Below are 56,621 nucleotides of genomic sequence, written 5' to 3'. Positions count from 1 at the left end.
TGCGGCAACACCAGCGCGCCGACGAACCCCGCGCACAGGACGCCGAGCGTGACCTCCGCCGCGCGGGTGAGCGCCGAAAGAAAGGCGCCGTCCGGGTGCTGGGCGGCGGGAATGCCGATCAGCGCGGCCGTGTACCCCGCCAGCAAAAAGCCATACGAGCGAAAGTTGCGGTTGCGCGCCGCGCCGGCGGTACATATGCCGGTCCACAGCGCCAGCGCGCCGAGAAACAGTTCTCGTTGCGGCGCGAATACGGCGATCAACACGAGCGTCGCGACCAGGCCCACGAGGGTGCCGCCGATCCGGTAAAAGCTCTTCGCGAGGATGGCGCCGCTTTGCGGCTGCATCACGATGAAGACGGTCGTCATCGCCGTGCGCGGTTGCGGCAGGTCGAGCCGCATGGCGATCCAGAGCGCGAGAAATGCCGCGGCGAGCGCCTTGAACACGTAGATCCAGGTGAGCCCGTCCGTACGAGCCCAGTCGGACAAGGCGGCGGGCAGCGCGGGCAATGAACGTCGGGTATCGGCCATGGCGCTCGTCCTAACGCGATTCGCCGCGAATGTCGCCGGTGCGTTGGCGCGTGCGGTCGGCGATATCGCCGGCAACCTCGGGCGAGGGCGCCGCGGTGGCGCTTGCGGGCGCGAGCGAGCGCGCGATGCCGCTGCCGAACGCACGGTGCGGCGTGGGTTGCATCGTGTCGGCGGCCGGCCCGTCGGCGGGCACCGCGAGCCCGCCGCCCAGCGCGCCCATCAGCGAGGCATAGGCCGCCAGCCGCGCCGCCCGCACCTGGGCGACGCCCTGACGCGCCGCCAGCCACTGCGTTTCGCTAACGATTACGTTGACGTAATCGTTCAAGCCGCGCTGATAGCCGACTTGGGCGAGCCGATAGCTGCGCTCGGCCGCGCTCGCCGAGCGCTCGGCGTCGTCTTGCTGGGTTGCGAGCGAATGCAATTGGACGATCTCGTCGGCGATCTGCTTGAGCGCCGCGACGACGGTCGCATTGTAATGATCGACGGCCTCGTCGTAGCCTGCCGCCGCCGCGCCCAGCCGGCCGCGCAGCGCGCCGCCATCGAAGATCGGTAGCGAAAGGGCCGGACCCGCGGTCCAGGCGCCGTTGCCGGCGTGCAGAAATTGAAACAGAGCCCCGCCGACTGCGAACCCGCCCAGCGATGCCATCAAATCGATATTGGGGTAGAACGCGGCATGCGCGACGTCGATACCGCGCGCGGCACCCGCGACGGCCCAGCGCGCAGCGACGACGTCCGGCCGATGCCCGATGAGTTCCGCCGGCAGGACGGAGGGCAGGGCGACGGGCGCATCGAGCACGAGCGCCGGCCGGGTGAGCGCCGCGCCGGCGCCGGGGCCCTGGCCCGTCAGCGCGGCGAGCTGATTGCGGTCCAGCTCGATCGCTTCGCGCACGGCTTCGATCTGGCGTTCGTACTCGGGCAGCGGCGCGTCGGCCTGGCTCACTTCGAGTTGCGTGCCGATACCGCCGGCCAAACGGCGCCGCGCGAGTGCCGACAGCTGTTGCTGGCGCGCCAGTGTATCGGTGGCGATGTCGAGCAGCGCAAACTGCTTGGAAAAATCGACGTAGGCACGGACGAGATTGACTTCGAGTTCGAGCCGGGCCGCACGCTCGTCAGCCGCGCGTTCGTGCACCGTATCGAGCGTGCGCTCGTGCGCGCGTTCGTCGCCACCCCACAGATCCAGGTGGTACGACAATCCAAGGGTGCCGGTGTTGTTCCAGGTCGTTTGGTCCGCGAGCGTGCCGGGGCCGTAATAGCGGGGATTGTTGGCCCAGTGGTGGCGCGCGATGGACAGATCGCCCGTCACGTGCGGCTCGAGGGCGGCCGCCGCCACGCCGGCAAGCGAGTTCGCTTCACGCACGCGTGCGTCGGCGGCCGCGAGGCTCGGATTGCCCGCGATGGCCGCGCCCACGAGCGAATCGAGCTGCGTATCGCCATATCGGCGCCACCAATCGGAATCCGGCCACTGTGCACTGCGATCGGCCGCGCGTACCGCGGCGCCGACGTCGAGCGAGGACGGATCGAGCGCGCTTTGCTGCGGCGCAATGCCGTGCGTGCTCGCGCAGCCAGCCATTGTCGCCAACAGTGCAAAAAAACCGCCAGCCACAAGCACTCTGTCGATCGGCACTCGCACGATTCTCTCCCTTCGGCGACGTTATTGAACGGAATCGATTATATTTTTGGGGGGATTATCGAATAAGCCGCAAGGATGCAATGCATTCTTACCTCTTTTGAGATAATCGACATTGCTGGATGTGCAACAATCGCAACAATCGCGGTGCGAAATGGCCGGAACAGGACGAAAGGGTGGAGTATGGATACGCTTCAAAACATGCGCGTGTTCGCACGCGTGGTCGAGTCGGGCAGCTTCACGGCGGCGGCGCAGCATCTGAACACAACAACCGCCTACGCTTCGCGCGCCGTCTCCGACCTCGAAGCGCATTTGCACACGCGTCTGTTGAACCGCACGACGCGGCGCATCGCGCTGACCGAGGCGGGCGAGCGGTATTTGCAGCGCTGTCAGCAAATCCTTGCGTACGTCGAGCAAGCCGAGGCCGAGGCGAGCGACGCTCATGCCCGGCCGTCGGGCAAGCTTCGGCTGCACACGATGGGCAGCTTCGGTGCGCGCTACATCGTGCCGGCGGTGGGACGCTACCAGCAGCGCTATCCCGACGTCTCGGTCGACATGACGATGGCCCAGAGATTTCCGGACCTGCTCGACGAAGGCTACGACGTTTCGGTCGTGGTGGGCCATAACCTGCCGGATTCGGGGTTGATTTCGCAGCGACTCGGCAGCGTGTTCAGCATCGCCTGCGCCGCGCCGTCATACCTCGAGCGCCGAGGCGTGCCGCGCACGCCGGCCGATCTCGTCAATCATGCTTGCTTGCGTATCGTGACGCCTACCTCGGTCTTCGATAAGTGGAATTTCGATGGTCCGAACGGGACGGAGTCCTATACGGTTTCGGCGCCGGCCTTTCAGGTGAACAGCGCCGATTCCATGGCCGTTGCCGTTCGCGAAGGGATGGGGATTGCCGTTTTGCCGACCTACTCGGCGATGCGCTGGCTCGAAAGCGGGGAATTGGTCTGGGTATTGCCCGAATACACGTTGATGCCGTTGAACATCTTCGCGCTCTATCCGTCGCGGCAATACCTCGATGCCAAGATCCGCACGTGGGTCGATTTTCTGCATGACGAATTGCCCGCGACGCTGGCGTTGGAGATGGCGACATTGCGCAAATTCGCGCATACGTAACCCCCGCGTGCGTGCGCGGGGGCATTCGCACGGTGTCCGCCGGCGTGTCGGTATCATGCCGGCGCGATGTGGAGCGCGGCGCGCGTCAGTGCTTCGGACGGTGCCAGCCCAGCATGTGATGCTCGGCGAGCCAGTGGTGGATCATGCCTTCGCCGTTGTGCTCGCGTTTGTACGAGCGCGATTCGAAGACCGTGAGCGCAAGCAGCACGAGCAGCCCGACGCCCAGTCCTACCAGGCCGGCGATCGATTCAGCATCCATGGCAGCCTCCTTTCGCGATGATGGGGTCGCGTAGCTACATACTAGGACACGCCGCGCGAAATGCGTGCATCAGCCGCGCTCTTGCACGCACACCCACGGCGAGACGACGACCGCCCACAATTGGGGATCGCGTGCCGCGTAATCGGCGGCCGTTTCCGCTTGCATGCGCTGAACGAGCCCGGATGCCAGCCACTGCGTGATTTGCGTGGTATCGTCCTCGGCGATGGCCGCGGCCACCGTGACGAGGTCGAGATCGCGTGCGACGCACAGCAGCATGCCGCGCGCAAAAAAGCGTTCGAGTTCGGGCCACGCGATTTTCGCCGTTTCGGCTAGCAACTTGAGGTAAAGCGGGCTGTGGCCGGCACTATGGGCGGCATCGGCGGCTTGGTCGGGGCGCTCGGGGGAAGTCATGGCGGTGGCAGGGTACGTGCTCGAGGGTCGTCACTATAATCCATCTCTTCGTCCCTCCACGAGGTCATCATGTTTGGTGCGCCCGCCGCTTCGAGATACGACCCGTTCGCCCGCCTGCTGCATTGGCTCGTCGTTTTGCTGCTCATCGCGCAGTACATCGTCGCATGGACGATGCCGGGCATCCACCGCGGCACGAAGCCGGTGGGACTCATCGTCGTGCATCTCGATCTGGGCGCCTTCATCATTGCCGTCATGATCGTGCGCGTCCTGTGGCGCATCGTGCGCAAGGAGCCGGGGCCCGCCGAAGGGACGCCGCTCACGCGCGGCATCGCCTATCTGACGCATGGCTTGCTGTATTTGCTGCTGATCGTTCAGCCCGTGCTGGGGTGGGTCAATGCGTCTTCCCGCGGATGGCAGGTGACGCTCTTCGGTGCGAACTTGCCGTCCCTCGCGCCGACGGGCTCGGCGCTCGGCCACGCGCTCGGCGATGCCCATCGTCTGCTCGCGTGGGTCATGCTCGTGCTGATCGGCTTGCACGTGGCGGCTGCGCTCTATCACCACTTCCTGCTGCGCGACGGCGTTTTGCGCCGGATGGCGTAGCGCGCAAACGCGCGACGCCATTCGACTTTCGGTGCCGGCGGTTTGCGGTCGGTTGCGGGCGCTTGGCGTGGGCCGTCAGCCGAGCGCGCGCAACTCCCGGCGCACGATTTTGCCCGTGGCCGTCATCGGCAACTGATCGACGAAGGCGACCGCGCGCGGATACTCGTGGGCGGCCAGGCGCGTGCGCACGTGGTCTTGAATGTCGCGCACGAGCGCGTCGCTCGGCTCGAATCCCGCGTTTAGCACGATGAACGCCTTGACGATTTCGGTGCGGGTCGCGTCCGGTACGCCCACCACGGCCGCCATGCGTACGGCCGGATGGCCGAGCAGACAATCCTCGATCGGCCCGGGGCCGATGCGGTAGCCCGCGCTGGTGATGACGTCGTCGTTGCGCCCGACGAAGCGGATGAAACCGTCGGTGTCCATGACGCCGATATCGCCCGTGACCAGGTAGGCGCCGGCGAACTTTTCGCGCGTGGCCTCGGGGTTGCGCCAATAGTCGAGGAACATGACCGGATCGGGCGCGTGGATGCCGATATTGCCTTCGGTACCGGCGGGCAGGACGTTGCCCGCCTCGTCGACGATTTCGACGCGATGCCCCGGCACGGCCTTGCCGATCGAACCGATGCGCGGCTCGAACAGCGTGCTGCACGAGCTGACGACGACATTGCATTCGGTTTGGCCGTAGAACTCGTTGAGGGTGACGCCGAGCGCCGCGCGGCCCCACTCGATCAGTTCCTCGCCTAGGGATTCGCCGCCGCTCGAGACGGCGACGAGCGATAGCGCGTAGCGTTCTTGCGGCTTCTCGACAGTGCGCAGCATCTTGAGCGCCGTCGGCGGCAGAAAGGCGTGCGTGACCTGGTGGCGTGCCATCAGATCGAATGCCGCTTCGGCATCGAACTTCTCGAAGCGGCGCGCTAGTACGGGAATGCCGTGGTGCCAAGACGGCAGAAGCACGTCGAGCAAACCGCCGATCCATGCCCAGTCCGCGGGTGTCCACATGAGCCGCGCGTGTTCGGGAAAGAACGCTTGCGGCATCTCGACGCCCGGCAAGTGTCCGAGCAGCACCCGATGCGCGTGGAGCGCCCCTTTCGGTTTGCCGGTGGTGCCCGACGTATAGATGATGATGGCCGGATCGTCGGCGTTCGTGTCCACCGGTTCGAACACGCGCGGTTCGTGCTCGAGCGACGACCAGAACGGCAGGACGCGGGCCGCTTGCAGGACCTCATCGTCTCCGTCGATGCAATAGATCGTCTTCAGCTCGGGCAGCGAATCGCGGATCTGCTCGATCTTGTGCAAGCCGGCCGTATCGGTAACGAGTGCGACGGCGCCGCTGTTGGACAGGCGGTACTGCAACGCTTCGACGCCGAACAGCGCGAACAAGGGCACGGCGATGGCACCTAGCTTGTACGCGGCGAGATGGGCGAGCGCGGTTTCCGGGGCTTGCGGCAGGAAGATGCCGACGCGCTCGCCGCGCACTACGCCGTGGCGCGCGAAGCTATGCGCCAGTTGATTGGACAGATCTTTGAGTTCGTCGAAGCCGTAGTGCACTACGCTGCCGTCGCGCCGTTCGTAGACAAGTGCGAGGCGGTTCGTGCCGTCGGCCCACTTGTCGCAAGCGTCGACGCCGATGTTGTAGCGCTGCGGGATGCGCCACTCGAAGCCGGCGCGCAGCGTTTCGTAACTGGTGGTTCGGGTAAGCATGTCGCGTCTCCTTCAATCCTCTTATCTTCGGTTCTTCGGTCGGCTTGCCAATTAGCCGATAAAAAAACTCCAAAAATACAGAACAATTGCCGGCCAGCGATTATGTCAGTCCAATGCGAATCAATGGCGCGACTATCTGCAATTCGAGTCGTCGCCGGTCCCGCCGGCCTCCGCCATGGTTCTAGGCCGCTACCGCGGGTTTTCGCCGGCGCGATGAACGTGCAATTTCCCGATCGCTTCGCATTTCTATGACATTATCTCGGCACTATGTGCCAACTACCGCGTTTTCCTCAATAAACCGATTGTGAATGTATTGCGGAATCGTTAAATTTGTAATCGGCGCATGGCGAACCGGTCCTTTGCCTCACTGCGCCGAACCCCCGTTGGCCCGGCTCGTCCGGGCCTTTTTTTCTTCGACACTAACGCGAGGGCAGGTAGCGCGTCGGGTCGATCGATGTTCCCCCATAGCGCAACTCGAAGTGCAGCGCGACGCGATCGTTGTCCGTATCGCCCATCTCCGCGATCTTCTGGCCTTGCGTCACCCGATCGTTTTCCTTCACGAGCAGCGTTCGATTATGCGCGTAGGCCGTGAGGAAGTCGGCGTCGTGCTTGACGATCAGCAAGTTGCCGTAGCCGCGCAAGCCGTTGCCCGCATAGACGACGATACCCGGCGCGGCGGCGACGATCGGCGTGCCTGCCGTGTTCGCGATGTCGATCCCTTTGAAGTTGACCCCGTCGAAGCCATGTACGACCGTGCCGGTGGTGGGCCAGATCAGCGAAATGCCGCGCGCCGGCGGCGCGGCATCGGGCGCCGCACGCGATGCCGCGGCGCTGCCCGCGGACGGTGCAGCGGTGCTCGGGCTCGTGCGGACGGCAGAGCCGGCGGTGCCCGCTTTGCCCGGTGGGACGACGCGCAGGACTTGGCCGACTTCGATCGAATCGGGATTCGCTAGGCCGTTCCAGCGGACGATGCTTTGAACCGACTCATGGTGACTGCGCGCGATCTTCGTGAGGGTGTCGCCGCGCTCGACCCGATAGTACCCGGGGGCGACCGGCGCCGACCCGCATGCGGCCAGCGCCGCCGCCAGCGGCACATAGACGAGCCGCATCATCGTTTTCCGCAACATTGAACCTCGCTTGACCCTTCGACGTACGCCGCTGCGCCGATGTTGCGGCGCGGCGGACAAAACGTCCGATTGTAACGGGGTTAGGGGGAACGAATGCGCGTGAAAGCGATAATTCGGACACGTGGCCGTCCGGTCGAAAACCGTTCAGGCTAGGTCGGACACGCGGATGCGCAGCGATGCCGTTTCGGTACGGCCCGGCTCGAGCCAGCGCAGCCCGAGGCCGTTATGGATCGCATCGGGCAATCCCAGCCACGGTTCGACGCAATAGAAGTCGGAGGTGTCGGCCTCGGTCCAGGTCGTCACCGCGTACCAGGGTACCGAACCCGGGCGGTCGAGTTCGATCTCGATGCGTCGTGCGAGGGGCGGGCAGTCGAGGCGCACGGGCAGGGGCGGCACGCCTTGCAGACAATGGAAGCGGTCGACGATTTGCGCGTTGTCGAGGGTGTAGCTGGCAGCGCCCGGCTCCGGGTTGCCGATCGATCCGTCTTCGAGTTGGCGGCGGCGTGCCGTCGGCGGCAACGCGAGCGTCGTTTCCGCACGCAACGTGTGCGGCAAGGCGAAGTAGAAATGGTGGCCGGCGTAGTAGGGCAGCGGGGTATCGCCGCGATTCGACGTGCTCAGCGCGACTTCGAGCACGTGCGTGTCCACTAGCCGATACGCTGCCTCGAAGCGGAACGCGAACGGATACTGGACGCGCGTGGCGTCGGTATCGGCGAGCGTCATGCGTATGCCGCGACCGTCGGCGTCGACCGCGTGCGAGAACGGCAGATCGCGTGCGAAGCCGTGCATCGGCAGCGTGCGGACGACGCCTTGCCCGTCGCGCCACTCGCCGATGCGACCGTCGACGCGGTGTCGGCCGAGGAACGGGAACAGCAGCGGATTGCCGCCGCGTACGCGCGCCACGTTCGTCCAGTCGGCTCGCTCCGGCCAGTGGATGATGGCGGCATCGCCGATGTGCCAACTGAGCAGCCGTCCGCCCGATTGCGGGGCCAACTGGAGGCGCGAGGGCCCGTGCGCGATGTCGACTAAGGCCTGGTTTGGAGAAGCGGTCATGGTGGGCTGGGTTCGATGAGGGAGTTCGAAGGGATAGCGCTCGATGCCGGAATCGCCGGCGGCTTAACGGCGCGGCGACATGCGATTGTGCCTCGGCTTGGGCTTGGGAAAAACCCTGCTGGGGAAATTGCGGCTTCCGGCGGGGCGAGGTCGGGGTCATAATGGCGTCGCGTGCGGATATTTTGTCTTTTTGCGCCGTAGCGCGGCTGGGCATTTGCCGGCTGTCGCCGCTTTGGCGCGCTCCATCCGCTGAAGCCTCAATCGCTAACCGTTCCGGAGCCAGCATGGATCTCGCTATGGCAATGGGCCTTTCGCTGTTCGGCATCTTCGCGGGCAGCACGGTCTTTTTCTTCTACCGCCTTCCGCGCTGAGCGCGCGCCGCAGCTTGCCTGCCGATCGCGCTGCGATTGGCGGGTTCCACCGGTTCGCCTGGCGATGAGCGATCGACCGTGCTCGATCGCCGACGCGCGTGGACGGTGCCTTCTGCGCACAGCCTGTTCTCCTGAAGTCCCCCTTCCTGTTGCGACTCCCTGCGCTTCTTATTCGACGTTTTTGAAGCGATCATTGCAACGTCGATTCGCTCGGATTTGCCGCGATTTGCCGATTCGATACATTTCTTATGCATGCCGGCGCGTAAGTTATTTGAGATACGCAGGTCGGAGGTGCATCCGGTTTGCGTTCGACGAATGCGGCTAGGTGATCCGTCGGCTCGCTCGATGCTGTCTCGAAAGCCGGGATCGTTGGGGTGTGCGTGGAAAAACGTACGAAAAAACAATGGCTTGCATGGATTTTAGCTGGCATTCGCAGAGGCTGATGACGACGGACTTTTCTCGAAAATCGGCCGCAGTCTACGTTGAATACGTTTTCATCGATTTAATAAATCGTCATGGATTTGACGTTAACACGGCGACGCTGTGAAATGCGCGGTCTTTAATCGAAAACTGCGTACCGGCTGTCATTCGCGGCGCCACATTGTGCGATGCGACGGGTGCGACGCACTTCGAATTTTCTGAGCGAGCCAATCCTATGACGACGAGCGTCGGACCGAAGCATCCATCACGCCCGCAGCCACCGCGGCCGGACAAGACGCGCCTAAAGCGGTTGTCGTTCGCCTTTCCTTTCCTGCGCAACGGCCGAGGGAAGGCGGGAGGATCCTCGCGCTTCACCGACGAGCATGAGATTTATCGGTTGCTGGCCACGCGCGAGCCGTCGGGTTCGTACCTCGTCAGCAAAAAGGGCATGTGGCACGGAGGCGTCCATGTCACCGAGAACGGGGCCGGGCAATCGTTCGATCTCGACGCGGGCGTGCGATGCATTGCCGACGGGCACGTCATTGCCTATCGGATCAATCGTACCTACCCGGAGAGTGCGGGGACCGACGCAAACGGTCGGCCGATCGGGGTGCCGTACAGCACCGGTTTCGCGTTGGTGCGTCACACGATGTCGTTCCCGAGCGATGCGGCGTTGACGTTCTACAGCCTGTACATGCACCTGATGTCCTACGAGGATTATGCGAACTTCGCGAAACGCCAGAAGCCGGCGTACTGGCCGGTGCAATGGAGGGTGACGAAATGGGCGAATGACCGGCCTAGGGCCGGAAGGACGGGGCAGTCCGCAGACCCTGCGCAGGCAGGGTTAGGGATACGCAAGAGCCCTCGAAGTGGATTGCCAATAGGCATTGTTCCCCAGGGGGCAAGTGTCAGCATCGGCAAACAGGAAAATGGCTGGGGGCAAATAACGAACTTCCATGGGCCGTCGTTGCATCCGCCGGTTGCCGGAGGATTCGTCTCGCCGTCCGAGGCGATCGGTGGCTGGATCTCCATGGGAGAAGACAACGGGGGACCGCTCGTGGAGGCGTTCATGCCGGAGTCGGCGTTTGAATGCGTAACGATTGCAGCAGCTTTTGCGGGTGACCCGGGCGCGCCGGATGCCGCGGGCATTCCGATCAAGGCGGGCGACTTGGTCGGTCACCTCGGCCGATACGACTCGCAGGATCGGCCGACAGCGGGCACCCGCATGGTCCACCTGGAGGTGTTTTGCGACGACAGCATCAAATCGTTCATCGAACGCGGGCGGAGCTGGGTAGATGAGCACGGCGCGCGAAAAGAAGACTGGGCGGCATTGGGACTGCCATCCGATCCGACTATTTTGCGGGTCGAGCCGGGCACGGTGCTGTATCAACGGACGCCGAACGATCGGTTTGTCGCGGGTGCGGAACCCTACCTGGCCAAGGCGGACGTGGTTCAAACGTACTCGTTCGCGGAACTCGAGCGCGACAACGAGAAGAAGTTCACCGAACAGGACGAGTGTCGGCTCTGCAAGCTGAAGGTGAATTGGTGGCATGTCGAAAGCGCGAACGCGTTGGGGCAGCCGATCGAAGGCTGGGTGCGCGAATTCAATCACCCTGGCGGGCGCGTCACACGCGAGTTCGCGCAGGAATGGATCGATTTCAACTGTATCGAAGGTACGCACGACCCGGTCCACACCATCTGCGCCGCCGCGAGCGCTTGGATTGACTACGCGAGCAGCGCCAATGTTGAGACACCTGGATCGAGGTCGAAGCTCTCGCCGCTGATGTTGGCGGTTTATGACACGCTGTTCGCTAGGGGCGACGGCAGGCAGGCTGCCGATGCGTTGTGCACGTTATCGAAGGTGGAGGGCGAAGGTTATCCGTGGCACATGCGGGCCGCGTCGCGGCTGATCGTCAAGCATGAAAGCGAATGGGCGAATCCGTTGAAATGGAAACAACTAACTACGGAACTCGAGAGCAAGACGGGGCGGAAGCCGAAGCACGAGGAGGAGCACAAAAGGATCGACAAGCTCACGTGGTGGGATGAAGTGCGTGCGGGAGTGGGCGGTTTCCCGCCACCGTATGTTTTTCACGTGAATCCGGTCGCGCTGGTCGGAAATTTTTTTGGCAGGGAGTTCGAATTTACGCCGCAGATGATGAGGCGTTTATTTCCAGGTGCGAGTGTTGAAATTATCCAGGAATTGGTAAACGAATTTAACGCGCACATCGAAATATACAACTTGGATTCCCCTCTTCGTCGGGCGCATTTCTTCGCGCAAGTAATGCAAGAGGCGGGTGCATCTTTGGTGCTCGAAGAAGTTTTTGTTTGGAGGGCGGATGCGCTGATTGCGAATTTTATGTATTTCAAAAGAAACCCTCAAAAAGCCGTCGAGCATGGTTACGAAAAAACTAAGGGGATCAAGTCGAACGGGGCACGAATGACGCAGGATGACTTCGAGGCTATCGCGAACGGCGCCTATGGCGGACGCGCAGATTTGGGTAACGGGGACTATGACAGTGGGGATGGATGGCGCTACCGAGGACGAGGAATGAAGCAACTCACGGGGCGCGCCAATTATAAGGGGTTCACGAATTGGAATAGAAAATATCAAGGCGAGTGGCCGGAGGATGTTGTGGACTTTGAGAAAGATCCAGATCTGCTGCTGCAACCAAAGTATGCGGCAAGATCGGCTGCATATTTTTGGGTAACGAATCGTCTCGCGGAAATCGCTGACCGAGGAAGGGCCTCCGAACACGTAGATGATATCACTGCTGTCGTCAATTTCAATACTGATAGTTATGAGGCTCGCGTTTCAAATTTCGATTTGATTGACGATTGGGGAGGTTTCAATTGATGCGCGCCTTATCGTCGATGTTGTGTTTGTCGATTCTTGTTGTGATGACCGCATCTGCACGCGCGCAAGAGGCGACGCTGTGTCGGGCGCACGAAGAGGTGTATTTTAGTTGCCCGGTCGGTCAAAAGATAATATCGCTGTGTGCTTCGGGGAATGTATCTCCGAAGAATGGATATATAAAATATCGTTTCGGAGCACCGGATCGTCTCGAGTTTGAATATCCTGCAGGATCCATCTCGCCGGATGGTGTATTTTCTATTAGTGATATATATGGAGGAAATCTCAATTTTGTACATGTAAAATTCAAATCTGGGGATTATGATTATGTTGTGTATCAAGGGTTTCCTAGTGGGGTTTACGTCAGAAAACGAGGTGGTTTGATCTCAAATTTTATTTGTGATGAGGGTTCATATCGTCAGCTAAGTCAAAGGGTATTTCGTGGCATTCGAACGGTTCCCCCCGTTGCTGGGGTCGACGATTGACGTTCGTTTGGGCTTTTTTGGCGTTGACGTCGAGGGAAACGTCTTCCGCCGTGATGGGTGTGCATCCGATTGGTTCGGGGTGGGTTGCCACTGGTTGAGCCATGGACGACGAGTGGTTCATAGATTTGCCTACAGGTCGAGGAGCGACATTTAGGGCGCTCTGAATTCGCCTTTTGCATCCCTCGTAGGCGATGGGCCGCGCGTCGTCTTGACCTACGTCAAACCGACGCAGCACCCTTTTCCGTATCGTAGTCCGGTTCGTCGGGAGCGCGGTGGTTTGCCGCGGCGCGTATCACTGTGACGTCTTCCCGACGCGCGCAATCGATCCATTTCGAGCATTGGCGAACCGTCCATCATCATGACCGAGAACCTGGCTACGGCGGGCGAGGATTATCACTTGTCCGAACGGGACGTGACCATCTCGCGCACCGACACGACGGGGCGCATCGTCTACGTCAACGAAGCCTTCGTCAAAAGCAGCGGCTACACGCGCGAGGAATTGACGGGGCAATCGCACAATATGGTCCGGCATCCCGACATGCCGCAAGAGGTGTTTCGCGATCTATGGGCCACGATCGAGTGCGATCGGCCATGGACCGGACTGCTGAAAAACCGACGCAAAAACGGGCAACCCTATTGGGTCGTGGCAAACGTCACCCCCGTATTCGAGCACGGACGCAAGGTCGGCTATATGGCCGTGCGAACGAGGCCTACCGACGCTCAGATCGACGAGGCCGAAAATCTCTACGAGGTCTTGCGTCACCCCTACGGCCGGAATGTGCGCTTGGCGGGCGGAGAAGTCGTGCGTATCGGTATTCGTGGGGCGATCGACCGCGTGCTGCGATTGCCGGTTGCATTGCGCCTGTGGGGTGTCATGGCGCTGCTCATCGTGCTATTCGCGTTGCAAACGATCGCCGCGGCCCATCCTTTCGTCGCCGGCATGTCGGCGTTTGCGCTCAGTGCCGTGCTGGGCGGGATCGGTATCGTCATGGCCGCGGTCACCGGCTTGTATCTGATGCATGAGGTGTTGAGGCCGCTCAAGGCGCTCAACGACAGCGCGCTCGATGTCCTGTGCGGCCACATTCAAGCGCTGTTTCCTGAAAGCGGCGATGCGCAGGCGCGCGGCCTTGCCCGCATGCTCAATCAAATGAACGCCAAACTCGTCGGTATTCTGATCGACGCGAAGGTCTCGATCGACGTGATCGAACGGGCCACGCAGGAGTTCGCGAACGGCACCGCCGATCTCGCCAATCGAACCGACGAGCAAGCGAGCGCGATCGAGCAGACGACGGCGAGCCTCGCCGAAATCACCGAAACGGCCGAACGCAATGCGATCGGTGCCGAGCGGGCGAACGCCACGGGCCACGAGACCGCGGAATCGGCCGAAACGGCCGCGCGCGAGGTGCAAAAGACCGTGGAAGTCATGGCGCAGGTGCGCGATCACTCGAGCAAGATCGCGGAAATCACCACGCTGATCGACGGTATCGCGTTTCAGACCAACATCATTGCGCTGAACGCTTCGGTGGAGGCGGCGCGCGCCGGGCAATACGGCCGAGGGTTCGCCGTCGTCGCCACCGAAGTGCGCAATCTCGCGCAGCGAGCCGCGGGCGCAGCCCGAGAAATCAAGGATCTCATCGAGCGTTCGCTGGATACGGTCACGACCGCCACCCAAACGGCAAGCCGTGCCGGCGAAACGATGAGCACGGTCGAGCAGTTCGTCACGCGCCTCACCGAAACGCTCGACGAAATTGTCCTCGCAAGTCGCGGGCAAAGTGCGCAGATCGCTCAGATCAACGATGCGGTCGGGCAAGTATCGGAGATCACGCAGCGCAACGCGGCGCTCGTCGAGCAATCGGCGGCGGCATCGGTCGGGTTGCGTCAGCAAACGCAGTCGCTCGAGTCCGCCGTCAGCGTCTTTCATCTTGCCGGGTCGGCGGCTCATGCACCGTAGACCGCATCGCGCAGGTGAAGCGCGAACGGGCCGCACGTTCCCTCGCTAGGACAAAAACATCCGATAGGCGCGGTTTTCGGTTTCCTCGCGATGCGCATAACCGAGCGAGGAGAGGAAGCGCGCGAACGCGTCGTGTTCCTCGGGCGGCGCCTGCATGCCGACGAGAATCGAGCTGTAATCGGCGCCTTGATTGCGATAGTGAAAGAGGCTGATGTTCCAATGCGGCGCCATCGACGAAAGGAACTTCATCAGCGCGCCTGGCCGCTCGGGAAACTCGAAGCGAAAGAGCCGCTCGTGGGTCGCGAGCGGGGTACGCCCACCCACCATGTAGCGCACGTGCTGCTTGGCCAGTTCGTCGCCCGTCAGATCGACCGTCGGGAAGCCGCCGGTTTCGAAGGCGTGCGCCAACCGCGCCGACTCGCCGCGATCGGCAATCTGCACGCCGACGAACAGATGCGCACGGTCTGCATCGGCGATCCGATAGTTGAACTCGGTCACGTGCCGCTCTCCGACGAGTTCGCAAAAGCGTTTGAAGCTGCCATGGCGCTCGGGCAACGCGACGGCGAACAGTGCCTCGCGCGCTTCGCCGACATCGGCCCGCTCCGCGACGAAGCGCATGCGGTCGAAGTTCATGTTGGCGCCCGAGGTGACGGCAACCAAGGTCTCGCCGGCAATCCCGGTGCGCTCCGCGTAGCGCTTTGCCCCCGCGACGGCCATGGCGCCGGCGGGCTCGAGAAGGCTGCGCGTGTCTTGGAAAACATCTTTGATGGCCGCGCATAGCGCATCGGTATCGACGGTGATCACCTCGTCGACATAGGCGCTGCAAAGCCGGAATGTTTCCTCGCCGACGAGTTTGACGGCCGTGCCATCGGAGAACAGCCCGACTTCGTCCAGTTCGATGCGGCGGCCCGCGGCGAGCGATTGCGCCATGGCGCAAGAATCTTCCGTTTGCACGCCGACGATCCGCACGTCGGGCCGCACCGCCTTCATATACGCGGCGATACCGGCTGCCAAACTGCCGCCGCCGATCGGCACGAAGAGCGCGTGAATCGGCCCTTGATGCTGGCGCGCGATCTCCATCGCGACGGTGCCTTGGCCGGCGATGACGTAAGGATCGTCGAAAGCGGGGATGAAGGTGAGATCGTGCCGATGTTGCAACTGCCGAGCGTGCGCATAGGCTTCGCTGTACGACTCGCCCGCGAGCACCACTTCGACGGTCGGGCCGCCGTGCGCGCGCACCGCATCGACTTTCACGCGAGGGGCCGTTTCGGGCACGACGATGACGGCGCGCACGCCGAGCTTGGCCGCCGAGAGGGCCACGCCTTGCGCATGATTGCCGGCCGACGCGGTGACGACGCCCCGCTCGAGCGCTTCGCGCGAAAGATGGGCCATCTTGTTGTAAGCGCCGCGCAGTTTGAACGAGAAGACGCTTTGCTGGTCTTCTCGCTTGAGGAACACGGTGTTGCCGAGCCGTGCCGACAGTTGCGGCGCATGCTGCAAGTCCGTTTGCCGCGCGACGTCGTACACACGCGCGGTCAGCACTTTTTGAAGATAGTCGGCGAGCGTGTCCCGATGGGCGTCGGCGTCGGCGTCGGCGGGGCTTGGGGCGAATGAAGTCTGCATTGGGCGATTCCTTGTCAGGCGGTGCGTTCAAGGGAGCCCAGGAGGCGGAAATAAAAAACCCGCCTAGTGGGCGGGTTTCGTGTCTGCTCGATGCTTGCGCGCGCTAACCCACCATTCTTGGAATGGCGGGAATAATGACAGCGATGGGCAGCGAGCGGCAGTTCATGCGGCTTAGGATGGCGTATCGGGGATCGGTTGTCAATCTCCGCTTGCCGCGATGCTCGGCTGTTCGCTTGCGCTTGCGACCGATCGAGCCGCGGAAGCGGCATCGTCGTCGGACACCACGAGCGGGTAGAGGACAGCGGCGGCGATCGCGCCCACGAGGGGGGCCGCCCAAAAGAGCCAAAGCTGATCGAGCGCGGCGGGACCGGCAACGAGCGCGGGGCCGAACGAACGGGCGGGATTGACCGATACGCCCGTGACGGGAATCGCCACGAGATGGATCAGCGCGAGGCACAGCCCGATGACGATCCCGGCGAAGCCGGCCGGCGCGCGCTTATCGGTCGCGCCAAGGATGACGAGCACGAAGAAGCCCGTCATGACGGCTTCGCAAACGAAGGCGGCAAGCATCGAATAATGGCCGGGAGACCGATCGCCGAAGCCGTTTGCCGCGAAGGCGCTCGCGGACGCGTCGAATGCGGGATTGCCGAGCATGATCAGCTTGAGCAGGAATGCCGCGCCGGCCGCCCCGATCAACTGAGCGACGATGTACGGAACGACGTGTTTCGATTCGAAGCGTCCCGCCACCGTGAGCCCGATCGTCACGGCCGGATTCATGTGGCCGCCGGAGACGGGCCCGATGAAGTAGATCATCGTCATCACCGAAAGTCCGAAGGCGAGCGACACGCCGACAAGACCGATGCCGCCCGCATCGGCGCCGGGATGGAAATTCGCCGCGATCAACACGCTGCCGCAGCCGCAGAAAACGAGCCAAAACGTACCGAATGCTTCGGCGATGTAGGTTCGCAATGCCTTCATAGTTAGGACTCCGAATCGAATGGCGAAGAGGAAACAGGCGGACGATGCGCTTCGCCCGCGCCGCGGTGGTGTGAATCTTATGGGCCGGCATGCTCCCACGATCAAAACTATTGTGAAGAGCGTAGTGCATCGGGCGGCGCTTCGTGGGCGCGGCGCGCGCGCTTGCACGCGCGACTCTTCCAATATGGGATTGCAAGCGTGCGCGGCACCGAAAGTCGGGCGCGGACCCCGGTTCGATACCGATTCGTCGCGCGGGCTTCGCGCGAATCCAAGCGCCGCCCGGGTTCCCGCCAGCCAAACGTCCTAAATTTCGTAATGATATTGAGAATGATTCGCGTTTACGATAGAGTTCCGGCACTCGAACGATGAACGTTGGAGGGAATCGATGCCGGCGGCATGCGCTGTGTCATGCATGCGGGGCGGCATCGAGATTTTCGCGACGAGATAGAACGGAAACAGGACGATGCGGTCGATGGCGAGTGCGGATCGGAAGGGGAAAGGGCGCAAACGGTGCAAGCGGTGCACACGCGCGGGCGGCGGCGCGCGTCGCCAGGACGAGTGGATGCTAGCGTGCGCGCTCGCATTCGCGACGTGCGGCGCACACGCGCAGGAGGCGGTAGGCGGCGCTCCATCGTCCGCGAAGGCCAAGGCGGCTGTCGCGGCCGCTGGCGACGGTGCGGTGTCTAGCGTCTCGGTGCTCGATACGATTTCCGTCCGGGCCGCGCGTCCGTCTCTGTATGCGGTCCCCGACGTCAATGTCGGCGCCCTTGGGGCGAAGGATCCGAAGGATTTGCCGATGTCCGTGTCGTCGTACTCGAGCGAACTCATCGAGGCCCAGCATGCGCGCACGCTGATGGACGTCCTCAAGAACGACCCGTCGGTCCAAAACAGCGCAGTCGGCGGGGCGATGGACAATATCGCCATCCGCGGCTTTCCGGTCGACTGGACGAATACCATGCGTCGCGATGGGATGCCGGTTGCGCCATACTACGATCTTCCGCTTGAAAACATCGAGCGAGTCGACGTCTTGAAGGGACCATCGGGATTCCTGTATGGCGTGAACTCGCCGGGCGGTACGGTCGACTACGTGCTCAAGCGCCCCACGCGAGAGCGCTTCGCCACCGTGACCAGCGAAGTGCGCAGCTACGACGGTTATTATGGGGCGCTCGACACGGGCGGCCCCCTCGGCGACGGCCGGCTCGGTTATCGCTTCGATTTGGCCGGCGAAAAAGTGGGCAATTTCGGGCATGCCGGCGATCTGCGCCGGTCGTTCGCGAGCGGCGCACTCGATTGGTCGATCACGCCGCGCGCGCTGCTGCGCTTGAATTTCGATTATCAAAACAAGCGGCTCGCGGCGCAGCCGGTGATCGGCACGCAGCCAAACGGCTCGCTGCCGCCGCAGTTCGATCCGCGCACGCTGCTCGGGCAGCCGTGGCTGCAATACCGCACCAACACGTTCAACGTCGGCGGCCAGTTCGACTTCAAGCTGACCGACACCTGGACCTTCACGACGCAGGTCGCGCAGTCGTACAACAACCGCGACGCGGCGTTTCCCGATCTCTACTCGGTCGCGGCCAACGGCGACATTTTGAGCGGCGACATTTTCCTGTCGCCCGATCAGAGCTTTCGCGTGCTGTCCACGAACACGTTCGTGAGCGGCAAGTTCGCCACGGGAGCCCTTTCGCATCAACTCGTGACGGGGGTGTCCACGCGCAACTACGAGGCGCGTCAAGGCGGCTTCGGCGTGATGCCGATCACCGTGGGCAATCTGTTCGCACCGGTCTACTCGCCCGCGCAAGCCACGACATTTCCGGCGAAGACAGTCGAGCGTAATTTCCAGCCTAGCGTGTTCGTCAGCGACGTGATCGACATCGGCTCGCACTGGAGCGTCATGCTCGGCGTGCGCCACGTGAGCTATCGCGACGATTCGTATGCGCCGTCGGGGAGCGACACGCATTATCGGGCGAGCGTGAACGTACCGTCGATCGGCGCAATCTTCAAGCCGTTGCCCTCGTTGTCCACTTACGCGAGCTATGCCGAGGGCTTCGAACAAGGCGGTGTCGCGCCCTTCAACACGCTCAATGCCGGGCAGAGCTTGGCGCCGGTGAAGAGCAAGCAATACGAAGCGGGCGTCAAGGCCGATATCGGCAGCAGTCTGACTGTCGATGCCGCCGTGTTCCGCATCGAGAAGACGCTGCAGTACGTGAACACCGCCAATGTCTACGTGCAAGCGGGCACGCAGCGGCACACGGGTATCGAGCTGACCGCGAACGGGCGCGTGACGCGCGATCTGTCGATTGTCGCCGGCGCGGCGTATCTGCATACGGAGCAGCAGGATACGGGCGATGCGGCGACGAACGGCAAACGCGCCGCGAACGTGCCGACGTTCCAGGCCAATGCGTTTCTCGACTACCGCATCGCGGCCGTGCGAGGGCTCAACGTCGACGCCGGCCTCTACTACGTCGGCGCCCGGCCGCTCAATGCATCGAACTCCGTCTCGCTGCCGGGCTACGTTCGTATCGATGCGGGTGCGCGTTATCGGACTCGCATCGGCGGTCACACGACAATCTTTCGCGCCGGCGTACAAAACCTGACGGACAAGCGTTATTGGGCCGCGGCGAACTACAACGCCGTATGGCCCGGGCAGCCGCGCACGTTCTTTCTTTCCGCGCAGATCGATATGTAGCGCGTAGCCGGAGCCATCGAGGCATAGCGGTGCCGGACATGACCCAGAACATGCCGGCCCGATCCCCACGAAAACAGCTTAGTGCAGGGCATGCACCGCACCGCCGGTGTGGCATCGCCCGTTTTCATCCGAGGGAAACGCATGAATCTTTCTGAAGGGATCGATCCATCCGGCTTGCAACGGGTGTCGAAGTCGCTCGCGATCTACGAACTGAGCGACGACGAAGTGACCGGTATCGCGGAAGTGGCGCAGGAATTGGTTTCGTACCACGACAGCGTCGAAAGCGCGCGGTTTGCGCACGACTGCGCGCTGGCTTCCCAGGAGCTGCCGCGTTCGCTGCGCGCGCTGGCGCATCGCTATCGCCAGCTCGAACTGCCGTGCAGCGTGCTGCTGCTGCGCGGCATGCCTGTCGACGACGCTCGCATCGGGCCGTCGCCCGCGCACTGGGACGCGCCTTGGCGCAATCCGGCGTCGTTGCTGGAAGAGGCGATGCAATGCGCGATGACATCGCTACTGGGCGAGATGTTCGGCTGGCGCACGCAGGAGAACGGCCGCTTTCTGCGCCACATCGTACCGATCGAAAAGGACCGCGCGCAGCAGCTCGGCGGCAGCAGCAGCGTCACGCTCGTGTGGCACAACGAGGAGGCGTTTCACGAGCATCGTGCCGATTTTCTATCGCTGCTGTGCTACCGAAACGACGAACGCGCGCAGACGATCTTTTGCGGGATCGACGAGATCGAGATTTCGGACGATATGTGGCGTGTATTAAGCGCCCCCCGCTTCACGATCGTTCCCGACAAGTCGCATCTGCCCGAGCAGAACGTCAGCGAGCAATGGCGGCTCGACGATCACGTGTTCGAGCGCATCCGAAGGATGCATGAAAACCCCGAGCCGGTGCCGGCGTTGTCCGGATCGCGCGCACATCCGTGGCTGCGCGTGGACGAGGCTTTCATGGCGCCGCTGCCCGGCGATAGAGCAGCACAGCGCGCGTTGCGCTGGCTCATCGATGCCTGCTATGCGCACCAAACAAGTGTCGTGATGCGGCCGGGCGACATGGTTTGGATCGACAACAAGCGCGCGGTGCATGGGCGCACGGTCTATCAGCCGAATTACGGGCCGCGCCAACGCTGGCTGCGGCGTGTGAATGTGCACGTCGACCTGCGCGAAACGCTGCCGTTCCGGCAGGCGCCTGCGGCGCGCGAAATTTTGTGAGGACGCCAATGAATACGAATAACGTCGATATCGACACAGCGATCGTTACCGATGCGCCGAGCGGCCCGCCGCTCGCGGTGCAGCCCTCGCGCTTGCGCGTGATCTCCAAACGTGCGATCGACCAACTCGACTACGACCCGGCGATGGTGCTTCAGGCGGTCGAGCGCGCGTATCTCGGTCTCGGCAACGGCGAGTCCGACAATCCGCGCAAGCTCAAGTCGGAGCCGCCGAGCCGGCACTCCGTCGCCTATTCGATGCTGGGCCGCGACGGCGGCCGCCGGACGGTCGGCTTCAAGACGTCCTACAAGCACGATCCCGCACACAGCCGCGAGCGGCAGAAGTACTACACGACACTGCTCTTGTTCGATGACGAAACCGGGCTGCCGGTGGCCTTAATGGATGGGAGCCTCGTCGGATCGCTGCGCACGCCGGCCGTGTCGGCGTTGATCGCCCGCGCCTGTGCGCCGCGCGCGCGCTCGGTGCTCGTCGTCGGCACCGGCACGCAAGGCCGAACGGCACTGCCGCTCCTGCTCTGCGCGCTCCCGAACGTGGAGCGATTGATCGTGCATGGGCATTTCGGGGAAGGGATCGAAGCGGTGCGCCGCACGCTTACGCGCTTTCATCCGCAGCGCGACATCGAGGTATCGAGCGATCTCGAAGCGTCCGCGAGAGACGCCGACATCGTGCTCGGCGTGGCCGGTGCCGGCGCGCCCGAAGCGGTGCGCCACGCCTGGCTCAAGCGCGGCGCGCTCGCGATCTTGGTGGGATACGGCATCCACGCCGATGCGTTGCATCGCGCGGATTACCGGATCGCAACCAGCCAAGCGCAGATGCAGGTGACCGGGCTCGACCTCGTCGACGAGCAGGGACAACTGCCCCCGGTCGATGCCGAGCTGCCGGACATTCTGCTTGGGCGCAAGGGTGCGCGCCGTTCGGAAGATGAGGTCGTATTTGCGTTCAACAGCGGCATGGTGGTCACCGACATCGCGCTCGGTCGTGTGCTGGCCGAGGCCGCGTGTGCGAAAGGGCTCGGCGAGGAGGTGGAGCTATGGTGAAGGGTGCCCCTCGGCTTGCTGCTTTGTGGGATCCGGCGTTGCGCGATTTCGTCGATCGGTATCCGGCGATGCTCCACGAACTCGCCGGCGCGTTCGATGCGCCGATCCACCTGCTGTTTCCCGACCGATTCGTGCGTAACGTCAAGGCGTTCGAACGCACGCTCGCCGAGCATCGCGTCGCAGGTCGCGTGTATTTCGCGAAAAAGGCGAACAAGGCCCGCTGCTTTGTGCGCGAGGCAGCCGAATTGGGCATCGGCGTCGACGTCGCGAGCGAGGGCGAGTTCTCCGATGCGTTGGCGGCAGGCGTTCGCGGCGCCGATGTCGCCGTTTCGGGTCCCGCGAAAGCGAACGACTTGCTGCGCCTCGCGGTACGGCACGAGGCACTGATCGCGATCGACAGTCTCGACGAACTCGCCCGCCTCGCCGTGATTGCGCGGCACTGCGGACGCATCGCGCGCGTGCTGTTGCGGATGGAGCCGGCTTCGGTTAGCACGAGCCGATTCGGTCTGGATCCTGCATCGTTGGACGCGGCAATGTTGCTATGCGCCGAGCATCGCTCGGCGATGACGCTCGAAGGTTTCTCGTTCCATTTGTCGGGCTACAGCGCACGCGCTCGCGCCGACCAGGCCGCACTTGCCGCGCGCGCTTGCGTCAACGCGCGCTCGCACGCGTTGGCGCCGAGCGTCGTCGACATCGGCGGCGGGTTCGCGATGTCGTATGCGAGCGCCCACGACTGGGCTCGGTTTCAGGCGACACACAGTCCGGCGGATTACCACGCGAACAAGACCTTCGATGGGTTCTACCCGTACCACTCGGCGTGCGATGGAGCGCGGATGCTGGCCGCGATCCTCACAGCCGTGCCCGAGGGCGAATCGAAGCCGCTTGCGGCGCTGCTGTCCGAGCACGGGCTGCAACTGATGCTGGAGCCGGGACGCGCGCTGCTGGATCAAGCGGGATTCACCCTGTTCGCCGTTCAGGGCGTGAAGGACCGGGGGGACTATGGCATCACGACCGTCAACGGTACGAGCTTCAGTCTCTCGGAGCAATGGTTCGCGAGCGAATTTCTGCCCGATCCCGAGTTAGTGGCGGCAATGCGCGCGCCGCACGCGCCAGCGCGAGAGCGGGTGCCGTACCGCACGTGTGTCGGCGGCGCGAGCTGCCTCGATTCGGACATGATCACTTGGCGCAAGGTCGCGTTCGCGCAACGTCCCGAGCCTGGCGACCTGCTGCTGTACCCCAATACCGCGGGCTATCAAATGGATTCGAACGAATCGCCGTTTCATGAATTGCCGCTGCCGCCGAAGCTCGTCGTGACCCTCGACGGATCGCGCCCCTGTTGGCGCGTCGATCGCCCTTCCACCTTCTCAGGAGCTTGACGATGAATATGCGTTTCATGAGTGAGCAACCCACGATCGCCGTTCCTGCGATCGTCTCGAAGGTCTCGGATCTCATCGGCCGCACGCCGTTGTTCGAACTGATCCGCCAAGCAAACGGCGCGCGCATCCTGCTCAAGCTCGAGTCGACGAACCCGACGGGCAGCGCGAAGATCAGGATGGCGCGACAAATGCTCGACGAAGCCGAACAAGACGGCCGCCTTCGGCCCGCAGGGCGCGTGATCGAGTCGACCTCCGGCAATACCGGCATGGGTCTCGCGTTGCTGGCTGCCGAACGCGGCTACCGGTTTACCGCGGTGGTCGATCGTCACGCGTCGAAGGACAAGCTGCGCGCCATGCAGGCATTCGGCGCCGAACTCGTCTACGTGAGCGAGGGCGATGCCCTTGCAACGGCCGATCGCGAGGCGCTGGCCGAGAAAATGGCGGCGGCCGACCCTGACGGCATCTGGACCGAGCAACACAACAATCCCGCGAACGGCAACGGCTATCGGAGCCTCGCGCGCGAACTGCGCGACGTCCTGGGCGATCGGATCGACTATCTAGTCGGCTCCGTCGGCACGGGAGGCTCGCTGTTCGGAACGGCGCGCGAGTTGTGCGCGAGCGGGCCGGCGCCGCGCGTGATCGGGGTCGAACCGGTCGGCTCGATTGTGTTCGGGGGCGAAGGCGGTGCGTACTATCAGTCCGGCACCGGTACGCCGCCCGGTGCGGAAATCGGTGCGCTCGTCGATTACGCGCTGCTCGACGAGGGCGTCAAAGTCACGGACACGGCGGCATTCAATACCGCACGTTACCTCGCGCGCAAGAAGTCGCTCCTCGTCGGCGGGTCGGCAGGCGGCGTGATCTGGCACGCGCTGAAAATGGTCGATCGCTTGCCGCCCGACACGACGCTCGTCGTGCTCGTTTGCGATGGTGGAGAAAAGTACCTCGACACCGTGTTCGACGACGATTGGATGCGCGCGCGAGATCTACTCGACGCTTCCATCGCCCGCGAACTCGATCTCATTTTCGGCGGCGCCGCATGAAGTTTCGTCGACTGTTCTGGTTCGACGCGCGCCGCATCGGCGCGCTCGCTGCGCCGCTCATCCTGACGCAGCTCGCTCAGGTTGCCCTGACGACCACCGACATCGTGATGATGGGCATGCTCGGGCCGCGCGAAATCGCGGCGGGCGGCCTCGCGTTGACGATTTTCAATCAGTTGCGAACCATGGGGGCGGGGCTCGTGACGGGCACGGGCAACCTCGTCGCATTCGCAAACGGGCAGCACGACCGATCGCAGATCATGCGTCTCGTTCGTGCGAGTTTCGCGCTGTCGACGTTGGCTGCGCTGGCGTTCGCGCTGTTGCTATTGTGCGTCGAAAAGCCCTTGATCTGGTTGGGTCAAGAGCCGGCCGTCGCGCGGCAAACCGCGTTATATCTCGCGGCGGCCGCACCGGGCATGTTGCCGTGCTTGTGGTTCCAATCGCTTCGGCAATACACGGTGGGCATGCGCAAGCCGGGGCCGCTGCTTGCGATCACGGTCGCATCGGTCGTGGCGAACGTCGTACTCGACTATGCATTGATGGTCGGGCGCTTCGGCTTTCCAGCACTCGGCCTAACGGGAATCGCGTACGCGACGAGCGGCGTCTATCTGCTCTCGTTCGTCGCCATGCTCGTCGTCGTGAGGCGTCGGGTCGAACTGGCCGAACACTTGTCGCTTGCGGCCTGGCGCGCGGATGCGCAGGCGCTCGCGCGAACCTGGCAGATGGGGCTGCCGATCGCGGCGACGTACGGTTCCGAGGCCGCGTTCTTCACTGTCCTCACACTCGTGATCGGCACGCTGGGGACGAACGCGCTCGCCGCGCAGACAATCGTCAATCAGGTCATCTACATCGTGTTCATGATTTCGGTCGGTTTGTCGCATGCCGCTTCGATCAGCGTCAGCCATGCTTGCTCGCAGAACGACTATCGCGGCGCAAGGCGGCTCGGCTATACGGGGCTCGCGCTCGGCGTCGGCGCGATGCTGATCGTCGCGTTGCCGTATCTCATTGCACCCGCACGCGTGCTGTCGCTGTTCCTCGATCGCGGCGCGGCATCGAATGGCGATGTGCTTCGGCTTGCGACCGGGCTGCTCACGATCGCCGCACTGTTACAGCTATTCGACTGCAGTCAGAACATCGGCGTCGGGATTTTGCGGGGCTTGGGGGACGTGAAGAGTTCGTTCCGAATTTCGATCGTCGGCTACTGGTTGATCGGCCTGCCGGTGGCCTGGTCCGTGGGCGTGCGGCTCGGCTACGGCATCTATGGCATTTGGATCGGGCTTGCGCTCGGGCTAGCGGCGACGGCCGTCATGCTGCTGCGGCAGTTCGAGTGCCGCCTGAGCGCGCTGACACACCAGACGAGTGCGGGGCAACGATGACGGACAACGAACTGCGGGAGGGCGGGGGGCTTGGCATGGCCGCGCGTTCGACCGCCTCCGATCCACTGTCTTCGCCGCGGTCTCGCTCGACGAATCGGAGCCGGACGCGCGTCGGCACGGTTGCGGTCGCGTTGACGTTCATCGCAGCCTTGATCGCGGTTGCACTGGCAAGTCTATGCGCGGGCGATCTCCGGCTCACGCCGGCCGGCGTGTTCGATGCGCTAATCCATGGCGGCGGGATCGGCGATGGCGGGGAGACGCCCGCGGCGCTCATCGTCCGCGAGCTGCGGCTGCCCCGGTTCGCCGCTGCGGTATTGGTGGGCGCCGGCCTGGCCGTCGCCGGGGCGCTGATGCAAGCCATCACGCGCAATCCGCTTGCGGATCCGACGCTGACGGGCGTCGTGGGCGGCGCGGCGCTCGCCGTCGTGGCGACGACCGTGCTGGTGCCGGCCATGCCGGCCGGTATGCTGCCGTTCGTGGCGCTCGCGGGCGGCGGCGCGGCAGCCGTCCTCGCGTTCGCGCTCGCTTGGCGAGCACGGCTCTCGCCGGTGCGCCTATTGCTGGCGGGCACGACCATCGCCGCGCTCGCTAGCGCGGGTATCGTCTCGTTGATGATTGCGGCGGGTCCGCGAGCCGGCCCATTGTTCTATTGGCTCGCCGGTAGCCTCGCGGCTGTCGGTTGGCGGCAGGTTGTCATACTGGCGCCATGGGTCGCGGTTGGCTTGAGCGCCGCACTCGCGGGGGCGCGCGTGCTCGATACGCTTGCGCTCGGCGACGAAGCCGCTCAAAGCGTCGGTCTGGACTTGATGCGCTGGCGCCTCGTCTTCGGCGGTTTGGCGGTCGCGCTATCGGCATCGGCGGTCGCGATCGCCGGACCCATCGGCTTCGTCGGGTTGTGCGTGCCTCACTTCGCGCGCCTATTGCTCGGCGGGGAATATCGGCGAACGCTGCCCGTCACGGCGCTGCTCGGTGCGCTGCTGGTGGCGGTGGCCGATCTCGTCGCGCGCACGGTCGCCGCGCCGCGCGAATTGCCGGTGGGCTTCCTGACTGCGCTGGTCGCGACACCTTTGCTGATCGCGCTGATTCGTCGCGATGAAGGGGCCTCGTCATGACGCGCGAGCTCGAGCGCCCGTCGCGCGCGATGGCACATTGGGCCTTGCGCGTTGCGGGCGGGGCACTTGCGCTGGCCCTGGCGGTACTGCTAGCGGCACGCTTCGGCGCGGCCCCGTTCTCGTCGGCCACGATGCTGCAAGCGCTGACTTCGCGCGGGAGTGCGCACGATGCCGCGTTCGTGTTGTGGGAACTGCGCATGCCGCGCGTGTTGCTCGCGCTGATGATCGGCGCGCAGTTGGCCGCGAGCGGGCTCGTTCTGCAGGCGGTCTTGCGCAATCCGCTGGCAGAACCCGGTGTGGTCGGCGTATCGTCGGGCGCGACGCTCGGCGTGATGGTTCTGTTGCTGATCGCGAGTTTTGCCGGGTCGACCGATAGCAGTCGGCTCGATGCGTACGACCCGACTTGGATGCCGCTCGTCGCGTCCATCGGCGGCGTGGGCGCGGCGCTCGGCGTGTACGTGCTGGCATGGCGCAACGGCACCACGCCGCTGCGCTTGATGTTGATGGGCGTGGCGCTCAGCGCTGCACTCTATGCCGTCGCGATGACGATTCTCGCGGGCTGGGGTTCGAGCCGGATCGAGGTGCTGCTCACATGGATGAGCGGCAATCTGTATGCGCGCGGTTGGCGGGACGTCGTACTGCTCGCGCCATGGACCGCCGCAACCATCGCGTTGCTGCCGCCGATCTTGCGCGTGTCGCAGGTGCTGGCGCTCGGCGACGACGCCGCCGCGAGCGTCGGGCTCGCAGTCGAACGTTGGCGCCTCGCCGCGATCGCGTATGCGGCAGCGGCGGCCGCTTGCGCCGTCGCGATCGCCGGCCCGATCGCGTTCGTCGGCTTGGTCGCGCCGCATCTGGCGCGGCTCGCCGTGGGCGGGCCGCTTGCGCGGCAAGCGCCGTGCGCGCTGCTTTGCGGCGCATTGATCGCGGTGCTCGCCGATTTGGCGGGGCGTGTCCTGATCGCTCCGGCCGAGATTCCAGTCGGCGCGGTCACCGCGTTTATCGGCGCGCCGCTCTTTCTTTATCTGCTTTCCCGATCTCCCCGATGACACTCATTGCCCATGATCTCTCGCTCGGGTACGGCCCGCGCCGTATCGTCGATCGGCTATCGCTGTCGATCGAGCCCGGCCGGACGACGGTGCTGCTCGGCCCGAACGGTTCGGGCAAGAGCACGCTGCTGCGCGCGCTGGCCGGTCTGCTTGCCCCGCGCGAGGGCGGCGTGCTGCTCGATGGCGTGCCGCTACGGCACTGGCCGCGCCGCAAGCTTGCGCGCCGGGTCGCCTTTCTAGCGCAGACGCAGGAGATGCCGGCTGGCCTGACGGTGCGCGAACTTATTCGCCATGGCCGATTCGCGCATCGCAAGTGGCTGAGCGGCGAGACCGACGACGATCGCGACGCGGTGGATTGGGCGCTGGCTGCGACCGGTCTTAGCGCGATGCGCGAGCGTTCGCTGCTCGCGCTGTCGGGCGGCGAGCGGCAGCGAGTGTGGATCGCGATGGCGCTCGCGCAGCGGGCGGACATCGTGCTGCTGGACGAACCGACGACGTATCTCGACCTCGGTCATCAGCTCGAAGTCATGCAGACGCTGCGGCGGTTGAACCGCGAGTTCGGCTTGACGCTCGTGATGTCGTTGCACGACATGAATCAAGCGATGCGCTTTGCCGATCGAGCGGTCGTGATGAGAGACGGGCGGCTGGTCGCTGACGGTGCGCCAGTGGAAGTGTTGACGCCGCGTTTCGTGGCGGACGTGTTCCATGTGCACAGCGAGCGCCTAGACGGTGCGAGTGACGGCGTGCCGGTGTGTCACCCGCTCGCCACGGCTACGGCGGCTACGACGGCTACGGTGGCCAGTGCGGCGGCTGAAGGGCGGCCGTGCGGCCGCAACATCGTGCCGCTTTTCGCGAGGACGTCCCATGATCGATCGTAGGCGCCGCGCGCTCGCTTGCGCGTTGCCGCTATCGCTTGCGAGCCTTATGTCATGGCAGGTTCGTGCGGCAACACACGCGGAACTTGCACCCTCGGGCCCTAGCGTGACCGACGATCGCGGCGCGACGTTGCGCTTCGACGTCGCGCCGAGCCGGCTAGCGACGGTCTCGTATTTCGGCGCCGATACTGCGCTTGCGCTCGGGGTGCAGCCGGTGGCGTCGACGTTTCTCGTGCGCGGCCGGCGGCCCGCTTTTCTGCTGGACCGGATGGATCGCGTGCTCGATTTAGGCCAGCGCGCAAGCCCAAGCCTCGAACTGCTGGCGAGCGCGCATCCCGATTTGATCGTGGCGATGAGGCGCTATACCGAAGCGAACGCGGCACGACTGCAGCAGATCGCGCCGTATCTCGCGCTCGACCTCGAGATCCGGGACGATAGCGACCGGGCCGTCGAGCGAGTAGGGGCGGTATTGGGCTGTGGGGCCGCGGCAACGGCACTGAATCGGCGCTTCGCCGATCTACAGGCTTCGTTTGGCGCACGCTCGCAGCAGCGTGGGCGCGCGCCGCGCTACCTGTTCGTCTGGGGCATGGGCGCCGCCCCGTGGGCCTTCTACGACGAAAACATGACCTGTTCGTTGCTGAACGCGCTGGGTGGCGTGAACGTCGCGGGACGCAATCCCCTCCCGGCGCGACGGGACAACACTGCGTTTCAAATGAGTCTCGAGACGCTGCTGGTCGCGCGACCGGAGATCGTCTTCGTCTACGACGACGGCGGCGCGAGTGCATTCGAAACCAACGCGGTATGGCAATACCTGCTCGCCGAGCGACGCGTGCGGATCGTGCGGGTCGGCGATCACTGGATCGAATCGTTCGGTCCGATCGCGCGTCATGCGGTGCTGGCCGAGGCCGCCGCCTACTTGCATCCCGACCGATTTACCGCGCCGGACCTACGCCAAATCGCCATGTCCTATCTGGCGCGGGCGGCTTGACTTTTCATCGCACTCGAAGGACTACGACATGCGTACCCAACACGACCTCTGGACCGTCGAACTGATCGCCACGGAGCGGATCTTGCCGAACGAAGAGCATGACGAGGCGCGCTTGCTCGAAGTGCTGGGCAGCATCGAGCGCGCCGGTCGGTGGACCGCGCCGATCGCACTCGAGCGTAAGAGCTTTGCAGTGATGGATGGGCATCATCGGCTGGCGGCCGCGAGGCGGTTGTCGTTGCCGCGCGTCCCGTGTGTCTTGCTCGACTATGGCCAGGTCGACGTCCAGACGCGGCGCCCGGCATTTCAGGTCGATGCCGCGCAGATCGTGGCGCGTTCGCTCGCTCGCAGGCTGTACCCGCCGAAGACGACCCGGCACATCTTCCCGCGTCCGCTCCCGCCCTGCAGCATCGAGCTGGCCGTCCTCGCGTGAGTGTCTCGTCGTTCGGAAGGATGCATCGAGGAAATCCCCGGGCGAGGATGCCCCACCGAACGGAGAATCGATGACCGCGTCAGTCGCCAATGCGCCCCGGCAATTGGTCGGGCTCGGGTTCCGGCGTGCCGATGTCCGGCACGTCGTCGGGCGTCCCGGGGCTCGGGGCATCGGGGATGGTCGGCTGATCCGGGATCGGCGGCTCGGTCGGGTCGCTCGCGTGGAAGGGGATAGACATGATGGGCTCCTATTTCGCTACGGACCGGGCTGTTACGCGCCGCCCCACTGCATGCTCAGGCCGCCGTCGATCGTCCACGTCTGGCCGGTGACGTAGTCGCCGTCGTCCGACGCGAGAAACAGGGCGAGCCGGGCGATTTCGCGCGGCTGTCCGGCGCGATGCCAAGGGATGACGCCGAACGAGCGCTCGCGTGCCGCGGGATCGTTCAGACGGCTTTGCGTCATCGGTGTTTCGATCAGCCCCGGCGCGATATTGTTGACGTTGATCTTGATGTCGGCCACTTCGCGCGACAGGCTGCGCGTGAGCGAGCCCACACCGGCTTTCGCCATGCCGTATGGGGCGCTATCGGGTGTGGGCAAATGCTGCGCCACCGACGAAATAGTGACGATGCGCCCGCCGCCCCCGCATTGCTTACGCAATTTGACGAACGCGCGACAGCAAAAGAGCGGCCCCATCAAATCGGTGCGCAGCACCCGCTCGAGCTGCGCGTCTTCGATCTCGTCCACGGGTGCGGCGTCTGCGCCGACACCGGCGTTGTTCACGAGGATGTCCAAGCCGCCCAGCGTGCGAACGGTTTCGTCGAACATGCGCCTAACGCTGGCCGGATCGCCTACATCGCCTTGAATCACTAGGGCCCGGCGCCCCGCGGCTTCGACGCACTGGCGCGTTTGCTCGGCGCCGTCGCGATCGGTGTGGTAGACGATCGCGACATCGGCGCCTTCGTGCGCGAAGGTTTCGGCGATCGCTTGACCGATTCCGGAATCGGCGCCCGTCACGAGGACGCGTTGCTCTTTCAGTTTCATCGACGGCTCCAATGCTCTATGGGTTCAGGTCGTACGGCGTAGGTACGCAAACGCCGTACCGACGGCTGCGGCACACTGCGTGCTTCAGCGATTTCGTGGGCCTTTGCCGTTGCGGCAAGCGGCTCGACGCATCGCACTCATCTGGAAAGGGCCGTCATGGCGGAAGACAACGGGTATGCAAAAACGGCGCCGACGCGCGCCGAAGTGGATGCGCTCGCGGGCGCAACGGTGCTCGAATTCGGTACCGATTGGTGCGGGTATTGCCAAGGCGCGCAGCGTCATATCGCCGCGTCGCTCGCCCGTGCGCCGCAGTTGCGCCATTTGAAGATCGAGGACGGACCTGGGCGTGCCCTCGGGCGCTCGTTCAGGGTCAAACTATGGCCGACGCTGATTTTTCTGCGCGACGGCGTGGAAGTAGCGCGTGTCGTCCGGCCGATCGACGCGCGAGCCGTCGACGAGGGGATGAGTGCGCTCGGATGAGCGCGGCGCATGAATCGAATCGGAAAAACGGATAGAACGATCTTTATGTTTTAAATTAACGTTTTCCTTACTGATTGGTTTTATAAAATCGAAATTGATCGGATGAAAAATAAACAAAAAGGAAAGCGCTCGTGTTGGTTCGTAGGGGAGGGCTGGGCAATCCCTCGTTGCCTCGAAGGCCCTCGCCCTGTGCCTTGACAAGCCATTTATTCGCGCATAGTTTCTTATCGCCGACGTCATCGGCCTATCTGCATCTGCAATATCCTCCGAAATGCTGAAGTAAAAAGCTCCATCGACGTTCCGTATTTTGCGGTAATTATTTCGTGCGGTTCGAAAGCAGGCTCTTGGTCGTGATCGAGAAGAGGGCTGAGTGTCGGCCGTCGTTCGCTATTGCTTGCCGCAAATCGGCTGGCGATATGCGACGCGGTCATCGAGAAACGGCAACTCAACAACCAAGGACAAAAATGAAGAAGCGAGACAGGAGTGGTGTCCCGGACCTCGCGCGCGCTACGCGCGGCGGGTTCTGGCTCAGTGCAATTGCGGCGGCGGCCCTCGCGTTGGCTGGCTGCGGCGGTGGCGACGGTGGCTCGTCGGTCGGCGCAGGCGCGAGCGCGAATGCGCAGCAGATTGCCGCCACGGCGCAAACGCCGGCGGCGAACGCGCAAGTGCAAGGGTGTTCGACCGATCAGCCCTATGCCGATCCGGTCGCCTATTCGTCGAACGCCGGCGATAGCCTCGATCCGACGCAAGTGTCGGAAAAGGCCGCCGTCATGCATCACACGTGGACGTCTGGCACGAAGACGATCAACTACACGACGACCACCGGGCACCTGACGGCGTCGGATCTCGGCGGCAAAGCCGAGGCGACCATGTCGTACGTCGCCTATACGGCGCCGAGCACGAACGGCAAGCCGCGGCCCGTCACGTTCTTCTACAACGGCGGCCCCGGCTCTTCGTCGATTTGGCTGCGGCTCGGCTCGTTTGCGCCCACGCGCGTGGCGACGCCCGATCCCTTGATGACGAATTGGCCGAATTTCCCGCTCGTGGACAACGCGCAAAGCCTGATCGATACGACCGACATGGTCTTCATCGATCCGCCGGGCACGGGCTTGTCGGAAGCGATCGCGCCCAATACGAACCAGAAATTCTGGGGCAGCGACCCGGACGTGGGCGTCATGCGCGACTTCATCCGTCGCTATGTTTCGGTCAACAATCGGACGAATGCGCCGCTCTACCTATACGGCGAATCGTATGGCACGCCGCGCACCGATATGCTCGCGCTGTCGCTCGAATCGGCCGGTGTGCATCTGACGGGGATCATGCTGCAATCGTCGATCCTGAATTATTTCGCCGATGCGATCGAAGCCGTTGCGATTCTGAGCGGCAACACGATCGACATGGATGCGCTCAAGCTCGATACCGATACGTTGAGCGGTTACTACCCGGGCTATGCGGCGGTCGCCTCTTACTTCAATCAAGTGACGATGCCGGGGGTGCAGGTCGATCCGGCGCTATTCGCATTCCAGTCGGAACTGTTTGCGTCCACGCATTACTCGGCGTTCAAACAGTACGCGCAGTCGTGGGTGCTGAGCCAGCTCGGAGTGCCCGACTTCCTGGGGCCGCCCGTGTTGCCGAGTTCGCCCACATTGGCACAGTGGACGTGGTCGTCGGGTCTGTCGATGCAGGCGCTGGGCGGCTATTTCAACGTCAATCCGTTCAACACGGCGATGTTGCCCGGCACGACGATCGGCCGCTACGACGGACGCGTGTCGTTGCCCAATTCGGACCCGCGCCTGCAATCGGACGGCGACCCGTCGGACATCTTGATCGCGCAGCCGTTCACGACGGCGCTCGCGACACAGATGCCGACCTATCTCGGTTATACGGCACCGAACGCGACGTACATGCCGCTGAACGACAACATCATCAACGTGTGGGATTTCTCGCATGACGGCCAACCGTTGCCCGATACGATTCCGGACTTGTTGGCGGCGATCGAGTTGAACCCGCAGTTGAGGGTATTGGCGCTGAATGGATACCACGACCTAGCGACGCCGTTCTTCAACACGGAGAAGCAGCTCGCTCGGCTGCAAACGGTGCAGGGCTTCAATCCGAACTTGCAAGTGACGTTCTATCCGGGCGGCCACATGATCTATCTCGACGATCATGCCCGGCCGAAGATGAAGGCCGATTTGCGCGACTTTTATGCGGGCAGGCAGGCGCCGACGGCGCTCGGCTTGTGGATGCTGCCTCCACCGTGGGATGACGAGAGTCCCGCGGGCACGCCGACGTTGGCGGCGGCGCAGACCACTCCCTAACTGGCGATTGCTGGTTACTTCGGCTACCTTTTACTTGTGAGCGGATCATGTCACCCATCGATATGCTGCGACGACTGACACCTTGGATCGCGTTCGGCCTGCTGGCCGGCGCGGCGCATGCGGCGACACTGCAAGCCGTGGCACCCGTCCATCTCCCGCACCGCGGCAGCGGGGTGGACGGGCCGTATTTTCCCGCCAAGCGCGCTCAAGCCATGATGCCGACCACCGGCAGCGACCTGCAGGCGCAGGCGCAACAACGGCTCGATGCTCGCCTCGGCGCGAACACGGTGCTCGGCAACGGTGCGGCGATCACGAAAGCCCAAGCGCAAGCGAACGGGCTCGGCTATATCGCCAAGCACTTCGACGAAATCGATACGGCGCATAGCGGACGCGTCACGATGAGCGACGTCAAACAGTACCTGCAGCAGCGCCAGCGCCAGCAGTAACGGCGCCCATCGCCGGCGCTTTCTGCGCCGACCCAGCGGCCCGCGCGCATTCGTTCGCACGCGGGCCGTTTCCATTGGGCGCGCCGTCGCCGCGCAGCCACGCGCATGGCGGAAACGTCGGGAACGGCAATTGCAAGTGGATAGACGTGAGTCAATCCCAGTAATCGTTCCAATGGAGGTGCCTCATGCCCGAACGCAAAACGATCGCGCGCGCGCAAGCGGACAAGCGCGCAGGCAAAGCCGCGTCGACCCAGGCAGGCGAATTCGTCAAAGAGGAAATGGACCACGTGCGTAGCGGCAAGCATGGCGTGCGCTCGGCCAAGCAGGCCGTCGCCATCGGCTTGTCGAAGGCGCGCCGTGCGGGGGTCGCGCTAAAGGCGCCCAAGAAGGGCGCAACGAGCGAGGCGACGCGCAAGAAAGCGGAAAAGGATACGGCAGCGGGGCAAGGCAAGGCCAAACATTCGGCGAGTACCGAAACGAAGGCCAAGCGGTCGCGCACGAGCACGTCGGTGCTCCAGAAAGAAAGCAAGCGTGGCGCCTCGCACGCGGCCGTATCGAAGCAGGCCAAATCGGCCGCCGCCAAACGGCCGGCAGCGAGCCGTTCGGCCGCCGCGAAAAAGGCCGCGCAGACGAAGGGTGCCGCTGCGCGCTCCGCTGCCGCTAAGAAGGCCGCCCGCACCCGCGCTGCACGCGCACACGCACACCATTGAGGCTCGCGCTGCCGGTGCGTTCCGGTTTTTTGCCGGGACGTCAGCCACTCGGCCATCCATCCGTCGGATGATTGCATCGGCGCGCGAGCGCGTCGATGCGCGTTTACCTGATCCAAAAAGATCGCACAATCTGGTGTCGGATTCTAAAGAAAGCCAAATGGCAGGTCGTTAACACACGCATAAGAGCCGAACGAACGCGGCTCGCTGTCTCGCCTGCTGCGCAACGCCGGCCGAGAGCAACTAAGAATCCGCTACGGGGGAAGTACCTTGAATCAGCAAAAAACGTCGTGGACGCGCACGGCCGCGCCAGGCGAAGTGATCTATTCGGAAGGGTTCGCCGGGGAGGCCGTCCTCTACGTCATTACCGAGGGCAAGGTCGAACTCTCGACACGCTGCGACGACAAGAAGGTCGTGCTTGCCACCGTCGGCAAAGGCGAGTTCTTCGGCGAGGCGGTGCTGCTGCAAGCCGAGCCGCGCGCCCACACCGCCAAGGCACTGTCCTTCTGCCAACTGACGGTGGTGCACGCGAGCATGGTGGAGGAGGAACTGGAACGCGCCTCGCCGCTGCTGCGCCACATCGTGCGCACGACGATCCGCCGCGGCCGCAAGAAGGACGATCTGCTCGCCACCTACACCCACGCCGATTTTCTGCCGGGCGTCGTGTCCTACGCGCACGTGCTCTCGCTGATGGCGAACGTGGATAACGTCGACTCGATGGATGGCCGTATGCGTCGGGGGCAGAGCGAGGAAGTGGCGGTGCCGCTGCCCGAAGTCGTCAAGAAGTGCCGGGCGATCGCCGGTCATTCGCGGCCGCACGTCATGACGATGCTCGGACGCATGGAAAAGCTGAACCTCGTTTCGCTGGGCACGGGGCGCGCCGAACACCTGAGCGGCAATGGCCGCTTCGGCGGCGACGCGGCATCGAACCGCCAAGTCGTGACGTTCGATCCGGTCCGTATTACGGAGCGTGCGCAGCAAGTGGCCGATCAGGATCTGGACATCGCGATCAACAGCGAACTCGAGCTGATCGAGTTGGCCGATCTGGAAGCGCTGATCGGCGTCGAGCGCAAGATGCTGCTCAACAAGCTGTCGCACGACGAAATCGCCGAAGACGTGTTCGCGTTCCGCAAGACGAAGGTGCTTCACTACGTCGAGGAGAAGGGCGTGAGCTACTTCGCGAAACGCTCGCGCGGCAGCGGCGAGGTGACGGCGCTCGAAGACATCGAATTCGTCGACCATCGCACGTTGTTCGACGCGGTGAGTTCGACCGACACGTACGATTTGGCCAAGCTCGCGGCATCGGCCGGCGATCAAGCCGTCGTCGACAAGCTCTTTTCCGTGATGACCGAGGCGCGCAAGAAGGAAGTGTCGTGGGTGATGCGACGTGATCTGAAAATCGATCCGGCCGAAGTAGAAGACATCGAACAGCGCTTCCTCCAAACCATTCGCGAATTGAAGGCAGCGAGCGGCCAGGCGCCGGCTCGCATGAGCCGAGAAGCCTGACGGGCGACAGTCGGTCGGGACTGCAAAGCAAACGCAATCGTTTGGAGAATTTATGGACTTGCTAACCGTCATCGGTGCCCTGTTCGGCGCCGCGGCCATCGGCGTCGGCTTCTGGCTCGAAGGCGGGCACTTCACGACGTTGATTCAGGGCGAAGCGTTCGTGATCGTGCTCGGCGGCACGCTAAGCGCCGTCATGATTCAAAACACGTGGGCGCGTTTCTTCGATGGGATCAAGCAACTTCATTTGGCGTTCATGAAGGCGCGTCAAGTCGATCGCGACAGCTTGTCGACCTTGCTCGAGTGGGGCGATCAAGCCAAGCTGAACGGCATGCTTGCCTTCGAATCGATCGATGCGACGGGCATCAGCGCGTTCGCGAAGCGCGGGCTGGAATTGCTCGCCAATGGCGTATCGACGGCGGTGCTCGAAGATGCGTTGCATCGCGAGATCGCGGCTTACGAACGCAATCGCATGGCGGCGGCGCGCATTTGGCAGCAGGCGGGCGGTTATGCGCCGACGTTCGGCATCCTCGGCGCGGTGCTGGGCCTCATTCACGTGACGGGTCACGTGCTCGAGCCCGCGCAACTGGGCAGCGGGATCGCCACGGCATTTACGGCGACGCTGTATGGGCTTGCGCTGGCCAATCTGGTCTTTTTGCCGCTGTACGGCAAGATCAAGGCGCAGGTGGATAGCGAACTGCGTTTTCGCCGGCTCTACATGGACGGATTGCTCGCGATTTCCCGCAAGGAATCGCCGCAGACGATCGAAACCCGCCTGGCAGCCGAAGTGCGCGAGCGCGCGGCCGAATCGCTGGCCTGACCGGCGCGGCGATGCCTATCCGACACCTTGAAGGGAGCGAATGCCGATGAGCACGTTGGCGGACGGCAAACGCCTAGCCTCGAGCGAGGCGGGACACGACGCGCACGATCAAGCGGAAGAGCATGCCGAGCGCTGGCTCATTTCCTACGCGGATCTGATCACGACGCTGATGGTTTTCTTCCTGGCGCTTTACGTGCTCGAACTCGCGAAAGACCGCGATTTGCAGACGAAGGCGTTGGAAGCGCAAGTGGCGAGCACGCGCGTGCAGGCCGCGACCACGGCCGCGAAGGCGGCCGATGCGCGCAAAGCCGCGGCTCAGGCCACGCTCGTGGCGTTGCTCAAGCCGCTCAGCGACGAGCACGCGATCACGGTAGCCGATTCCCCGCAAGGCGTGGAGATTGCGATCAACGCGAAGATTCTCTTCACGTCGGGCGAGGCGCGCTTGTTGCCCGATTCGATCGACGTGCTCGACCGGGTGGCGAAAGTGCTTGCGACGCATTCGGCGAAGAACATCCTCGTCGAAGGTCACAGCGACAGTGTGCCGATCTCGACGGCCCAATACGCCTCCAACTGGGAGCTGTCGGCGGCGCGCGCGGGGGCCGTCGTTCGATTTTTCGTGGAGAAGGGTATCGAGCCGCACCGGCTCTCGGCGATCGGCCGCGCGGACAATGTGCCGCTCGTGCTAGGCGACGACGCGGCCGCCCGTGCCGCTAACCGGCGCGTGACGATCCTCGTGCAGCAGTGATCAAGTGATCGATCCGCCGGGACAGGCGAAGCGGCGAGGGCAGGGTTCGTCTCGCCGCCGCCATTGCAGCCGATTTCGGCCGGGCCCGGCCGGTTCCTGCCGATTACCGCTTGTTCATCGCACCCGGTGAACCGTCCCCGCCGAACAGGTGATTCAAGTACGTCTTGCTATTGTTCACCGACGTCAGCAGCCGATTGAGCGCGGTAAATTGCGCGTTGTACTGCGCCGTCAGCGTTTGTTGATATGTCGCCAACTCGCTTTGCTGCTTCGAGAGCGCCGATAGCGCCGCATTGACCGAGGCCGTGCGTTTATCCATCTGCCCGACGCTCGAGAGCGTGTATTCGTTTAGCAGCTTGTCCAACTGCTGACCGATGCCGTTCTTGCCGTTGAACACCGACGACACCATCGTCGGATCGGCGCTGAGCGCCGATTGCAGTTTCGAAGCGGAGAAATCTAGCGTGCCGTCGTGTTTCAGATCGAGGCCGATCTGCGCGAGGCTATAGGTCTTGCCTTCGATCGTCACAGCGCTCGCCATGATGCCGGCGATGCCGTTGACCGCCGAGTTGAGCATCGAATCGCCGAGCAGCGGAGCGGCTGCCCGGCTGCCCGCGTCATATGCCGATTGCGCCTTCTGCGCGGACACCCAGGCGTTATACGCGTCGGCAAAGCCTTGAACCGCTTTGCCGATCGCGGTCGTATCCGACTCGACGCCGACCGTCTGCGTCGTGCCGACGGCGGCCGGCGCGAGGCTGAGCGTGACGCCGGTGAGCGCGTCCTTGACGATATTGCTGGCGCTCGTGACGGGGTTGCCGCTCACCGTCAGCTTGGCATCTTGCGCGGCCGTGACTTGTTTGAAGTTCTCCGTTGCGAAACCCGTGTCCACGCCGGGACCGGCCGAGATCGATACGGTATTGGCGGCACCCGTTTGCTTCGACGTGAGCACGAGGTGTTCGCCGTCGCTGCCCTTGACGATCGACGCCGTTACACCGGGATTCTTGGACGAGCCGTTGATTGCCGCGGCGACACCGGCAAGCGTATTGTTCTTCGAATCGAGGTCGATCGACATCGAGGCGCCGGCGACACCGATGGTGAGCGCGCCGGTGCCGAGGGCGGCGTCGTGCGCGTACGCCTTCGACGAAATTTGGTTCGCGCTGGCCAGTTGTTCGACGCTGACGGCGTACGAGCCGGCCGCGGCGCCGGTGGAGACCGTCGCCGCGATGCCCTTGCCGCTGGCGGTGGCGGCGAACTGGGAAAACAAGCTGCCGTCCGCCAGTCCCGCGAGCGACGTCTTCAACGCGGTCAGCGCCGATTTGATCGTGCCGAGCGCCGAGAGCATCGCGTTGCTGCTCTGTTGCTGTTGTGCGAGGGCGGCAGCGCGGCCGGCTGTCTTGCCTGTCACGAGCGCTTGAACGAGCGTGTTCACATCGAGCGACGAGCCCGTCGCTCCGCTCAGAATCGATTGCGCCGCCTGCTGGATGGGCGTGGGTTGCGTATTCGAATTGCCGAACGGCGAAGAAACCGAACTCATGCAAGGCTCCGTGCGTGAATGCGTCGATGGATGGCTTTCCTTTGAAGGCGAATTGTAATGCAGGATCGTAATATTGTGAAATATGTGTAACGCCAGTGGAAATGCTGGCTGCGTGCGGCATTCCCTAGCAGGAAATTTCGAATGGGACGCATTTTTTGTGCATTTTTGTGTATACGCATCCGGCCTCAAAAGAATCGGTGTAAGGCGTCGTCAACGCCGCGTGTCACGGCCTTCCGCCGCTATTCATCGGTTACGCGATAGGGGCAAATCGCTGCGTGCGGCGTACTCGCAGCGGCATCGACGCGATGGGATTCGAATTGGGCCTAAGGCAATCAGCGCCGCAGCCAGCCAATGCAAGGCTGGCAGTAGCATGTCAGGGTATTAGAAGCGCGTCGTCGGGGTCGCCAATATCCGGCTCATCATTAGCGACCGTTGGGTGGTCGACGTCATTGCGCGGCCGAATCTTCCCGCGCTCTGCCTCGCGGCGGCGAGTGCGCTTGAGGCTAATCCCGGTCGGGCGCGCCGAGCGGAAAGAAGGGCCGATAAGGGCGCGCCTCGTCGACGACTCGGGCAACCGACGGCCGCGCTAGGAGCCGAGCGCGATACGCGGCGAGCATGCCGCGATGGGTGCCGATCGGATGGACCCAGTCGGCATAGAACAGCGCCGGTGCGGCGGCGCAATCGGCAATCGTGAACCGGCCGCAAGCTGCCCAATCCTTCCCTTGCAAGCGCGAATTCAGCCAATCGTAGCTGCGTTCCAACATCGCATGCGCGTCGGCCACGCCCCGCGCGTCTCGCTCGTCCGGTTGGCGCAACGCATCGCCGACGATACGTTGCATCGGCGCATGGACATAATCGTCGAATACATCGGCCATCATGCGCGCACCCAACGCTTCGCGCGGGTCCGCCGGGATCATCGGCGGCGCGTTCCCGCGATGCAGATCGAGATATTCGATCACGCTGTTGCTTTGCGTGATTTCCGTGTCGCCGTCGACCAACGCGGGAAATTGCCCCGTCGGCGAAAGCGCGGCGATACGCGTTCGATTGTCAGGGTGATCGGGATCGACCATCCGAAACGCGAAGGGCACGTTGCGTTCGTAGAGCGCGATCAGCGGCTTCCAGACGAAGGAGGCAAACGGGTGTCCGTAAAGCTCGAGCGTAGAGGTCATTGCAAAACTCCGCAGGATCGCAGGACGGTTTCGATCTTGTCGAACTGCGCCGTGGTGCCCTCGCGACGACTCTCGGTGCCATCCTTGCCGTCCAGAAAGACGATCTGCTCCGTATAGCGTACGCGTGTGCGCTCGCCGCGCGGTTCGAGTTCCAGGCTCGACAACGTCACCGAATGAAAATGCCCCGAGAGATGCAGATCGTAGGCATAGACGAGGCGCCGCGCCGGTTCGATGACGTGAAAGCGCGCATCGTAAAGACTCGTCATGTCGCTTCCGGTGAAGCGGCCTTCGAGCACCTCATTGCCGCCGACCCGAAAATCGATCGACCGGCGAGTCAAGGACCATCGTTCCGGTGGGCCCGTGAACCACTGAGCCTTCAAATGCGGATCGGACCATGCCGCGAACACGCGCTCGGGCGTTGCGGCCCATACGCGCTCGAGCGCGAACGTACCGTGAAACAAGGGGATTTCCGTCATGGCGTTTCTCCTTTGAATGCGTCGTTTTCAAGTAGCTGGCCTAGGCGATCGAAGCGGTTTTCCCAGAGCTGCCGGCGCTCGCTGAGCCAGTTCTCCACGCGCTGCACCGCCTCGCTCGAGATCCGGCATTCGCGTGTGCGCCCGTGCTTTTGCGTGACGACGAGACCACTCGTTTCCAGCACGCGAACGTGTTGATGAATGGCGGCGAGCGACATGCCGTAAGGCTCGGCCAATTCGCTTACCGAAGCGGGGCCGCGCGAGAGGCGATCGAGTATCCCGCGGCGCGTCGAATCCGCGAGCGCATGGAAGGCCAAGTCGAGTTGTTGTGAATACTCAAGCATTGGCTTAAGTTATGCCCGGTCCGAACGAAAGTCAAGTGAATACTTGAGTATTCGGCGTGGGGAGCGGGAACCGGCGGTGCGGATGACGATGCACCGCAGGCGCCGACGATCGGCACCGTGGGCAAGGCGAAGGGCTAGGCGGATACGACGACGAAGGCGTCGGCCGCCGATTAGATACCGCTTTTCAGCGCATGGAAGAAGCAACGAGCCGATTGATGGGTATTCACCGCGTTGACGATATCCGTCGGGAACCAGGGCAAGTTCAACTTCGTATCGGGATCGCTCACGCCGATGTTGAGCACGGGCGGTTGCGCGCCCGATTGCTTGGGGGCAAGCGACGGATCGGCGCTTGCCGTGCATGGGCTCGGCGCTGCATGGGTGGCTTGCGGCGCGGCGGTATGCGCATCGCACAGGGTCGAAGCGGATGCGGCGACAACGGCTATCGACGCCACGATGGAAGGGAGACGCTTCATGATCGATTCTCCGGACATACGTTTTCGACTAGTTCGATGCGCACGAGTTCGGGTAAGCGGCGAGTGTCCGAGCCGTCCCTTAAGTGTGGCTTAAGCGGGCCGCGTCACATTGTCGGTTATTCGGCCGTCGGACGATTTGCCGAGGCCTCCGACACGAGAATCGAACGAATACGTATGCCTTACTTCTTTGGAATCGGTCTGCACGTCATCGTCGCAATTTACTTTGCGGTGCATGCAATACGTCACGGGCAGAACGTCTATTGGCTGTTCGTCCTTTTCGCATTTCCGATGCTCGGCAGCCTGGTTTATTTGTTCGCGGTCTATCTGCCGAGTTTGCGCGCTTCCCGCGGTGCTCATGTCGCCGCTAGGGCGATCACGCAGTTCGTCGACCCGAACCGTGCGGTGCGCGAAAGCCGTGCGCAATTCGAGCGCGCGCCTACCGTGGCGAGCCGGATGCGGTTGGGCGCTGCGCTGTTGGAGGCGGGCCAAGCGCAAGAGGCGATCGAGCATTACGAGGCTGCGGCGAACGGTCCGTTTGCCGACGATCCTGCGTTGTTGGTCGGCTTGGCTCGCGCGCAGTTTGCGCTGAATCGCTACGCGGCGGCGGAGGTCACGTTGGGGCGCCTTTTCGTGGCGGATCCGCAGATGCGCAATCAAGCGGAGCCGGCATTGCTTTACGCGCGTACGCTGGCGGCGCTTGGGGCGCCGGGTACGCGTGCGGCATTCGAAGCCGCGTTGGCCTGTGCGAGCGACGCGGCGCCTCGTTGTTTATTTGCCGATTGGCTCGCGGCGCAGCCCGCCGAGGCGGACCGCAGGCGCGCTGCGCTGCTGTTTCAGGAGATCGTGCAGGACGGCAAACATTGGCCGCGGTATGCGCGGGAACACAACCGCGAGTGGTTGCAGCGAGCGCAGTCCGCGCTTGCCTCCGCGGCGGCGCATTGAGCGCATGCCGGGTGCGGCCCGGCATCGTCCCGTCGGCGCTATCGTTCGCCGTTGTCTTGCCCGGGCGCGCTGCGCTAGCCGTTGCGTTTCGCGAGGGCGGCGCTCGGCGTGCGGCGCAGGGTGCCGAGCGCAACGCCGCCGAGGATCAGTGTGGCGGCCACGACCAGCGTGGCATCGGGGCGTTCGCCAAGCAGAAGCCATGAGCAGCCGATGCCGAAGACGGGCACGAGCAGCAGACCGATCGACGTAGTCGATGAAGGGACCGCGCGATTGACGGTGGTAAGCGCCCAGTAGGCGATGGCGATCCCGAACACGCCGCCGTAAAGCAACAACGCGACGGCCCTAGGGGGAATGGCCGAAGGCGCCCCCTCGAAGAAATAGGCAATGGGGAAAAGGAGCACCGTGGCAACGAGGGCTTGCCAAAACGTCAGCTCGAAAGGCGGTGTGACCCATTTATGAGCACGGATATAGAGGATGCTCATCGCCCAAAATACGGCTGCTGCCAGCACCATCGCGTTGCCCGACAGCGCGCGGCCATCGTGCCAAGCGAAGTGTTGCGGATCGAACAGCGTGACGAGGCCGGTCAGGCCGAGCAGGGCGCCCGCAATACGCAGCCAGCCAGCGCTTTCGCCGAGCATCAGATACGCCCCCGGCAGCACCCATATCGGCGTCGTGTAGGCGAGCACGACCGAGCGTCCCGCGGCAACGAACTGCAAGCCGAGGCTGACGAGCGCCGAAAAAATCGTCATATGCAGCACGCCCACGGAAAGAATCACGGGCACGTCGGCGCGTTTAGGCACGACGAGCCTGCCGCGCGCCAGACACAGAATCAACAGGGCGAACGTTCCGACGGCGGAACGCAGGACGACGGCCCAAAGCGGAGACAGGTCGCGCAACAGCAGTTTTCCGACGGGCCAATTAAGACCCCAGCACAGCGCCACCAACGCCAGTAATGCAAAAACACGGGACGGCCTCATTGTTATTCGCCTCGTTATTTGCTTGCCATGAAATTGCATCGGTATGAGATGCCGTCACGGGCCGGAAGGTCGGGAATCGCAGCGGCACATTCTATCCCTGAGCATCGCCCGACTCCAAATCGCCATTCGCGTTACGCTATAGGGCGGGCTGGCAATGCGCCAGCCATAGAGTTCGACGGACCCTCTTCTCGAAGGCAGCTATGACGGCACAACCGCTTGAAATCGATTTTGTTTCCGATGTCACTTGTCCGTGGTGTGCGATCGGACTCTCCTCGCTACAACTGGCGTTGGAGCGCCTGGGCGATACCGTGGACGCGCGCATTACCTTTCATCCCTTCGAGTTGAATCCGGGAATGGGGCCGGGCGGCGAGGATATCGTCGAGTACCTCGGGAAGAAGTATGGGCGGACACCGGAGCAGATCGCCGAGACGCAGGCGATGATTCGCGAGCGAGGTGCGGCGGTGGGCTTCGAATTCGGCTCGCGCGCACGCGTCTACAACACGTTCGACGCGCACCGATTGCTGCATTGGGCGGGGATCGAGGGGCGGCAATTGCCGCTCAAGCTGGCGCTGTTGAAGGCCTACCACACCGATGGGAAGGATCCCAGCCAACACGAGACCCTGGTCGATGCCGCGCGCTCGGCCGGGCTCGATGCGACGCAGGCGCGCGAGGTACTCGAGTGCGGCCGGTACGCCGACGACGTTCGCGCCCAAATGCAGGAATATCGTGCCATGGGCATTCAGTCGGTGCCCGCGGTGATCTTCAATCGGCGCTATCTGGTCAGCGGCGGCCAGCCGGTGGACGTGTTCGAGCGGGCGATCGGCGAGGTCGTGGCTGCGGCGAGTTCGGTGTGACTCGCTCACGGCCCCATTGACCGCTTCAGGGCTGCCGGGGTGGTTCCGGAAAGTTTGCATGCCCGCCGGGCCTAGGCTCGGCCGTAGCGGGGGGCGGAGTGTATGAAGGTGCCGCGATAGGTGTCGAAGCGGCGGGGGCGGGGGCGGATGCCGCGTCGACAGGCGGACGCCAGGGGGCGGCCGCAGTAGGCGGCTCGCTCGACGCGGGGGCGGCGGCCGAGGCGCCCGCCGTGTCCGAGGCAGCGGGCGCGGACGATTCGTCGCTGTCTTTGCCGCACGCGGCCAGCGCCATGGCCGCGAGGAGGGGCGCTATCAGAAGCCGTTTGTTCATGGTCGGGTCCTTGGGTGGTCAAGGAATGAGAGCAAAAGGCAATCCTGCTAGGTTCGCGCAATTGTGCAACGGCCCGTCGCACAATTGAGGGTGTTGGCCATGCGTGGGCCAACGCCTGCATGCACTTGAGATTGCGAGGTGGAACGCGTGCATGTCAATTCGGTACGAGCAGCGCCATTCAATAGGTGCGGCCATTTTCTTTGGCGAGACGACGTCGGTCCTCTGTCGGAGAAGGACGGCGGCACCTGAGATACCGTCAGAAATACCACCGTATACCACCGGCTGTCGAAAGACCAACCCGATCTTGATCTAGCGGCGTTCTTTGGGTGTGCGCGGCTTGCCAGACGGCACTAAGCCAAATTTACGCCAAATGAAAAGGGCCCAGCCTTGCGGGCTCGGCCTTTCGCGGGGATTCTTGGTGTCGGGACCGGAATGGGAAAATCTTGCTATGGGTTAGTGCGAGCGGGTTGGCCGGATTTGCTGGGCGGAGATATCACGGGAAATACCACCATCCGTGGGCTGTTAGTCCGTTTTCCGCTTTGGTTGGCGTCCTTACCAGTGACGATTTCGTTGTGTGCGGCTAAAGCCGACGTGCACGAGTGAACACACAACTGTGTAATGTGCGCAGACGGAACCACGGCAATTGTGCAGTAGCTTGCTGCACAAAAATCTATGAACTCGACGATCGCCGCGGCGTAGTTTATATTCCTAGACACAGGATAATAATGGGAGCGCTGGAAAATGACCGACCCCGTCACCGCAGGAACACTCGCCGTCACTGCTTTGGCCCTAGCGGGTGAAACGATTGTCAAAGGCATGGTCGGGGAAGCGGTTAAAGACACCTACAACAAGCTGAAGGCATTGGTATTGAGACATGCCCCGAATGAACTCCCGCTTCTCGAGGCTCAACCTAGCTCCGAATCACGCCGCGGTATGGTGATCGAAGTTCTGGACGCTCTGCCGGAAAGCGAATCTATCGAGCTGGTGGAACCGGCGCGTCAGTTGGTTCAGATGCTGGAATCCGCCGCGGCGCGCGGGTCGGTGGGTGTCGATTTATCTAGGCTCAGCGCCATGAATGCGCGGTTCGGAACGATTCGAGTGAACTCCGGTAGTACGGGTGTGAGGGCAACTGATACCAAGCTTCAGGGGGACTTCACGGTCGACTCGCTGGAGGTCGGCGTCGAGCCGGGAAAAACCCTGCGGTAGTGGATAGCGCCCCGACCATTACCGCACAGGGGGTTGCGTTTGAGAATGCCTCGCGGATTGAAGGCGGCATTCACATCGGGCACCAGACATTCAACCTGGGATCTTCTGGACCCAACCCGCACGACCGCAGGCCGATTCCCCGTCAGGCTCCGATGCTTCCCCCGCACCATGTGGCGCGCAAGTCAGTCCTGGACGACATCCTGCGACAACTGCGTGAGCAATGTCCTTCCCAACGTAGCGTACTCCCTATCCTCGCTCTTCACGGCCTGGGCGGCCTCGGCAAAAGCACATTGGCGGCTGAGCTAGCCAATTGCCAGGCCGCGCTTCAAATGTTTCCCGACGGCGTCCTGTGGGCGACGCTTGGCCAGCAGCCTCACATTGGAGCCTTGTTGAACTCTTGGGTTCGCGGCGTAGGCGAGCGGCCAACTGAAGCATGGTCGGAGGCTTCTGCCACAGCTTATCTGCGCACCGTCTTGCGGGAGCGCCATGTGTTGATGGTGATTGACGACGCATGGGATGAGGCCCATATCCGCCCGTTTCTCGTGGGCGGTCCAGCTTGCTGCGTCCTGTTGACTACGCGACGGGCTGCCACGGCCGATGGCATAGGGGCCACGCTGCTGTCTGTTCCCGAGATGGCGCCGGAAGAGTCGATGAATCTCCTGCTGAGACGAACTCAAAGGCGAGAGCCATTGTCTCCGGCCGATCAGCACGAAGCGGTTTTGCTGACCCAACAATTGGGGAACCTACCGCTTGCCATCGAGCTTGTTGCGGCACTCGTCGCACGGCGGTACAGCTGGGCTGAGGCACGGCATCAATTGATTAGTTTCGAGGATGCACTCCCTCTCAATACGCACGCAGATTCTCATGCGCGACGCAAACTCGATGCCTGTCTCGGATTGAGCCTTGCGGTTCTCAGGCAGGAATCAGATGAAGTCTGGCGAGCGTTTGGTTGGTTCAGCCTGATTCCGTATGAACAACAGATTACGGCCGTGATCACTGCAACGTTGTGGGATGTGCCCCAGGAACGTGCTGAACGATGGTTACGCGTGCTGGAAGATGATGCGCTGATCAGGTACGTCGGCGATGGATACAAGCTGCATGGCCTAGTCCATCAAATGGCTCGGCATGTGTTCACCGCCCCCTTGCCGCATGGTCAGGGGATGACTATGCAGCAGGGTCATCGGGAACTCATTCGACGTTACCGCGCCACCGCGGTCACGGGGCATTGGGCGGACATCAAGAATGATGGCTACATCATCGATCGGTGGACATGGCACCTAGCGGAGGCCAGCGACGTTGACGGGCTTTTCGAGCTGCTCGGCGCCAGCACGGATGACGGAGGCAACCGCTGGTACCAACGCCGAAACGAAGCCGGGCGGCTTGCTGGTTATCTCGACGACTTGCGATTGGCTCGCGAAGTGGCAATCAAGACACGCAGCCGCTGGCGCCAGATTTTTGTCGCGCTGTGCCAGTCGTCGGTACTAAGCGTCACTGCCAATTACACCGAGGACGTCGTGTATGCGCTCGTGCGCCGAGGAATGTGGAGCCCCGCTTGGGCTTTCAGGTGGGCGCAAGACGTTTGCGCTCCCGGCCTCCGCGTGGACTGCCTGCTGGCCGTGTCTAGCGCAGTGAAAGTATGCAGTGCCCTTGGTGAGATTGTGGACCCTCAATCCACGAAAGTCGCGCGAGAAGCCCTGCGTCAAGCTCTAGCTCTTATGGCGCATCGGCCTCACACGGAAGCCGCCAAGCAGTCAATACTTCGCGCGGTATCCGCGGCCACTACGCACGATCAGCCTGCGGCAATATCAGCGGGGCTTTGCTGGTGCGAATCGGCGAGGGAAAAGGATTATTTTCTGGGGAATTTGCCAGACTCAGTGCCGGCCAAGGCGGTGGAAGAGCTTTTAGCCGGGAATCACAATCACGCGAACTTGCTGGATCGATTTTTCCTGCTCGCGCGATCGGCACGATGTAGTGAAGAGGCGAAGCGCCTTGAATCCGCCGAACTGCTCATCGACGAGCTGCCCACCACGCTGACAGCCTGCGACGACAACTCGCGGGATGCCTTGTGCGACACGCTAACCGCTACGCTCCCTTTGCTCCCTACCAGACTGCAAGATCGAGCCGCGGAGATATTGCTTGCCTACAGTGCCCACACGTCCGTAGCACGTGTCCTCGAGATGCTCGCCCTCATCCGAGACCTGCCGCGCCGGAGCACCGAGGACGATGGAACAACCGGTTTCAATTTCCTCAACGCTGAAGGAAAACGAAAGGTCGCGGGCGAGCAGTTGATCACGCACGGCAATCCTGAACTGGCAATGTCGATTGCGCACGCCGTGAGTCGAAACGGTGCCGAGGCAGACAGTTTTCTGCTATGGCTGGGTACGCTGCCAACGGCGCTTCAACCGATGCTCGTGCATGACATCGCCTCCACGTTGCTACGAGGGAATCCTGAGTCGCTCTTCGCGCGTCTGATCGTGGCACCCACGACGATTTCAGGGGCCGACCTCATTCGCCGGATTGAACGAGCGACTGCTAGAAGCGCGGCGGAAATCGTGACAGCCTGCGTAATATTTGCACCTTCTCTCGCCGAGACAGCGCTTAAGACTTTCTCGAAGGTTAAAGATCAAAGCGAGCAAGCGCGAGCGGTGATCTCCATCATCCCATTCTTGCCGCCTGGTGCCGATCGTGGGCAATTTGCCGATCTGCAAAACGAAGAAAAAGCCGGTAAGCAGATTGCGGGCATGACGACATTGATGCTGCAACTGTCCGACGCCATCGATGCCGATGCACTCTCAGATGTCGTTGAAGCGCTTTCAATGCAACAAAGCGAATGGTGGGTCGTCGAGGCGCTTTCGGTCACCTTGATGCGTATCCGCGTTGCATCCGAACTCATGGCGGTCGTGAAATCGGCATCGAGGATCCGCAATCTGGACCTTCGTGCCCGCCTACAAGAGCGCGCAGCGGTTCGGCTCGCGGACCTGAGATTTGACGCTCTGGCGATCGATGTGGCGCGAGCGATCGAGCTTCCATCGTTCCGCTGGGCCGCATTGCACAGCTTGGCTGTGCGCTTCGCGTCGACGGGCAACCTGGATCGTGCCAAGGACGCGGCCGCGCTCGTCGATTCTCGTGACTGGGCACAAAAGACTTGGGTCGACGTCGCGATGGAACTTGGCGCACTGGAAATGAGCGCTATCGCGCGTCAGTTGATCACCCAAAATGTCGTCGATGAGGAATGGAAGAAATATGCCGTTCCTGTTATGGCATCCGGCACAACTGGAAGTTCAGCGCTTGCTACCACAAGGCGATACGACCGAGCCATTGGGGAGGAGCGGTTGACGCGATTCGAATTGATCAGTGCCAGCGCTGAGAACATTTCCGAAGTGCTACCTCTAAACACACCGATTGACGCGATCATCGAGGCGGCGCGTAGTCGGAATGGTCTGCTGCTTGAGACATGCGTAGCCGACGCATGGCAATCCCCCAGAACGAATCAACCCCTGTTGTGCGACATCTTGTCCCTGATGTTGCGCCCCCATCTGTTGTCCGTGCTGGCGCACATTGCGCCGACACTCGACATCTGCGCGGATCAAGGCGATGTCGTCCGGATCACCGAGGCGATCCATAGAGTCTGTCGCTGGTGGCCGTGAGAATGCGCACCATCAGCCGCTTGCTGTGGCAGCTTCTGAAGCCGAGCCGCCTTCTGAATGTCCGAGCGATGCACAGGACGAAGGTCCCTTCCTGGCCGGCTGCGGACTAGCAAGTGGCAGGCTTTGACCTTCGCCGATGCATCGTACGGAATCCTCTGCGGGTGTGGCGACTGGAGTCGAGCGTCGGCGAGATGGTGGATCGACTTCGCGCCGCGCATGGCGCCCAAACCCGGCGCAGGCCAATCCTGCAGCCCCTTTGCCGCATTGTTTTTCAGTCATCCAGTCCGACCGTTTCTCGCGGGGTGTCGGCCAGCCCATGTTTGTCAGTTTGCGAGGTGCGCGCACCAGTCTGCGGAGGGATACGGTCGAGCTAGTCGGGATGATCGAGCAAGTGCGCAAAGCGAGAGGGCGGTTGCGCGGGTACCGGTTCACGCATCGGAGGAGGAGCACGAATTCGAGCCCGCCTCAAATCGCGCGATTGTCCGAATATTGGGGGCAAACTGCGCGTCGACCCACGCGACCGGTATTGTTCCCGGCGCGCCAAAGCTTCGCCGGGAATCCCGGGCTCGAGGGTTGGGGGGGCAGTACTGCGTGGCTACACGATGATCGGGATGTGTAAGTGTATTGCCATTAATATCAATGGGTTATGTTATAGCTATCGCTGACCCGATGATCGGAGATTGCCATGCACCTGGAAGACCGGCTGAAGATATCGATCGCCAAACAGACGGCCGACGTGTTCTTGCGGACAGACTTCGCCCGCTTCGGCAGCGAAGCCCAGGTTAGTCGCGCGCTGCGAAAGCTCGTCGAGGGGGGCGTTATCGTGAAGCTTGGGGTGGGCGTGTATGCGAAGGCGAAGCGCAGCGCCTTGTCCGGTCAACCCATTCCTACGCAGCCTGTGGAAGTCTTAGCCGAGCGAGCACTGACAAGGATGGGGGTGAAAATCTATCCGTCCAGGCAAGCGGAACGGTACAACTCCGGCAGGACGACCCATCTGCCGGCGGGAGTAGTAATCAACACAGGGAATCGCCGCATCGGCAGGAAACTAGGTTTCGGCAAGAACACGATTCAATATGAAAACAATCTCAAGCGAGCAGAAGGAGCTTATTGATGCTCTCGTTGCACAGGGGCTTGCCGGAAACCTCTCTGCGGCTGTCCTTGAGAAGGATGTTCACGTCACTGACGCGTTACGTGCGCTGGCCACACTGCGGCATCCGAACGTGAGATGGGGTGCATTGCAATCGAAGCTTCCTGGTGTCGCCGCGAAAACCGGTCTTATTCTTTGCGCGAGTCGATCTCTGTGATCGGTCCTTACCAAGCCATGGAAAGATATCGGTCTTGAGTCGGGCCAACGTCTTTTCGCATACGCCTATCTCCACCACTGTCTTTCTTCCTTCCATCCAGCGCCTGACGACGGCTTCGCGCATTCCCGATCTAGGCATCGGCGAGCGGCATGGTGGTATCTCCCACCGGCTGCCGACGGACCAAGTCGGTCCGAAAAAGAACAAAAAACCCCGCAAGACCATAATCTAGCGGGGCTCTTCGGAACACATCGGCACAAGCCGGAACATACCAGTGGTGCCCGGGACCGGACTCGAACCGGCAAGCCGCGAGGCGGCGGATTTTCGTCACACTGCATCTTTCGATGCCGGCGAGGGTGCGAAGCTCGCCGTTCGTGCGCTGGACTATGCCTTCGCCATCTCGGCGTACACGAACGCATTCGCGCGTGCCGCATTAGGCGCCCCCCGTCTAGTCTCTACACCTTCCGCGAAACGGCCTGACGGCCGCGTTTTCGGGCTTGGCTCGGCGTTGCCTCGGCGCCGCCGCCGCACGTTCGCGGACACAGGCGCCAGGGGGTTCACCGAATTTGAAGGGTTCTACACCGGCCGTTTCCGACCGGGCACTCAATTGCTTAAGTCCGCTATGTTTACCAATTTCATCACCCGGGCAGGGCGGACGCGATTCTACCACCGGTCGCACCCAATGCCGCTAGATCGGCGGCAGTCATAGTCGGATTGGCGCATGGCCGAGCGCATCCTCGGCTAAAATAGCGCCCCTTTGGGACATCAAGATCGCCAATGAACAAGCCCCCGCTGTCGCTGCTCGCGCTGCTCTTGTCCGCGCCACTGTTGGCCGGCGGCTGCACCCTGTATGCCAATCCAAGCGCCTGCGAGGCTCAGATGCGCCAAGCGGCTGCCGAAGCGCTGCCGCGTGACACGCTGTCGATTTCGCACGTGGGCGTCGGCATCAACGGTTCTCGCGTCGTCGTCGAGGGCGCATTCAAAACCGCCAGCGCGCAGGCGAAAGATTCGTCCGTCGCCGGCGCGTCGCATGGCGCCGCCAAGCCGGTCTCGAAGCCAACCGCGGCCGAATGCACGTTCAGCGGCGACAAGCTCACGGCATTGCGCTGGCTCGCACCGCCCGAACTGGCCGACCCATCGTCGCCGGATTCGACGACCGACTAATTCGCATCGCGCGAACCGCGAGCCGCGCAGTGCTAGCATGGCCTCGTGCATCCATTCCACATGAACCAGGAGGCGGCCATGGATGGCTTCGTGCGGCATCAAATGGAAGGCGTCGCGGTCGATATTCAGATCGTGCCCGTGCAGCCAACCGGCTATGCGGCTCGCTTCAGAATATCGGGCGAACCGGGCGACGAGGCGGATTGGCCAGTCGTCCACGTTGCTCGCGGTCCGTTTGCCACCGCCCAGCAGGCCGAGGAAGCGGCGAAATCGGCGGCGCTGGAGCACATCCTCGAGCAAGGCGGCGCCACGGGCCGCTGAGCGGCCTGCGTACCTAGGGAAATCGCGAGTGCGTACGGCAGACGGGTGTGTTTTTACACATGCCTCGCCGGGCCCGGTAAAATGCTCGGCTGACCCATTCAAACACTGGCGGCGAAAGCGCAAGGATTTCCCGAACATGACCGATCTTCGTTTTACCTCGCGGTTCGCCGCTTTGGTTTTGGCCGGCGGCCTCGTTGCCGGTTGCAGCACCCCGTCTCCCAGCAAGGTCGATTACAAGAGCGATTCGAAATCGAAACAGGCTTCGCTCGCCATTCCGCCCAATTTGCTCGACGAGGCCGCGGACCAACGTTCGTTGCCGCCTCAAAGCGGCGAGACGTCGGCTTCGGCGCTCGCGCAAGTGCAGCGCGCCGCACCGCCCGACAACGCCGTGATGCCGCCGGTCAAGGGCATGCATATCCAACGCGACGGCACCGAAAGCTGGCTCGTGATCGATAGCCGCTCGCCGGACGAGGTCTGGCCGCGTATCCGGCGGTTTTGGCAAGAGCAGGGGTTCCTGCTCGTGGTCGATCAGCGCGATAAACATGTCCTCGAAACGGATTGGAACGAAACGCGTCCGCAGATCAACCTAGGGCTCATTCGCAATACGCTCTCGAAGGCGATGGGCAACGCGTACGTGGCGGCCGAGCGCAACAAATTCCGCACGCGTCTCGAAGCGGCGCCGAACGGCGGCACCTACGTCTTCATCAGCCAAAAGGGCATGCGTGAAGCGCTCACCAGTGCGACCAGCGACACCACCACGTGGGAGCCCAAGCCGAACGATCCCGCGCTCGAACTCGAGTATCTGAAGCGTTTGATGGTCGGACTCGCGCAGGCTGACGCGCGTGGCGATCAGGCCGGTCCGGTGGCCGGCGATATCGCCGCCAATCCGGCCAGCGGCACCGCTGCCACCAAGGCCGGTAAACCGGATGCCGCGGCAGCCGCCATCGCGGCACGTAATGCCGAGCTGGCCGGGCAATCGCCCACGCCGCAAAGCGCAGCGACCAACGCGCAATACACGTCGACCGAACTCACGCTGGACGAATCGTACGACCAAGCATGGGCGCGCGTGGGCCTTGCACTCGATCGCTCGAACTTCACGATCGACGATCGCGATCGCACGAAGGGCCTCTATCAAATCCGCTATGTCGATCCGGGCGACAAGAGTTCGGAAGAGCAAGGTTTCTGGAGCCAGGTCTTCCACGGTCGCAAGGAAAAAGTGGCCAAGCAATACTTGGTCAACGTGAAGGCGGTCACCGAAAACCAGACGCGCGTGGCAGTCGTGGACGACAAGGGCAACGTCGAAAGCTCGCGGCCCGCGAAGGAAATCATGTCGTTGCTCGTCGATCAACTGCGATGATCGCGATGCGACGAACGTCGCTAGGCTGAGCTTCCATAAGAACCCGCCTCGGCGGGTTCTTTTTTTGCCATACGCCGCATCGCGTGTGTTCCCGCTGGCACTCCCATGTCACGTGACGTTACGTCGTAACGTGTCGCCTCGATGTTTCGGCCGCGAAACGATTCGCGTGCCCGCCTGTTTTTCTTTTCTTTGAAAATCAGGAACTTAAGGGCCAATTTTTAGATGGCACACAAGCTGCTTTATGTTCTGGAGAAGGGCAAAAATGCAGGGAGGGAGGCAGCCTTCGATTCAATAGAAAGGTGCCGTTGCGTCGTCACGTACCAAGCACGTACCAAGCAAGAGACGATGACGCGCAGGCAATCGAATAGCAGTCCGAATCCATTCGGGGTGCTGCCTCGATACGTATCGCTCGCGCTGCCCGCGCGAGCATTGGTGGCCCCGTCGCCTATCCTCGTAGGGCGACGGTTGTACCCGCGTTCCGATGGGACGCGGGTACTTTTTTGTGCGCCAGCGGCGCGCATTCGTTAGGAGAACGAACGAATCTTCGGCGGCGGGACTTAATGATTGGTTTGCGGTACGTCCAGGATCAAGATGATGGTCCAGTCGGCATCGCCGTCATGATGATATTGACGCTCCACCACGATGAACGGCTGCTGCTTGCCGGCGGGGCCGAGAAATAGGACATCGCCTTCCATCGGCAGGCACTCGACGGGCGGCAAGGCGAGAAACGCTTCTTGCGAGCCGCGCGGCATCAGTTTTTCGATCTTGCGCGATGCGGCTTCGGTCCACTCGATATCCAACTGGATGTTACTCATACTGTCCTCTTCGCACGTGGGTGCGCGCTCGGTTGCGAATGATTCGGGTGCGCGACTTTAGCATATCGGCCAGGCGGTTTCGCCGAACGAAAAAAGCCGAAGCCGGCAGGACCGGCTTCGGCTCATCATGCACCCGCGGCTCCTCGCCGCAGCCGCCGATACGGTTATTCGCTCGCGCCGCTCGCGGCTTCCGCCTTTTCCGCCTTTGCCTTGCCCTTGGCCGCATGCTTGTGCATCGGCTTGTGGTGCATCGGCTTGTGCTTCATCGGCATGGATTCCTGCATCGGCATCTCTTGTTGCTGCTGCTGAAGCGCTTGCGCTCGTTGCTCGACGTCGGCCGCCTTGGCCGGATCGGTGCTCATCGACACACCGCCTTCGTCGGTTTGCGCATAAGCGGCGCCGGCCAGCAGCGACAGGGAAAATAAGACAGTCAGGGACGCTTTCTTCATTATTGCCTCCGTGCGAAAAGTGGATGGATAGTGGTCCAGATGCTGCCCGTCCGGCTGGACATTGCAAATTCTAGCCAGCATAAGCCCAAGTACGCGATTCGTGTGGAGCAAATGCGACGCTTCGTTACGTCTCGTTACATGTCGGGACTTTCTGCTTAAAACCAACCTAAGGTGCGATAGACATAGAACTGGGCGATACCGATCAGTTCATGGAGCGCGACGTTGGCCGCGACGAGGTTCGAGCGGCGCGGCAGCACGCCGCACCGCGCCAGCCGCTCGTTCGACGCGACGGGCTGGGGCGCGAGGCCGAACCGGTGAAAATCCATTAGCGCGCGCGGTATGTGATAGGCCGACGTCACGAGCATCAACGAATCGTAACGTTGGCTGTGCAAAATACGTGCGACGTACTCGGCGTTCTCGTACGTGGTGCGGCTCTGGTTCTCGAGCACGAGGTCCTCGCGCGCCACGTGGGCTCGCAACAGATAAGGGGCGTACGTGTCGGCTTCCGTGGCGGGGTGTCGCTGCGGATTGCCCCCGCTGACGATCACTTTGCAGTCGAGATCTTGCCGCTTGCATTGCGCATAGAGCGAGGCCGCGGTGGCGATGCGCGGCATGGCGTCGCTCTTCGGGACGAGCGTGCCCTGCCGATCGAATCTCGTGCCGCTGCCGAGCGCGACGATGACGGTGCGCGGCCCGAATCGGGGGGCAGAGGCGCGCAGAGCGTCGTTCTGCAGGTAGGCGAGGAGCGGGGCGGTGAGCCAGCCCGACGATAGCAGCCAAAACAGAGCGAGGCCCGCGGCGCCGATCGCCTTCCTTGCGCGGCGCCATAGCACGAAAACCGCTGAAAAAAGCGCGAATAAAGTGAATATGATCAATTGAGATAGGGTAACGTATGGTTTCGGGGCCTTGCC

51 protein-coding genes (1 of these 51 running past the window's edge) are annotated in these 56,621 nt (G+C 63.0%); 31 read left to right on the top strand and 20 right to left on the bottom strand.

Annotation, left to right across the window (positions count from 1 at the left end):
- Window positions 1–527, bottom strand: the start of a protein-coding gene (locus ACTHN9_RS16430) for an FUSC family protein (RefSeq protein WP_440537837.1). 1,639 nt of this gene lie to the left of the window's left edge; 527 of the gene's 2,166 nt are visible here — the first part of the coding sequence; its start codon is at window positions 525–527; its stop codon lies off the left edge, out of view.
- Between the two features lie 10 nt (window positions 528–537).
- Complete coding sequence (locus ACTHN9_RS16425; RefSeq protein ID WP_440537836.1) at window positions 538–2,157, bottom strand: efflux transporter outer membrane subunit; 1,620 nt, start codon at window positions 2,155–2,157, stop codon at window positions 538–540.
- 180 nt (window positions 2,158–2,337) lie between these two features.
- Here ACTHN9_RS16425 and ACTHN9_RS16420 point away from each other — a divergent pair, with 180 nt between their 5' ends.
- Window positions 2,338–3,276, top strand: a complete 939-nt coding sequence (locus ACTHN9_RS16420) for a LysR family transcriptional regulator (RefSeq protein ID WP_440537835.1) — start codon at window positions 2,338–2,340, stop codon at window positions 3,274–3,276.
- A gap of 85 nt (window positions 3,277–3,361) precedes the next feature.
- Here ACTHN9_RS16420 and ACTHN9_RS16415 read toward each other — a convergent pair whose 3' ends face one another.
- On the bottom strand, window positions 3,362–3,535 hold the full coding sequence (locus ACTHN9_RS16415; RefSeq protein WP_440537834.1) for a hypothetical protein: 174 nt from the start codon (window positions 3,533–3,535) through the stop codon (window positions 3,362–3,364).
- Window positions 3,536–3,604: 69 nt separating this feature from the next.
- The gene (locus tag ACTHN9_RS16410; RefSeq protein WP_440537833.1) at window positions 3,605–3,946 is read right to left on the bottom strand and encodes a DUF2288 domain-containing protein; all 342 of its coding nucleotides are present in this window, start codon (window positions 3,944–3,946) and stop codon (window positions 3,605–3,607) included.
- 69 nt (window positions 3,947–4,015) lie between these two features.
- Between ACTHN9_RS16410 and ACTHN9_RS16405 the strand changes: the two genes are divergently transcribed.
- Entirely contained in the window at window positions 4,016–4,546 is a 531-nt protein-coding gene (locus tag ACTHN9_RS16405; RefSeq protein WP_440537832.1) for a cytochrome b, read from the top strand.
- A gap of 75 nt (window positions 4,547–4,621) precedes the next feature.
- Here ACTHN9_RS16405 and ACTHN9_RS16400 read toward each other — a convergent pair whose 3' ends face one another.
- The 3 genes from ACTHN9_RS16400 to ACTHN9_RS16390 form a co-directional block, all read right to left on the bottom strand.
- On the bottom strand, window positions 4,622–6,250 hold the full coding sequence (locus tag ACTHN9_RS16400) for an acyl-CoA synthetase (RefSeq protein WP_440537831.1): 1,629 nt from the start codon (window positions 6,248–6,250) through the stop codon (window positions 4,622–4,624).
- A gap of 419 nt (window positions 6,251–6,669) precedes the next feature.
- Window positions 6,670–7,377, bottom strand: a complete 708-nt coding sequence (locus ACTHN9_RS16395) for a peptidoglycan DD-metalloendopeptidase family protein (protein WP_440537830.1) — start codon at window positions 7,375–7,377, stop codon at window positions 6,670–6,672.
- Window positions 7,378–7,521: 144 nt separating this feature from the next.
- Window positions 7,522–8,430 carry an aldose epimerase family protein gene (locus ACTHN9_RS16390; protein ID WP_440537829.1) on the bottom strand — a complete coding sequence of 303 codons (909 nt, stop codon included), beginning with the start codon at window positions 8,428–8,430 and terminating at the stop codon, window positions 7,522–7,524.
- Between the two features lie 1,026 nt (window positions 8,431–9,456).
- Between ACTHN9_RS16390 and ACTHN9_RS16385 the strand changes: the two genes are divergently transcribed.
- The 3 genes from ACTHN9_RS16385 to ACTHN9_RS16375 all read left to right on the top strand — a co-directional run bounded on the left by ACTHN9_RS16385 (window position 9,457) and on the right by ACTHN9_RS16375 (window position 14,508).
- Window positions 9,457–12,075, top strand: a complete 2,619-nt coding sequence (locus tag ACTHN9_RS16385) for a glycoside hydrolase family 19 protein (protein WP_440537828.1) — start codon at window positions 9,457–9,459, stop codon at window positions 12,073–12,075.
- A 44-nt stretch (window positions 12,076–12,119) separates the two neighbouring features.
- A complete protein-coding gene (locus ACTHN9_RS16380; RefSeq protein ID WP_440537827.1) occupies window positions 12,120–12,557 on the top strand; it encodes a hypothetical protein in 438 nt (145 codons plus the stop codon).
- 358 nt (window positions 12,558–12,915) lie between these two features.
- Window positions 12,916–14,508, top strand: coding sequence for a methyl-accepting chemotaxis protein (locus ACTHN9_RS16375; RefSeq protein WP_440537826.1), 1,593 nt, complete (start codon window positions 12,916–12,918; stop codon window positions 14,506–14,508).
- A gap of 45 nt (window positions 14,509–14,553) precedes the next feature.
- Here the strand turns inward: ACTHN9_RS16375 and ilvA are convergent, their stop codons facing one another.
- Both ilvA and aqpZ read right to left on the bottom strand, forming a co-directional pair.
- Window positions 14,554–16,131 (bottom strand): threonine ammonia-lyase, biosynthetic, encoded by a 1,578-nt coding sequence (ilvA, locus tag ACTHN9_RS16370; RefSeq protein ID WP_440537825.1) that lies wholly within the window; start codon window positions 16,129–16,131, stop codon window positions 14,554–14,556.
- A 198-nt stretch (window positions 16,132–16,329) separates the two neighbouring features.
- The gene (gene aqpZ, locus ACTHN9_RS16365) at window positions 16,330–17,109 is read right to left on the bottom strand and encodes an aquaporin Z (RefSeq protein WP_440537824.1); all 780 of its coding nucleotides are present in this window, start codon (window positions 17,107–17,109) and stop codon (window positions 16,330–16,332) included.
- A gap of 562 nt (window positions 17,110–17,671) precedes the next feature.
- Between aqpZ and ACTHN9_RS16360 the strand changes: the two genes are divergently transcribed.
- From ACTHN9_RS16360 to ACTHN9_RS16310, 11 genes are all read left to right on the top strand, one after another.
- Entirely contained in the window at window positions 17,672–19,795 is a 2,124-nt protein-coding gene (locus ACTHN9_RS16360; protein ID WP_440537823.1) for a TonB-dependent siderophore receptor, read from the top strand.
- Window positions 19,796–19,936: 141 nt separating this feature from the next.
- Window positions 19,937–21,007, top strand: a complete 1,071-nt coding sequence (locus ACTHN9_RS16355; RefSeq protein ID WP_440537822.1) for a TauD/TfdA family dioxygenase — start codon at window positions 19,937–19,939, stop codon at window positions 21,005–21,007.
- Window positions 21,008–21,015: 8 nt separating this feature from the next.
- Entirely contained in the window at window positions 21,016–22,062 is a 1,047-nt protein-coding gene (locus ACTHN9_RS16350; RefSeq protein ID WP_440537821.1) for an ornithine cyclodeaminase family protein, read from the top strand.
- Window positions 22,056–23,438 carry an alanine racemase gene (locus ACTHN9_RS16345; RefSeq protein WP_440537820.1) on the top strand — a complete coding sequence of 461 codons (1,383 nt, stop codon included), beginning with the start codon at window positions 22,056–22,058 and terminating at the stop codon, window positions 23,436–23,438. The genes ACTHN9_RS16350 and ACTHN9_RS16345 overlap by 7 nt, the downstream gene beginning before the upstream one ends.
- Window positions 23,439–23,440: 2 nt before the next feature.
- Entirely contained in the window at window positions 23,441–24,478 is a 1,038-nt protein-coding gene (locus tag ACTHN9_RS16340) for a cysteine synthase family protein (protein WP_440537819.1), read from the top strand.
- Window positions 24,475–25,851: an MATE family efflux transporter gene (locus ACTHN9_RS16335; protein WP_440537818.1), complete on the top strand. Its 1,377-nt coding sequence runs from the start codon at window positions 24,475–24,477 to the stop codon at window positions 25,849–25,851. The genes ACTHN9_RS16340 and ACTHN9_RS16335 overlap by 4 nt, the downstream gene beginning before the upstream one ends.
- Window positions 25,848–26,963, top strand: coding sequence for a FecCD family ABC transporter permease (locus ACTHN9_RS16330; RefSeq protein ID WP_440537817.1), 1,116 nt, complete (start codon window positions 25,848–25,850; stop codon window positions 26,961–26,963). Before ACTHN9_RS16335 ends, ACTHN9_RS16330 begins: the two co-directional genes overlap by 4 nt.
- Window positions 26,960–28,009 carry a FecCD family ABC transporter permease gene (locus ACTHN9_RS16325; protein ID WP_440537816.1) on the top strand — a complete coding sequence of 350 codons (1,050 nt, stop codon included), beginning with the start codon at window positions 26,960–26,962 and terminating at the stop codon, window positions 28,007–28,009. Before ACTHN9_RS16330 ends, ACTHN9_RS16325 begins: the two co-directional genes overlap by 4 nt.
- Complete coding sequence (locus tag ACTHN9_RS16320; protein WP_440537815.1) at window positions 28,006–28,887, top strand: ABC transporter ATP-binding protein; 882 nt, start codon at window positions 28,006–28,008, stop codon at window positions 28,885–28,887. The genes ACTHN9_RS16325 and ACTHN9_RS16320 overlap by 4 nt, the downstream gene beginning before the upstream one ends.
- Window positions 28,874–29,872 (top strand): ABC transporter substrate-binding protein, encoded by a 999-nt coding sequence (locus tag ACTHN9_RS16315; protein WP_440537814.1) that lies wholly within the window; start codon window positions 28,874–28,876, stop codon window positions 29,870–29,872. The genes ACTHN9_RS16320 and ACTHN9_RS16315 overlap by 14 nt, the downstream gene beginning before the upstream one ends.
- 28 nt (window positions 29,873–29,900) lie before the next feature.
- The gene (locus ACTHN9_RS16310) at window positions 29,901–30,302 is read left to right on the top strand and encodes a ParB N-terminal domain-containing protein (protein WP_440537813.1); all 402 of its coding nucleotides are present in this window, start codon (window positions 29,901–29,903) and stop codon (window positions 30,300–30,302) included.
- Between the two features lie 79 nt (window positions 30,303–30,381).
- On the opposite strand, the gene ACTHN9_RS16305 is transcribed toward ACTHN9_RS16310, so the two are convergent.
- On the bottom strand, window positions 30,382–30,540 hold the full coding sequence (locus ACTHN9_RS16305; RefSeq protein WP_440537812.1) for a hypothetical protein: 159 nt from the start codon (window positions 30,538–30,540) through the stop codon (window positions 30,382–30,384).
- A 32-nt stretch (window positions 30,541–30,572) separates the two neighbouring features.
- Complete coding sequence (locus tag ACTHN9_RS16300; protein WP_440537811.1) at window positions 30,573–31,343, bottom strand: SDR family NAD(P)-dependent oxidoreductase; 771 nt, start codon at window positions 31,341–31,343, stop codon at window positions 30,573–30,575.
- Window positions 31,344–31,499: 156 nt separating this feature from the next.
- Between ACTHN9_RS16300 and ACTHN9_RS16295 the strand changes: the two genes are divergently transcribed.
- The 7 genes from ACTHN9_RS16295 to ACTHN9_RS16265 all read left to right on the top strand — a co-directional run bounded on the left by ACTHN9_RS16295 (window position 31,500) and on the right by ACTHN9_RS16265 (window position 38,362).
- A complete protein-coding gene (locus ACTHN9_RS16295; protein WP_440537810.1) occupies window positions 31,500–31,823 on the top strand; it encodes a thioredoxin family protein in 324 nt (107 codons plus the stop codon).
- Window positions 31,824–32,287: 464 nt separating this feature from the next.
- Window positions 32,288–34,141 carry a S10 family serine carboxypeptidase-like protein gene (locus tag ACTHN9_RS16290; protein WP_440537809.1) on the top strand — a complete coding sequence of 618 codons (1,854 nt, stop codon included), beginning with the start codon at window positions 32,288–32,290 and terminating at the stop codon, window positions 34,139–34,141.
- 47 nt (window positions 34,142–34,188) lie between these two features.
- Window positions 34,189–34,587: a 2-oxoglutarate dehydrogenase gene (locus tag ACTHN9_RS16285; protein WP_440537808.1), complete on the top strand. Its 399-nt coding sequence runs from the start codon at window positions 34,189–34,191 to the stop codon at window positions 34,585–34,587.
- Between the two features lie 185 nt (window positions 34,588–34,772).
- Complete coding sequence (locus tag ACTHN9_RS16280; RefSeq protein ID WP_440537807.1) at window positions 34,773–35,297, top strand: DUF6496 domain-containing protein; 525 nt, start codon at window positions 34,773–34,775, stop codon at window positions 35,295–35,297.
- A 267-nt stretch (window positions 35,298–35,564) separates the two neighbouring features.
- A complete protein-coding gene (locus ACTHN9_RS16275; protein ID WP_440537806.1) occupies window positions 35,565–36,800 on the top strand; it encodes a Crp/Fnr family transcriptional regulator in 1,236 nt (411 codons plus the stop codon).
- Window positions 36,801–36,852: 52 nt separating this feature from the next.
- On the top strand, window positions 36,853–37,617 hold the full coding sequence (locus ACTHN9_RS16270) for a flagellar motor protein (RefSeq protein ID WP_440537805.1): 765 nt from the start codon (window positions 36,853–36,855) through the stop codon (window positions 37,615–37,617).
- Between the two features lie 46 nt (window positions 37,618–37,663).
- Window positions 37,664–38,362: an OmpA/MotB family protein gene (locus ACTHN9_RS16265; RefSeq protein WP_440537804.1), complete on the top strand. Its 699-nt coding sequence runs from the start codon at window positions 37,664–37,666 to the stop codon at window positions 38,360–38,362.
- 103 nt (window positions 38,363–38,465) lie between these two features.
- Here the strand turns inward: ACTHN9_RS16265 and fliD are convergent, their stop codons facing one another.
- The 5 genes from fliD to ACTHN9_RS16240 all read right to left on the bottom strand — a co-directional run bounded on the left by fliD (window position 38,466) and on the right by ACTHN9_RS16240 (window position 42,349).
- Complete coding sequence (gene fliD, locus ACTHN9_RS16260; protein WP_440537803.1) at window positions 38,466–39,890, bottom strand: flagellar filament capping protein FliD; 1,425 nt, start codon at window positions 39,888–39,890, stop codon at window positions 38,466–38,468.
- A 503-nt stretch (window positions 39,891–40,393) separates the two neighbouring features.
- A complete protein-coding gene (locus ACTHN9_RS16255; RefSeq protein ID WP_440537802.1) occupies window positions 40,394–41,059 on the bottom strand; it encodes a glutathione S-transferase family protein in 666 nt (221 codons plus the stop codon).
- On the bottom strand, window positions 41,056–41,535 hold the full coding sequence (locus ACTHN9_RS16250) for an SRPBCC family protein (protein ID WP_440537801.1): 480 nt from the start codon (window positions 41,533–41,535) through the stop codon (window positions 41,056–41,058). The genes ACTHN9_RS16255 and ACTHN9_RS16250 overlap by 4 nt, the downstream gene beginning before the upstream one ends.
- On the bottom strand, window positions 41,532–41,876 hold the full coding sequence (locus tag ACTHN9_RS16245) for an ArsR/SmtB family transcription factor (protein ID WP_440537800.1): 345 nt from the start codon (window positions 41,874–41,876) through the stop codon (window positions 41,532–41,534). Before ACTHN9_RS16245 ends, ACTHN9_RS16250 begins: the two co-directional genes overlap by 4 nt.
- 170 nt (window positions 41,877–42,046) lie before the next feature.
- A complete protein-coding gene (locus ACTHN9_RS16240) occupies window positions 42,047–42,349 on the bottom strand; it encodes a hypothetical protein (protein WP_440537799.1) in 303 nt (100 codons plus the stop codon).
- A 174-nt stretch (window positions 42,350–42,523) separates the two neighbouring features.
- Here ACTHN9_RS16240 and ACTHN9_RS16235 point away from each other — a divergent pair, with 174 nt between their 5' ends.
- Window positions 42,524–43,291, top strand: coding sequence for a tetratricopeptide repeat protein (locus tag ACTHN9_RS16235; protein WP_440537798.1), 768 nt, complete (start codon window positions 42,524–42,526; stop codon window positions 43,289–43,291).
- 74 nt (window positions 43,292–43,365) lie between these two features.
- Here ACTHN9_RS16235 and ACTHN9_RS16230 read toward each other — a convergent pair whose 3' ends face one another.
- On the bottom strand, window positions 43,366–44,268 hold the full coding sequence (locus tag ACTHN9_RS16230; RefSeq protein ID WP_440537797.1) for a DMT family transporter: 903 nt from the start codon (window positions 44,266–44,268) through the stop codon (window positions 43,366–43,368).
- Between the two features lie 200 nt (window positions 44,269–44,468).
- Between ACTHN9_RS16230 and ACTHN9_RS16225 the strand changes: the two genes are divergently transcribed.
- From ACTHN9_RS16225 to bamC, 7 genes are all read left to right on the top strand, one after another.
- Window positions 44,469–45,122 (top strand): DsbA family oxidoreductase, encoded by a 654-nt coding sequence (locus tag ACTHN9_RS16225; RefSeq protein WP_440537796.1) that lies wholly within the window; start codon window positions 44,469–44,471, stop codon window positions 45,120–45,122.
- A gap of 1,072 nt (window positions 45,123–46,194) precedes the next feature.
- Window positions 46,195–46,659 carry a hypothetical protein gene (locus ACTHN9_RS16220; RefSeq protein ID WP_440537795.1) on the top strand — a complete coding sequence of 155 codons (465 nt, stop codon included), beginning with the start codon at window positions 46,195–46,197 and terminating at the stop codon, window positions 46,657–46,659.
- Window positions 46,659–50,306: an NB-ARC domain-containing protein gene (locus ACTHN9_RS16215; protein WP_440537794.1), complete on the top strand. Its 3,648-nt coding sequence runs from the start codon at window positions 46,659–46,661 to the stop codon at window positions 50,304–50,306. The genes ACTHN9_RS16220 and ACTHN9_RS16215 overlap by 1 nt, the downstream gene beginning before the upstream one ends.
- A gap of 685 nt (window positions 50,307–50,991) precedes the next feature.
- Complete coding sequence (locus tag ACTHN9_RS16210) at window positions 50,992–51,417, top strand: DUF6088 family protein (RefSeq protein WP_440537793.1); 426 nt, start codon at window positions 50,992–50,994, stop codon at window positions 51,415–51,417.
- A 967-nt stretch (window positions 51,418–52,384) separates the two neighbouring features.
- Entirely contained in the window at window positions 52,385–52,771 is a 387-nt protein-coding gene (locus ACTHN9_RS16205) for a hypothetical protein (RefSeq protein WP_440537792.1), read from the top strand.
- A gap of 78 nt (window positions 52,772–52,849) precedes the next feature.
- Window positions 52,850–53,089: a hypothetical protein gene (locus tag ACTHN9_RS16200; protein ID WP_440537791.1), complete on the top strand. Its 240-nt coding sequence runs from the start codon at window positions 52,850–52,852 to the stop codon at window positions 53,087–53,089.
- A gap of 136 nt (window positions 53,090–53,225) precedes the next feature.
- Entirely contained in the window at window positions 53,226–54,446 is a 1,221-nt protein-coding gene (gene bamC / locus ACTHN9_RS16195) for an outer membrane protein assembly factor BamC (protein ID WP_440537790.1), read from the top strand.
- A gap of 557 nt (window positions 54,447–55,003) precedes the next feature.
- Here bamC and ACTHN9_RS16190 read toward each other — a convergent pair.
- The 3 genes from ACTHN9_RS16190 to ACTHN9_RS16180 form a co-directional block, all read right to left on the bottom strand.
- Window positions 55,004–55,261, bottom strand: a complete 258-nt coding sequence (locus ACTHN9_RS16190; RefSeq protein ID WP_440537789.1) for a DNA-binding protein — start codon at window positions 55,259–55,261, stop codon at window positions 55,004–55,006.
- A 164-nt stretch (window positions 55,262–55,425) separates the two neighbouring features.
- Window positions 55,426–55,710 carry a hypothetical protein gene (locus ACTHN9_RS16185; RefSeq protein ID WP_440537788.1) on the bottom strand — a complete coding sequence of 95 codons (285 nt, stop codon included), beginning with the start codon at window positions 55,708–55,710 and terminating at the stop codon, window positions 55,426–55,428.
- Window positions 55,711–55,865: 155 nt separating this feature from the next.
- Complete coding sequence (locus ACTHN9_RS16180; RefSeq protein WP_440537848.1) at window positions 55,866–56,585, bottom strand: YdcF family protein; 720 nt, start codon at window positions 56,583–56,585, stop codon at window positions 55,866–55,868.
- Window positions 56,586–56,621 lie beyond the last annotated feature (36 nt).

This window comes from Trinickia sp. (assembly GCF_051953405.1).
Classification (GTDB): Bacteria; Pseudomonadota; Gammaproteobacteria; order Burkholderiales; family Burkholderiaceae; genus Trinickia.
This window is presented reverse-complemented; position numbering and strand designations above follow the sequence as displayed.

What these genes read in the sequence shown, in the direction of transcription:
- ACTHN9_RS16420 (WP_440537835.1), top strand. Translation starts at nt 2,338, where the DNA reads ATGGATACGCTTCAAAACATGCGCGTGTTCGCACGCGTGGTCGAGTCG.
- ACTHN9_RS16415 (WP_440537834.1), bottom strand. Translation starts at nt 3,535, where the DNA reads ATGGATGCTGAATCGATCGCCGGCCTGGTAGGACTGGGCGTCGGGCTG.
- ACTHN9_RS16410 (WP_440537833.1), bottom strand. Translation starts at nt 3,946, where the DNA reads ATGACTTCCCCCGAGCGCCCCGACCAAGCCGCCGATGCCGCCCATAGT.
- ACTHN9_RS16405 (WP_440537832.1), top strand. Translation starts at nt 4,016, where the DNA reads ATGTTTGGTGCGCCCGCCGCTTCGAGATACGACCCGTTCGCCCGCCTG.
- ACTHN9_RS16400 (WP_440537831.1), bottom strand. Translation starts at nt 6,250, where the DNA reads ATGCTTACCCGAACCACCAGTTACGAAACGCTGCGCGCCGGCTTCGAG.
- ACTHN9_RS16395 (WP_440537830.1), bottom strand. Translation starts at nt 7,377, where the DNA reads ATGTTGCGGAAAACGATGATGCGGCTCGTCTATGTGCCGCTGGCGGCG.
- ACTHN9_RS16390 (WP_440537829.1), bottom strand. Translation starts at nt 8,430, where the DNA reads ATGACCGCTTCTCCAAACCAGGCCTTAGTCGACATCGCGCACGGGCCC.
- ACTHN9_RS16385 (WP_440537828.1), top strand. Translation starts at nt 9,457, where the DNA reads ATGACGACGAGCGTCGGACCGAAGCATCCATCACGCCCGCAGCCACCG.
- ACTHN9_RS16380 (WP_440537827.1), top strand. Translation starts at nt 12,120, where the DNA reads ATGACCGCATCTGCACGCGCGCAAGAGGCGACGCTGTGTCGGGCGCAC.
- ACTHN9_RS16375 (WP_440537826.1), top strand. Translation starts at nt 12,916, where the DNA reads ATGACCGAGAACCTGGCTACGGCGGGCGAGGATTATCACTTGTCCGAA.
- ilvA (WP_440537825.1), bottom strand. Translation starts at nt 16,131, where the DNA reads ATGCAGACTTCATTCGCCCCAAGCCCCGCCGACGCCGACGCCGACGCC.
- aqpZ (WP_440537824.1), bottom strand. Translation starts at nt 17,109, where the DNA reads ATGAAGGCATTGCGAACCTACATCGCCGAAGCATTCGGTACGTTTTGG.
- ACTHN9_RS16360 (WP_440537823.1), top strand. Translation starts at nt 17,672, where the DNA reads ATGCTAGCGTGCGCGCTCGCATTCGCGACGTGCGGCGCACACGCGCAG.
- ACTHN9_RS16355 (WP_440537822.1), top strand. Translation starts at nt 19,937, where the DNA reads ATGAATCTTTCTGAAGGGATCGATCCATCCGGCTTGCAACGGGTGTCG.
- ACTHN9_RS16350 (WP_440537821.1), top strand. Translation starts at nt 21,016, where the DNA reads ATGAATACGAATAACGTCGATATCGACACAGCGATCGTTACCGATGCG.
- ACTHN9_RS16345 (WP_440537820.1), top strand. Translation starts at nt 22,056, where the DNA reads ATGGTGAAGGGTGCCCCTCGGCTTGCTGCTTTGTGGGATCCGGCGTTG.
- ACTHN9_RS16340 (WP_440537819.1), top strand. Translation starts at nt 23,441, where the DNA reads ATGAATATGCGTTTCATGAGTGAGCAACCCACGATCGCCGTTCCTGCG.
- ACTHN9_RS16335 (WP_440537818.1), top strand. Translation starts at nt 24,475, where the DNA reads ATGAAGTTTCGTCGACTGTTCTGGTTCGACGCGCGCCGCATCGGCGCG.
- ACTHN9_RS16330 (WP_440537817.1), top strand. Translation starts at nt 25,848, where the DNA reads ATGACGGACAACGAACTGCGGGAGGGCGGGGGGCTTGGCATGGCCGCG.
- ACTHN9_RS16325 (WP_440537816.1), top strand. Translation starts at nt 26,960, where the DNA reads ATGACGCGCGAGCTCGAGCGCCCGTCGCGCGCGATGGCACATTGGGCC.
- ACTHN9_RS16320 (WP_440537815.1), top strand. Translation starts at nt 28,006, where the DNA reads ATGACACTCATTGCCCATGATCTCTCGCTCGGGTACGGCCCGCGCCGT.
- ACTHN9_RS16315 (WP_440537814.1), top strand. Translation starts at nt 28,874, where the DNA reads ATGATCGATCGTAGGCGCCGCGCGCTCGCTTGCGCGTTGCCGCTATCG.
- ACTHN9_RS16310 (WP_440537813.1), top strand. Translation starts at nt 29,901, where the DNA reads ATGCGTACCCAACACGACCTCTGGACCGTCGAACTGATCGCCACGGAG.
- ACTHN9_RS16305 (WP_440537812.1), bottom strand. Translation starts at nt 30,540, where the DNA reads ATGTCTATCCCCTTCCACGCGAGCGACCCGACCGAGCCGCCGATCCCG.
- ACTHN9_RS16300 (WP_440537811.1), bottom strand. Translation starts at nt 31,343, where the DNA reads ATGAAACTGAAAGAGCAACGCGTCCTCGTGACGGGCGCCGATTCCGGA.
- ACTHN9_RS16295 (WP_440537810.1), top strand. Translation starts at nt 31,500, where the DNA reads ATGGCGGAAGACAACGGGTATGCAAAAACGGCGCCGACGCGCGCCGAA.
- ACTHN9_RS16290 (WP_440537809.1), top strand. Translation starts at nt 32,288, where the DNA reads ATGAAGAAGCGAGACAGGAGTGGTGTCCCGGACCTCGCGCGCGCTACG.
- ACTHN9_RS16285 (WP_440537808.1), top strand. Translation starts at nt 34,189, where the DNA reads ATGTCACCCATCGATATGCTGCGACGACTGACACCTTGGATCGCGTTC.
- ACTHN9_RS16280 (WP_440537807.1), top strand. Translation starts at nt 34,773, where the DNA reads ATGCCCGAACGCAAAACGATCGCGCGCGCGCAAGCGGACAAGCGCGCA.
- ACTHN9_RS16270 (WP_440537805.1), top strand. Translation starts at nt 36,853, where the DNA reads ATGGACTTGCTAACCGTCATCGGTGCCCTGTTCGGCGCCGCGGCCATC.
- ACTHN9_RS16265 (WP_440537804.1), top strand. Translation starts at nt 37,664, where the DNA reads ATGAGCACGTTGGCGGACGGCAAACGCCTAGCCTCGAGCGAGGCGGGA.
- fliD (WP_440537803.1), bottom strand. Translation starts at nt 39,890, where the DNA reads ATGAGTTCGGTTTCTTCGCCGTTCGGCAATTCGAATACGCAACCCACG.
- ACTHN9_RS16255 (WP_440537802.1), bottom strand. Translation starts at nt 41,059, where the DNA reads ATGACCTCTACGCTCGAGCTTTACGGACACCCGTTTGCCTCCTTCGTC.
- ACTHN9_RS16250 (WP_440537801.1), bottom strand. Translation starts at nt 41,535, where the DNA reads ATGACGGAAATCCCCTTGTTTCACGGTACGTTCGCGCTCGAGCGCGTA.
- ACTHN9_RS16245 (WP_440537800.1), bottom strand. Translation starts at nt 41,876, where the DNA reads ATGCTTGAGTATTCACAACAACTCGACTTGGCCTTCCATGCGCTCGCG.
- ACTHN9_RS16240 (WP_440537799.1), bottom strand. Translation starts at nt 42,349, where the DNA reads ATGAAGCGTCTCCCTTCCATCGTGGCGTCGATAGCCGTTGTCGCCGCA.
- ACTHN9_RS16235 (WP_440537798.1), top strand. Translation starts at nt 42,524, where the DNA reads ATGCCTTACTTCTTTGGAATCGGTCTGCACGTCATCGTCGCAATTTAC.
- ACTHN9_RS16230 (WP_440537797.1), bottom strand. Translation starts at nt 44,268, where the DNA reads ATGAGGCCGTCCCGTGTTTTTGCATTACTGGCGTTGGTGGCGCTGTGC.
- ACTHN9_RS16225 (WP_440537796.1), top strand. Translation starts at nt 44,469, where the DNA reads ATGACGGCACAACCGCTTGAAATCGATTTTGTTTCCGATGTCACTTGT.
- ACTHN9_RS16220 (WP_440537795.1), top strand. Translation starts at nt 46,195, where the DNA reads ATGACCGACCCCGTCACCGCAGGAACACTCGCCGTCACTGCTTTGGCC.
- ACTHN9_RS16210 (WP_440537793.1), top strand. Translation starts at nt 50,992, where the DNA reads ATGCACCTGGAAGACCGGCTGAAGATATCGATCGCCAAACAGACGGCC.
- ACTHN9_RS16205 (WP_440537792.1), top strand. Translation starts at nt 52,385, where the DNA reads ATGAACAAGCCCCCGCTGTCGCTGCTCGCGCTGCTCTTGTCCGCGCCA.
- ACTHN9_RS16200 (WP_440537791.1), top strand. Translation starts at nt 52,850, where the DNA reads ATGGATGGCTTCGTGCGGCATCAAATGGAAGGCGTCGCGGTCGATATT.
- bamC (WP_440537790.1), top strand. Translation starts at nt 53,226, where the DNA reads ATGACCGATCTTCGTTTTACCTCGCGGTTCGCCGCTTTGGTTTTGGCC.
- ACTHN9_RS16190 (WP_440537789.1), bottom strand. Translation starts at nt 55,261, where the DNA reads ATGAGTAACATCCAGTTGGATATCGAGTGGACCGAAGCCGCATCGCGC.
- ACTHN9_RS16185 (WP_440537788.1), bottom strand. Translation starts at nt 55,710, where the DNA reads ATGAAGAAAGCGTCCCTGACTGTCTTATTTTCCCTGTCGCTGCTGGCC.